We start from the raw sequence: 57671 nt of genomic DNA, 5'->3' as shown, positions 1-57671 counted from the left end.
AACTATAAAATCCTGAGTAAACTGAAGAAAACTAACCTCCTCGTTATGTAATTCACTTAAATGCTCAAAATCAAGTATTTTTTTATTCCCGGAAACTTTTTCGAAATTACCCCAAAAGGCTTCTTCGGCAATATCGACAAACCATATACATTCAAAGATATGCTCCCCAAACCAGGATATAAGATTAGCGTTTTCTGCAATTAAATTTTTAAACTCTGCATGTAGATCCTTAAAATGTAATGCCATAAAAATTTGTCGTGAATTAACCCAATAAGACTTTCAACCTGATAAATATAAATTATATCTGATGTAATTTACAATAATATTCGTTTTTGAACATTAAAATCGATCAGCATTGCAAAATATTAATTTTCAGCTTAAAATATAGTATAACGTTAAATTGAAGTTGCTCAGCTTTTCTTTAAACCGAAAAGTATGACTAGCTTAAGCGCCAGAAAATAGTATTAATACAAAAACAGTCGAATTCATTTTACTTTAGATTTTTATGAATTGCCTCAATAAAAAAGTAAGATTTTATTTACATAGAATAAGAATATAAATTTGAAATTGTAGGAATTAATACTACTCTAAAACAAATATTTGAAGTAAACATCCGCATGGCAAGTCTCGGGGTTATATCCCTGGGTGTTGTTGCCAATGAAATGCTTCGAAAAATTATATTCTTCAAACTTTAATTATAGTTTCTTTATATTAAGGTGTTAAATATATCCTTAAGTCTCACCAGTCACTGCCATTTATAGGAAGAATGGCTTAATTTAGTTTTAAAAGCGGCCAATTCAGTTTGAAAATAACTTAGCGCTAAAATTAAAAAATGAAAAAAGAAGAAGAAGAAAAAGATCTGGAACAGAAAAAGAAGAACCAGGAGAAGCAAGAGAAAAAAGAACAGGAAGAAAAAGAAGAGCAGAAAAAGCAGGAAAGTATCGATAAAGAACTAAAAGATTCAACCTCGGTTTCTGGCGATAGCACCAAATCTCATGGTGAAATTTTAAAACAACAGATCATCGAAGGCCAGGAAACCTACGATCGTAATCCACGTAGTATTTTATTGAGTTCCATCACTGCCGGATTAGAAATTGGTTTTAGCTACCTTCTTTTGTGTACCGTATTTTCTTTTTTTAGCGATAGCTTTCCAGAAGAAAGTCTCTTTAAGATAATGGCTTTTGTTTATCCTGTTGGGTTTATCTTGGTAATTTTAGGACAGTCTATTTTGTTTACAGAACAAACCTCACTCCTAACCCTTCCAGTTTTAAATAACAAAAGAAGTGTGCGTAGCTTACTCAAAATCTGGGGGCTTGTAATTGCAGGAAATCTTTTGGGCGGCTATATCATGGCTTTTATTTTAATATGGATAGGCCCAAAACTCAATATTTTTGAACATACAGCGATCGAAAAAATTGCAGAGCACGTAACCGATTATAACGGAATCGTGATCTTTATTAGTGCAATTTTAGCAGGCTGGCTTATGGGACTTCTTTCTTGGTTAATTACTTCCTCTAGAGATACGATGAGTAGGATCTTTGTGATCTATATCATAACTGCAACTATGGCGTTTACAGGATTACACCACAGTATAATTGGTAGCGTAGAAGTCTTTGCCGGTATGATTGCTTCAACAAAAATCGAATTATACGACTATGTAAAATTCCAAAGTTTTGCTTTGCTTGGTAACTCTATTGGAGGCGGAGTATTTGTAGCACTTTTAAAATACAGGGCTTTTGTTTACAATATTGATATGGAACGTAGAAATTATTAGTTGATCTAAAATGACTTCAGAAAAATTTAAAATAGGCTGGATAGGTTTAGGAAAAATGGGGAATCCCATGTCTAAACAAATTTTAAAAGCAGGATATCCTTTAAGAGTTTATAATCGCTCTCAGGAAAAAATAAAAGCTTTACAATCCGAAGGAGCTACATCTGCAAAGACCGCTAAAGAACTGGTAGAAAAAACAGATATTATCTTCATCATGGTTTCTAATGATGATGCTGTAAGTGAAATCTTCAATCAGGAAAACGGAATTTTTTCTGCGGAAGTAAAAAATAAGATCTTTATAAATGCCAGTACGATCTCGCCAGAATTAAGCGTATCACTTTCCAAAGAATTAATTGAAAAAAGCAGTAATTATCTCGACGCACCAGTATCGGGAAGCGTAAAACAAGCTGAAGATGTAACACTGGTAAGTATTGTTGGTGGCGAGCAATCTATATTCGAAAGGGTGAAACCAGTTCTAGAAGCCTATTCCAAAAAAGCTATTTTGGTTGGTAAGAACGGTGTGGGAAATTCGGCTAAACTAGCTGTAAATACGTATTTAGGGATTTTAACTTTGGGATTGGCAGAGATCATTAAATTTTCACGTAAGAAAAATGTGAAAACTGAAGACCTTATGGAAATTCTTAATAATAGCGCTTTAGGAAGTACTTTTGGTAAAATTAAGGGAGAGGCGGCCATAAACGAAAATTATAATGCAGCCTTCACTTTAGAACATCTTACCAAAGATCTACGCCTGGCGCAAAACAGCGGATTTAATCAACCTGTTGGAAATGCAGCCTACCAGACATTTAGTAATGCTGAAGCTGAACTTGGTGCTGAGGACGTAATTGCTATTATTAAGAAACTATCTTAAATTCTTAAAATAATTACCTAAAGAAGAATGTTGAGGTATTAATTGAAAACTGATATTATTTAGTTCTTATCTCGATTCTGCTAGCTACAGGAGCGAAACAAAAATAATTAATCTCGGTTACCGATTAGATTTGCACTGGGATTGCATAAGTCCCGGTGTACTTTTACACCATGTCACACCACCACCATCACCACCATAATCAATCGGGTAAAAACCTGAAGCTCGCGTTTTTCCTAAACTTAGGATTTACAATTTTAGAATTTTTCGGCGGAATTTACGTAAACAGTATCGCCATCATGTCTGATGCGGTTCACGACCTTGGCGATAGCCTTTCTTTGGGAACAGCCTGGTATCTGGATAAAAAGTCTAAAAAAGGAGCAGACGAAAAATACAGCTTTGGCTATAAGCGATTTTCGTTACTGGGAGCTTTAATCAATAGCATTGTGTTGATTGCTGGATCTGTTTACGTTATTTCTGAAGCTATTGAAAGACTTTTTGATCCACAACCTTCAGATGCACAAGGAATGATCGTGTTTGCCATTGTAGGTGTTTTAGTTAACGGTTTTGCCGCCTGGAAACTAAGTGGCGGCACCAGTCTCAATGAAAAAGCGGTTTCCTGGCATTTACTTGAAGATGTTTTAGGTTGGGTAGCGGTATTAATCGTTGCAATCGTACTAAATTTTACAGATAATCAATATTTAGATCCTGCCCTATCGCTGTTAATTACGCTGTATATTCTTTACAATGTAATACTTAGGCTTAAGGAGACACTTTACATTTTTCTACAGGGAGTTCCTAAAGAAATTAAGCCCGAAAAAATTAAAAAAGACATCCTAAAAATCAACAATATCGACTCGTTACACCATATGCATATCTGGTCTTTGGAAGGAGAGCATCACGTTTTCACCTCCCATATAAAACTGAAGAATATTACTGAATTTAACGAATTACTCGAGGTAAAAAAACAGATAAAAGAGGTTTTAAAAGCATATCATTTTGATCATTACACCATCGAAACCGAATTAGATAATGAAAGCTGTGAACTGCTTACCAGCGAAGAGTATGAGCATGATGAAGACCATAGTCATGATCATCATAAACATTCTCATTAAAATTTACCAAATTCGATATTCTACGCCTAAATTTAAAACGATACCTCTAATCTCATTCTCTCTTTTTATTGCTCCAAAATAAGTGCGAAAATTCACTAATATCGTCTTGTTTATATGATGTGCCACACCCAGATTTAATCCGGCATCAAAAGAATCTCCGTCGCGCATAATAAAATTATCACTCTCGCCTTCGATCACCTGGTAATCAGATTGTAAATTGCGATCTACAATAAAAGCAAACTGTGGTCCTGCTTCAAAAAACAGTCCGTTTGTTACATAAAACCGAGACATTAAGGGCACTAAAATGCTTAACTCGTGAATGCTATATTTATACTCGTAAGTTGAAGATGAAATGGGATTGCCATAATAGTCGAAAGCAGGAACACTTAAATCATCTTTTACCACTTTACTTCCCTGTAATCCAAATAAAACCTCTGGCTGAAATTGGTAATTTCCAGACCTAAATGCATAGAACGCTCCCGCATAAAATCCTGGCTTAAATTTAAAATCTCCTCGATTTCTAAAACGATAATCGTTACCAGATGCGTCGGTAAATTTCGCTAAATTCCCACCTGCTTTTACTCCAAACTGGTGATCTTGGGCAGTAATTTTAAATACTGAAAAAAATAAAACGATAAAAAATAAATTCCTGATATTCATTTTGATTGATTTATGTGATTAACTTTTTTATTAATAATAATTTGCTGAAATCGGCGATAAATATAGAATTATTTTACATTCAGAATCGATAAATTTTTCAAGCTTTTTTATCAGTTCATTCTTCAGAATTTACAGTCTTTGTATATTCAGGCCTTAAAACCTCAACACTCTCAAAACGCATGAAAAGAAAGTTTACAAAACATTTGGGAATGGCAGCGATCGTATTGTTTGCGGCCTGTAAAAACGACTCCCAAAATAAAGATGATGTTATGGAAAACAATGTTATTATTGCTGAATGGACTGGCCCTTACCAGGGAGTACCGGCTTTTGATAAAATGAAAGTTGAAATGCTGAAACCCGCAATTTTAGAAGGGATGCAGCAACACCTTGAAGAAATAGACAGTATCGCTAACAATCCTGAAGCTGCCACTTTCGAAAATACGATTATCCCTTTCGAAAAATCTGGTGAAGCACTAGATCGTGCGTTTACGTACTACGGAATTTTTAGCAGCAACCTTTCTTCTCCAGAATTTAGAGAAATTCAGAGAGAACTATCCCCAAAAATATCTGAATACAGTTCTAAGATTTCACAGAACGAGAAGCTTTTTCAAAGAATCAAATCGGTTTACGAGCAATCTCAGGAAACTCCGCTAGACTCGGCTGAACAAAGAACCATCGATCTTATCTACAAGGATTTTGAAATGGGTGGCGCTAATCTTTCCGAAGAAGACAAAAAACGTTATGCTGAAATTAATAAAGAATTATCTGAATTATATACGCAATTCTCTAATAACGTTTTGGCCGATGAAGAAGGCTATGTGACTTATATTGATAGTACTCAATTAAGCGGACTACCGGAAAGTTTTATAAAATCTGCCGCCAGCGCTGCTGAAGAAAGAGATCACAAAGGAGAATTTGCGATTACGAATACCAGGTCTTCGATGGATCCTTTTTTGACTTATTCAGATGAACGTGAGCTTCGAGAAAAAGTATGGAGAACCTATTATTCTCGTGGAAATAACGGAGATGAGTTTGATAATAATCAGGTAATCAAGGAAATTTTAAAGCTTCGTGACGAGCGTGTAGCGCTTTTGGGTTATGACAACTATGCACAATGGCGTTTGCAAGATCGTATGGCAAAAGAGCCTAAACAGGCGATGGAATTGATGGAAGCGGTGTGGCCTGCTGCCTTAGGTCGTGTAGAAGAAGAAATTAAAGACATGCAGCAACTTGCCGATAAAGAAGGCAAAGACATTGAAATCCAAGCCTGGGATTATCGCTACTACATGGAAAAAGTTCGAAAAGAAAAATACGATCTGGATAGCGAAGAAGTAAAACAATATCTACAATTAAGCAATCTTAAAAAGGCGATATTCTACGTTGCAGGCGAACTTTTTAATTTCGATTTTACGCCTGTAGATACTAGTTATGTTCCGGTATTTCATCCAGATGTGACTGTTTACGAAGTTAACGATAAAACAAGCGGAGAAGTAATTGGCCTTTGGTATTTAGATCCTTATGCTCGTCCTGGGAAACGTTCTGGTGCCTGGGCAACGACTTATAGAAGCAAAGATGAATTAACGGGAAGCAAACCGGTATTGGCTTCTAATAATTCAAATTTCGTAAAACCTGCAAAAGGAGAACCAACACTAGTAAGCTGGGATGATGCTGAAACTTTTTTCCATGAATTTGGGCATGCGCTGCATTTCCTTTCTGCAGATATAGAATATCCAAAACTCAATAGCGGTGTTAGAGATTATACTGAATTCCAATCCCAATTATTAGAGCGCTGGTTATCTACAGATGCCGTGATCGATCAATTCTTACGTCATTACGAAACAGGTGAACCAATGCCAGAAGAATTAGTGGAAAAGATCAAAAAAGCGGCTACTTTTAATCAGGGATTTGGAACAACCGAATTTTTAGCTTCGGCTTTAATGGACATGAAATATCATACTACAGATCCTTCAGAAATTAATGATGTTCAGGAATTTGAAAAACAACAACTGGATGAGCTTGGTTTACCAGAGCAAATCCCTATGCGTCACAGGTCTACTCAATTTGGCCACGTTTTCTCTAGTGAAGGTTATGCTGCAGGTTATTACGGTTATTTATGGGCAGATGTATTAACCGCTGATGCTGCGGAAGCTTTTGCTGAAGCGCCAGGTGGTTTTTACGATAAAGAAACTGCGCACAAACTAGTTAAATTCTTGTTTGCACCAAGAAATGCAATGGATCCTGCTGAAGCTTACAAAAAATTTAGAGGCAGAAATGCGAATATCGATGCGTTAATGCGCGATCGCGGATTCCCTGTTCCGAAAAAATAATCGGTCTTAATTTTGTTGAATCTTAGCAATAATTTTCGGTGATTTTAAAAGTATAATGAAAGCCATTCTTTAAACAGAATGGCTTTTTTGTTTAGTTAAAAACCTAGAGGCAAGCCCACAAGGCATTTGTTGGAAATAATCTTTAATTTCGAGGCCAGTCTTGGGGTATCATTCCCTTTGGCGGTGCCAATGAAAAGCTTTTATTCCATTATTCTTATTTTTCTATTTTTGCTGAACAATTTTTTCTATGCATCGCTACTTTAAAATCTACAAACCTTACGGTTATCTGAGTCAGTTTATCACAAATGAGATTCCACGAAAAAAGAAAAAATTATTGGGAGAACTGGGTGATTTCCCTGAAGAAACTATGGCCGTAGGACGATTAGATCAGGATTCTGAAGGACTTTTATTTTTAACCACAGATGGAAAAGAAAGCGCCAGAATTACCGGAACTGGCGTAGAAAAAGAATACTATGCTCAGGTTGACGGTGATATTACTGAAGAAGCTGTAGCGCTATTAAAAAATGGCGTAGAGATAAGTATTAACGGCTCAAAATATCAAACGCTGCCCTGTAAAGCTTTTAAATTAGAAAACCGACCTGTTTTCCCTGAACGGGCAAAAAAGATTAGGGACGAGCGCCACGGCCCAACAAGTTGGGTATCGATCACACTTACTGAAGGGAAATTCCGTCAGGTAAAAAAAATGACGGCGGCTGTTGGTTTCCCAACACTTCGTTTGGTTCGCGTACGCATTGGAAATGAAAAATTAAACGATATGGATAGCGGTGAAGTAATCGAACTTCAAAAATTTGATAGCTAAAATTACTAATATTGAGTTTTATTTATACTGAATTATTTCTATATCTAAGCTTCAGAACATTCATTTATTGCTTGCCTTTTTGAAACGAATATTTATACATCTAAAAGTTTCCTACTAATTGCGATTAAATGCTGTTGTGCATATTTTTCAATTTTAGAGAATTCGAATATGAAGGATTTGGTCTGACAATATCAAGATTGAACTAATAACCATTATAATTAAAGTTGTCCATAAATTAAATTTCCAATCTAATTTATACTTGACTGAAATATTATAAACCAGAAAAAACAAGATAATATTTACAAGTATAGATAGTGTAAAAACTCCTAATCCCAGATATTCACTTATTCTACCTTCATCATTAAGATTAATGATATTCATCCATCCGCCATGAATTATGCACACCTTTGGTTTTGATCTTTGCTAGTTGGGAGAAGTAAGAAACGTAAGTTTGTTGGTTTAGTATTGTTTTGATTTACACTATGCTATTTTCAAAATTCGTCGAATTATTTATCGTAAGATAGGATTAGTTATACACATCAATAATATTTCTCGATGTTTGTTGTATCTATCATATATCCACCTAATTCTTTATAGCTTTCAAGGAATTTTTTAAAATAAGCCTTTGCAGCAGGGCTGGCATTTTTATGAATGTGATCTAAAATGAATTCTTCTGATTTCCCATCCTTTTCAACGTAGATGTAGTAATCAAGATCTGCCCAGGATTGAACTAAGTCTTCCTGAGTTAAACCCTCTTCTAAAATTTCGGAAGGTATATCCAATAAGTCCGAAGTATTATTAAACATTTCAGAATTTAATTTTTCATTAAATGTCGTATTTGACCATTCTCCATATTCATCCGCTTCACTATCTGCATCTTTATATAAGCCATTTTCATTTATCATATATAGATCCCTGCAGTCTCCTCCACACATTCCATATATTCCTCCAAAAATAACTTTATCAACTTTTTGAGCATCTGCAGTTAAGGTGCGATCATCTGTTGAACATGACAAAATGGATAACACTAGAACAAAAGAAAATAAAAATTTTTTCATTGAGTTTGTTTCTTAGTAGATGCATCAATTTAAAAATGGTTGCGTTAATTACTCACATTATCAAATAAGATTAGCTTTCAATAAACTTAATCTTCCATTTCTGCTACTGCTCCACCGCTATAACTTCTGGAATCTGCCGCGCCATAACGCATTCCGGTTTCAGGATCGATAAAAATTCCCATCGCTCTACCCTGGCTGCTTCTTGTGCCGGTTTTATGTCCCATTTCTTCGTAAATTCTTTTAGTATCTGGAGAAAATCCCCATTCTTCAAAATAAGTAATATCAGGCAACCATTGATGATGAATTCTTGGCGACTCTATCGCTTTGGCAATATCCAGATCGTAATCTATGGTATTCAAAATAACCTGAAGCACGGTGTTAATGATCGTCCTACCACCCGGGCTGCCAATTGCTAGTACGGTTTTTCCGTCTTTTGCGACAATCACCGGACTCATACTGGAAAGCATTCTTTTTTCAGGAGCGATCAAATTTGGATCTGTACCAATTAAACCTCTTGAATTTGTGTAGCCCGGAATTGGATTAAAATCTCCCATTTCGTTATTCAGTAAAAATCCTGCTCCTTCTACCACATACTTAGAACCGTAACTTTGCTCTAAAGTATAAGTAAGCGAAACCGCATTGCCTTCTTTATCTACAACAGATAAATGTGTGGTTTCTTTACTCTCATATTTTAAATGCGCTTTATTAAAATTAGCCGAATCACTCTCTGAAGCTCCATCCATCAAAATCGATTTTCGAAGTTTTTCAGCATAATTTTTAGAAGTCAGTTCTTCTAAAGGCATATTAGGATTAAAGTTGGTATCTCCTAAATACATCGCACGATCTGCAAAAGCGCGGCGCATCGCTTCAGTAATTAAATGTAAAGAAGTAGCCGAATTTTGTCCAAATTCAGCCATATCGTAGCCCTCAAGGATATTCAGCATTTCTACTACCGCAACTCCGCCAGAACTTGGTGGTGGCATTCCAATAATATCGTAACCACGATAAGTTCCTTTGATGGGCTTCATTTCTTCAGCTTCATATTTAGCAAGATCTTCTTCAGTAATAATTCCGCCATTCTTTGCCATAAAATCGGCCAACAATTCGGCTGTTTTGCCTTTATAAAACCCATCTGGTCCATGCTTTTGAATTCGTTTTAAGGTCTTATATAAATCCTTCTGAACCAGAATTTCGCCATTCTTATAAAGACTCCCATCCTCTTTCAAAAATATCTCTGCAGTACTTGCGTAATCATCTTTGTGTTCCTTAACCCACTTAAAAAACCACTGCATATCTTCACTTACCGGATATCCCTTTTTTGCTAATTTCAATGCAGGTTTTAAAAGATCTTTCCAATCTAATTTTCCAAATTTTTGATGTACTTTATAAAGTCCAGCAACCGTTCCCGGAACGCCAACCGCTAACAATCCGTCATGATTGGAATTGTCTTTTACTTTGCCATCTTCCCCAAGATACATGGTTTCTGTAGCTGCTAAAGGTGCTTTTTCCCTAAAATTGAAAGTAGTTTCTGTACCGTCTTCACCACGATACACCAAAAATCCACCACCACCAATATTTCCGGCAGAAGGTAAAGTTACCGCAAGTGCAAACGCGGTTGCAATGGAAGCATCAACGGCATTACCGCCATCACTAAGAATCTGCGCTCCCGCCTGGGAAGCGAGTTTATGACTACTGGTAACGATCCCTTTTTCTGAAGAAACAGGAATACGACCGCTTTGCGCGAAAGTTGAAAATAATGGCGCAAAACATACAATAATAAGAAATAGTGGGGTATAGATTTTTTTCATAGGTTTAGGAATATAATCGAAAACCTAAACCTAGTCAAATTGTATATTATTTGAAAGAAATTATTCTATTTAAGCTGAAAATTGTGGCTGATACTCAAAGATCTTTCCAAAAAATCTAAAGGTTTCCTGAGCTTTAAGTGTTGCTTTCTGAATTTCTTCTTCTGAAAACTCCCTGGCATTCACTCTTTTCATAAACTCCTTCCAACCCTGCACATTTTTACGATCTCCGTTAAAGAAATGATGTGTAGAAATTGAAGCTAATTTTGTACAATTTTGAAGTTCTTTCGCGATAAGCATTCCGCCCATTGCAGAACCTTCTAAAACATACGCAGCTCCCAAAGCTTCAATCTTATCCTTACAATGAAATTGATTCTCGAACTGTACTAAAGGCGAAGAAAAATCGATATTTAGTGCATTGAGATCCTCAGCTAGTCTTTCACTTTTATCTGTAGAAAATTCAGGCTCAAATTGCTTAATTTCGTCTTCAACTATTTTATAAGCCAAATAGTTTTGAAGCAATAGCAATTTATATTCTTCAAGAGTAATACTGTGATCCATGATTAAACCCGCAGTATTATCTTTTTCGATTTCTTTATGTAGTGTAGCTGTTTGTTCTCTAAGCGTCTGCAGCATCATTCTTCTCTAATGTTATGCTTTCTATATTCGCACGAATTTTATTAAGACTTATTCGTTGCTCTTCATTTTCAGCATTAATATCGTCTAGATATTGATAGATTTGATTTACCGCAATCTTATTTCGACGTATTTTTTCGCGAAGCTCTTCTTTCTCCAGCATATTGAACACCACTTTTTTAAGTAATGGTTTCAATTTTTCACCAAGAGTATTCATGTGCTTTTTCAGAATAAATCCAGAGGCTCCAGATAAAATTGTATTTGCCGCAAGTTCGTCATCATCTATTGTCCCGGTAACGAATATAAATGGCAAGTTATCATCAAATTGCTTTACAACTTGAAGAATATCCAGACCAGTACAAGTTGGCAGATTATAATCGGATAACACAACATCTGGCACGAAATTGTGTAATTTATCCTTACAATCTTCTACATTATCTACAATCTTTACTTCAGGATTCTCTACGATTTTCTGAATTTGCATAGTGATAAGATCGGCATCGACGTCATAATCCTCTACCAGCAATATCTTAAGTGCAGTCTTTATCATCTAGTTAGTTTGGTTTGGTGGCCGAAAAATACAAAATAAATTTTTAATCTATCCCTTATTCTTCCATGTCTGGCAGGCTAAAATAGAAAGTTGAACCCTCTCCAGGAGTTGTTTCTACCCATATCTCACCCTTATGCTTATCTACCACTTTTTTAGCGATCGAAAGTCCTATTCCAGAGCCTTTAAAATCTTCTGTAGCCACTCGTGAAAATACTTCAAAAATTTTGTCTTTATGTAAGGGATCAAACCCCACGCCATTGTCTTTGATGAAGTAAACTGTTTGGTCGTTTTCGTTTTTAAAACCTATTTCCACTGAAGGTTGCTCTTTTTTGCCGCTATACTTTAAAGCATTACTAATCAGGTTATTTACCAACTGAGAAAGCATCCTACGGTCTCCAACGATTTTTGGTAATTTCTCTGCAACTTTTATAGTTGTTTTTGGATAATTACTTTCTGCATTTTGAGAATCGAGAGCATTTTCTACAATTTGTTTCATCGATAACACCTGCTTAGTCAATTGTGTTTGCCCTACTTTAGAGTATGATAAAATATCGTCTATAAGTGTATCCATTTCTGAAGCTGATCTAACAATGGTCTTTACGGCTTTTTGACTGTAATCGTCTAACCTATCTATATAATGATCTTGTAAAATCCTGGCATAACCATCGATACCGCGAAGCGGAGCTCTTAAATCGTGAGACACACTATAACTAAAGGTTTCTAACTCTTTATTAGCATCTAATAACTGGTCGTTTAGACTATCAATTTTATCCTTTTGTTGCTTTACCAAAATATGGACGATACTTTCTCTTAAACTGCTTACCGCTTCTAGATCATAATCCTGCCAGGGTTTTGCTACACCATTTTTCTTCTCTGTCCAGCGTTCAAAAGATTTTCTTGGCGTTAGATATTCTATACCATCTTTTACAAAGCCATTCTTTTCTGGGTTTCCTCCCCAGTTCACCGTTTCCTTGGCTTCTGGCCTAAACCACATGATATAGTTAGCATCCTGCTCACTTATTTGTACACTTAGAATTCCCGATGCTATATTTTTAAAAGCTGCTGCTTTTGGGTACACTGCAGAGAGCGATTTTGTAGAAAAATACACTTCTTTTTCAGCTAAAAATTCATCGCATAATTGCTTAATTTCAGCTTTTTTAGGAGTTTCTCCTGAAAGACAAATTTCTCCGTCCATCACCAATGCTCCACCACCGCATTTAATTAGATCTGTGAATTTTGGATCGAAACGATAAAGCGCTTCTTCAATACTTCGTATCGAAGTCATTTGTAAGACTAGCTTTTTCCTAACCTCATCAGACTTCGAAGTGTTTTCTAAAAAAGTTTTGGTTGTTTTAAGTGCCAGTTTATTTGAAAAAACTTGCGTTAAAAACAAACAAGATTGCCTTTGGTGGTAGTTTATAAATTTTGGTGAATAATGATGACAGGCAACCAATCCCCAAAGCTCGCCGTTTAGCACGATCGCTGCAGTTAGAGAAGCTCCAACTTTCATATTCTGTAAATATTCGATATGAATTGGAGAAACAGCTCGTAACTCTGAGGTTGAAATATCCAATGGCCGCCCGGTTACAGGCGAAATTTCTGGATTAATAGGCGATGCCCTGTAATTTACATCACTAATAATTCTTACTCCCTGCTTCATAAAAATTTCTCTCGCAGGTTTAGGAATATCGGTAGCTGGATAATGCAAACCTAACCAGCTGTCTAATTCTGGTTCTTTTACTTCAGCAACAACTTCTCCATTCCATTCTTCGTCAAACTTATAGATCATGATTCGATCGTAATCGAATAAGTGTTTAACAAGCAAAGCAGCTTGCTGGCACATATCGTTTACAGATTCAGATTCGTCAAGTTCGGTTAAGATCTTGGTTAATTGTTCCTGAAAATGAACTGGATCTAATGACTTTCCTGAAGGCTCTACGTCTATAATAAGATGCTCACCAGAAATCGAAGGAATACATAAAAACTTTTGTTCCCCGATCTTTAATTTTTCGGGTAATAAAGAGTCTTCGTTCTTAAACTTCTTTTTAAAAGATTTTGCTACTTTTTTAGATAAAACCTGCTTTAAAGGTTTACCTAAAACTTCAATATGGGAAATTCCCAGAATATTTTCAATATTTTCACTGCATTGCGAAACATTGAAAGAATTTAAATCACAAACAACGATTACACCATGTTCCTGAGCTTTACCTATAATATGAATAGGCTCCCTGTCGCAATTTGTGATATTTACTTCTTGTTCGCTATATGCGGTTTTACTCATCTACTTTGCTTTAATTTTGAAATAAAATGTACTACCCACTCCCGGTTGCGAATCTACCCAGATCGAACCACCGTGCAATAGCACAATTTTATGTACGTGTGCCAATCCTACTCCTGTTCCTTCATATTTCTCTTCAGTTGGTACACGATTAAATATCGTAAAGATGTTCTTTTGGTCTTCTTCTGAAATTCCTATACCATTATCCATTATAGAGAATACCCAATATTCATCTTCCTGATAAGCTGAAATTCGAACTTCGGGAGTCTTATCTTTTGCACAATATTTTAGCGCATTGCTCAGTAAATTTTGAAATAAAAGACGCATCTCTACTTCAAAAACCTTTAATTTTGGCAAACTTCCCACATGAACTTTCGCCTTAGTATCTTTTATTCTCTTGGTAAGATCGTATTTTACGACCTCTACCAATTCTCTGGTGTCGACAAGTTTTTTCTTGGTGTTTCTACCAATACGAGAATGCTCCAGTAATGCTTTTATCTGTGCTGATAAACGATCTGAAGCTTCGTCGATATACTGAATATAATCTTTTCCTTTTTGATCTAATTTATCTGAATAAATCTTTCCTAAGATATCACTACCAAATTTAATAGTGCTTAAAGGCTCCTGAAGGTCATGCGAACAGATAGATACGAATTGTTCTAAATCGTGATTAGCTCTTTGCAGGTCTCTTTTTTGTTGCTGCAACTCGTCCTGAACCTGTTTTAATTCTGAAATATCTACACAGGTAAATCTATTGGTAATTCCGTTTCCATTTTCATCAAGCTCTACAGTAGAGTTCATGATCACCGGAACTATCTTTCCGTTCTTGGTCACCATTTCCTGCTCTACGTTCTTAAGCTCTCCTTTTTCCTGGAATAATTTATTAAGACGTAAGGCTCTTAATTTAGATTCGTCTTCGTAAAGCTCGAAAATCGGCTTGCCAATAATATCTTCTTTAGAATCGTATTCCAGTTTTTCTACTGCTTCCTGGTTACACTGTACAATTTCTGAAGTTTTTGGATCTACACTAAAGTGTAAAACAGGATCTTCTTCGTAGAAAGATTTAAATCTTCTTTCACTAGCTAGTAATTTGTTTTTAGCCTTCTGAAGTGATTCAATATCTACAAAGGTAATTACGATACCTTCTGTATTTTCTTCAGTATTTCTAAATGGGGAAATTCGTTGCAGATAATTTCTTCCTTCTTTAGAAAGAATATTACGCTCTAATATTTTCCCGGTTTCCATCACTTTATTACAACGATCTACTAAACCTTTCCCTCTATTTACTCCAAAATTGGTAGTGAAGTTATCGATAGGCCTGCCTATATCACTATTTATTAGACTAAAGTGCTTTTTAATTGCAGGTGTAAATTTTCTTATTCTAAGATCGCTATCTAAGAATATAGTACCAATATTAGTACTTTCAAGCAGGTTATTCATATCGGCATTAAGCTGAGCAAGATCATCCATCTTCTGGATATTCTCAGCATTCACCGTATTAATTTCTTCGTTTACACTTTGAAGTTCCTCATTGGTACTCTGTAATTCTTCGTTAGAAGCCAAAAGCTCTTCGTTAGCTGCCTGTAGTTCTTCATTACTGGTTTCTATTTCTTCTAATGAAGTTTGAAGTTCTTCTTTGGTTTTCTTCAATTCTTCTTCAAGCTCAGAAATATATTCTTGAGTACGACCATTAATAGTTACCTGCTCTACCTCGATTGTATCTTCTTCATTAACCTCTTTTTCGATAAAAGTCAATACAAAATTACTCTCGTTATCAAGGTTTTTCGGTTTAAAAGGCTTCACCACAATATCTAATTTCATCACAGATCCGTCTCCTTCTTTTACCACTGCATCATGGTAAACCACTCTTTTCTTCTCTTTGGCAGATTTTTTAGTGGTAGACTGTACGACATGCTTAAGATCTTTATTAAGCATCTCGATTAGATTAGTGGTAAATCCTGAAACCGGCAGATTAGCGTATTTTCTAAACTCACCAACCGCTTCCATGATATTGAATTCGGAATCTACATATACACTTGCAGCTCCAAATTGCTGCATAATCGCTTCGTTAAGTTCGTTTATAAACTTTTGCTTGCTATTACTATAAGTACGATTATCACTACGGCGTGATGAACTGCGTTTTTCTTCCTGATCGACATGAGTTCTTCCTGTGGTAGATCGTAAATTTTGAGTTCTAATTCTCGATCTTGGATGAACATTTCTAAAGATCTTCCATTTTCGACTAATATCCTCAAACGAATCTCTATGAGACGTAACACTTTCACTGGTACCTAATACAAGAAAACCATATTCTTTAAGTGCATAATGAAGCACATCCATCGTCTTCTTCTGTATAGTAGACTGGAAATAAATAAGCAGGTTACGACAAACCACCATATCCATATTACTAAATGGCGGATTTTTTATAATATTATGTTTAGAGAAAATTACCATTCTTCTAATTTTCTCTACGATTTGATAACCTTCTGGTTTCTTGATAAAAAACTTCTTCAGAAATTTATCTTCAACATTGGCTACAACACTTTCTGAATATATTCCTGCACTACCAATATCTAAATGTTCCTGAGAGATATCTGTAGCGAAGATCTTAACTTCAAGCATTTTGTCCTGTCGTTGCATTTCTTCATGAAGCAACATGGCGAAAGAATAAGCCTCTTCTCCTGTACTACAGCCTACATCCCAAATTTTAAGAACCTCGTTATCTTTTTTTGACTCTACAAGTTCTGGAATTAGATCATCTGCAATAATTTCCCAAACTCGTTTATCTCTAAAGAAATTAGTTACTCCAATTAAAAATTCCCTGTATAGCATAGGAATTTCTTCATCGTTATGAAGTAACATATCGTAATATTCCTCTAAGCTACTGCAACCACAAACATTCACTCTTCTAGCTACTCTTCTCGCTAACGTAGAATACTTATATTCTCTAAAATCAAGACCTGTTTTTTCATCTATTAAATGAAGAATCTTAGAAATCGTTTTTTGATCAAATTCAACGTCATGATTTTCTATATCGAAAACAAGCGGAGCGTTAATAAACTTTCTTAGCTCCTCGCCCATTTCTTCTACTGGCAAAATATAATCTACAAGCCCGGTTTGAATGGCACTTTGCGGCATCCCATCGAATTTTGCCTGCTCAGGATCCTGCACCATCACCATGCCGTCTTTTTCCTTAATTGCTCTAATTCCTCTGGTCCCATCACTACCTGTACCGCTTAGTATAACAGCCACAGATTTTTCCTTTTGATATTGAGAAAGAGACTCCAAAAACATGTCTATAGGCAAGTTTAGATGCGCACGCTCTGGTTTCTCTACAAGCTTAAGACAGCCATCATCAACTAATAAATTACATTTTGGAGGAATAAGATAAATGGTCTTCTCTTCCATCTCCATTCCATCCTTTATTTGCTTGATTGGGAATTTAGTTGATTTTGCAAGTAATTCTCCCATCATACTTTTGTAATCTGGAGAAAGATGCTGTATCACCACATAAGTATTATTATCCTCTTCAGGAATACCATTAAAAAATGCTTTTAAAGCTTCTAAACCTCCAGCACTAGCTCCTACAGCAATAATTCTGGATTTTGCATTTTTGTTTTCTCTAGGTTTAACCTTTGGTGTTAGTTTGTTATTTCTAGTCATTGAATTCTTTGAGCAGTAGTTTACACGTGTAAACTTCAAATATATTGGTTAAAAAACACATTTTATACTACAAATGCTTTTAAAATGCACGTTATTCACAAGATTTAGTACACATTTTAATCAATAACTTCCATAATCCCTGCCAGCTTAACAGTTACATTTGTCAGTTCGGCAGCTATAAGAAAAAACTATCGATCATAAAAATATTCAATGTAGTAAATATTCACGTATGTCATGAGTGTTTTATTAGCGAAATTTAACATTTAAAATATTCCTGATAATCAGAGATTCGCAATTTAAATCAATCTTATTCACCCATTCTACATAGCTCTAAGGCAACTTAACTCATCAATTGTCATTTCTCATTTTTTACAATTCTTTAACCCTTGTTGAGATTTTGTTAAAACAATTTCATCTTATATTAAATGCCAATCAAATTTGTGCCGCCAAATTATTTTTTGGCTCGCACGGTCTTTGAGCAATAAAATACAAGTTTAACTTAATATCGTGGCAGAAGGCCACACAACAAAATTGAAAAACACAGAAATGAAAGTATTAGTTATTGGAGCAGGAAATATGGGACTTACTTACGCCGAAGGCATGGCGAAAAGCAGTCTTCTAAATCGAAGAAATCTTATGATCTTCGATAAGTCTGCCGAAGTTATTACCGACTTAAGTAAAGTAGACCATTTTGATGTTTTCGATAAAGTAGACCACTGCCTTCCTCAGGCAGATATTATCTTTCTGGCTGTAAAACCTTACCACATCGAAGGCTTGTTTGAAGAGATCAAACCTATGGTAAATGGTGAGCAAATATTTGTTTCCCTAATGGCAGGGGTTACTATTAAAACCATTCAAGATGGTTTAGGAGTTAAAAAAGTTGTTCGATCTATGCCTAACTTACCTGCACAGGTTGGTAAAGGTGTAACATCTTATACTGCGGCTAAAGAAGTATCTAGAGTAGAGCTTTTAATGGTAAGAAATCTTTTAGATACTACCGGAGAATCCATAAAAGTTGAAAATGAAAATTACATCGACGCTTCTACCGGTATTAGTGGTAGTGGACCAGCTTATGTTTTCTATTTTATGGGATCGATGCTAGAAGCTGCTCTTAAAATGGGATTCTCTGAAAATGATAGTAGAGTTCTTGTTAGTCAGACTTTTGAAGGCGCTGTCGAACTATTTAATCAACACGACCTGTCGCCAGATACATGGATGGAACGTGTAGCTTCTAAAGGAGGAACTACTCGTGCTGCATTAGATTCTATGGACGATAATAACGTAAAGGAACTAATTAAAGAAGCTGCTTATGCTGCATTTGACCGCGCAGTAGAACTTGGAGAAGGCAAATAATCTACTAACTAACACTATCAAACTTAATAATGGAAAATCAGAAGAAAAGAATTGTTGTAAAGGTTGGGACTAATGTAATGACCAACAAAGACAATAGAATATTAGGACCCGTTCTAAAACATTTAGTTGAACAAATATCAGAACTTTATGAAGAAGACGTCATGACCGTTTTGGTATCTTCAGGTTCGGCGATTGCAGGAAAAGAAATTCTTGGAGAAATTAACGTTCACGATCCTTCTAAAAGAAGACAGGTATATTCTTCAGTAGGGCAACCAAGAATGATGAGACATTACTACGGAATCTTCCACGACTACGGAATGCGTTGTGCTCAGGTTCTTGCTACAAAAAGAGATTTTAGCCCGGGAATACATAGAGAAAATATGATTAATTGCTATGAATCTTTACTTTCAGAAGGAATTATTCCTATTGCAAACGAAGATGATGCAGTTTCTGTAACTATGTCGATGTTCTCTGATAATGATGAATTAGCAAGTTTAGTTGCCGAGTTAATTGGTGCAGACTCATTGATCATTCTTAGTGATACAGACGGACTTTACACTGGGCATCCAGATGATGATGATTCAGAAAAATTAAATAAAGTACAGATTGACCAGAATGTCGAAAAATACGTTCAGGAATCTGATAAAGGCGAAGGTGAAGGCCGTGGCGGAATGGAGTCTAAAATTAAGATCGCTAAAGAAACCGCTGCTAAAAATATCACGACCTACATTGCGAACGGTAAACGTCCTAATGTAATTCTTGATATTATGAGAGGTAAACCAGTGGGAACTAAATTTACTTCATAAACTAATCAGCTTAAACGCTAAGATATAATCTCGATTATCGGGAAATTAACTAATTAAAAACTTAAAGCAGATTAAATGATACTTTTAAATTCAGATAAAAAAAATAATGTTTTGAAATCCATGATGCGTATCCTGAATGAAAAACGAGAGGCTATTATCACAGAAAATAAAAAGGATCTTGAAGCTTTTGGAGAAGGAGATCAGGCGATGTACGATCGTTTGGTTTGTGACGATAAGAAGGTGGATGGTATGATTACTTCGGTAAAACAAGTAATGGAACAGGAAGATCCTGTAGGGCAAACTATCGAGCATAGAAAACTTGATACTGGTCTTGATATTACAAATAAAACGGCTCCTTTTGGAAACATCATGATTATTTACGAATCTCGACCAGATGTTACCATAGAGGCTGCTGTGCTTGCTTTTAAAGCAAATAATAAAATTTACCTTAAAGGTGGTAAAGAGGCAATAAATAGTAATAAAATTCTTGTAGAATGCTGGCATGAGGCTCTTAAGGAAAACGACCTAAGTTCAGATTGGATCGAGTTATTACACCTAAGCCGTCCAGAAACTCAAGAATTTCTTAAAAATCCACCAGTACAATTAGACTTAATTGTACCAAGAGGTGGTGAGCGATTAATTGGATTTGTAAAAGAACACGCCACTGGTGCAGTATTAGTTAGTGGTAGAGGAAATAATTTCCTTTATGTTTCTAAAAATGCCGATTTTGAAACCGCTAAAAAAGTGATGCTAAACGCGAAAATCGATAAAATTTCGGGTTGTAATGCATTAGATAAAGTGCTTGTGGATGTTAATCTTCCAGATTATGAAGCTAAACTGAAAGAACTTCAAGAAATGTTTAAAGAAAATGAAGTAAACATTCTAGTTGATGATGATGTGAAAAAAGTGCTTAGCGAAGAAGATAGCATTCCATCTGAATCTATCTGGTACGAAGAGTTTCTTGCTATGAAGATCGTAATTGGTAGTATCGATGGCTTAGATGCTGCGATCGAAAAGATCAACAAATATTCTGGCGGACACTCGGCTTCTATTATTACTACAGAAAAGGATGAAGCGATCAAATTTATGGAGCAGGTAGATAGTGCTGCAGTTTACCATAATGCTTCAACCAGATTTACTGATGGTGGACAAATGGGCGTAGGTGCAGAGCTTGCAATTAGTACAGATAAGTTACACCATAGAGGGCCACTAGGTCTAAAACAGTTAACTACAAATAAATATTATGTGCTTGGTGACGGGCATATTAGAGCATAATTTTCATTATAAATGGAAAAACAAAAAGGGTGACAAAATTGTCACCCTTTTTAATATCTTAAATTCGACAAAAATAGATACTAAAATGTAACTATTTGAGTTTTTAATAGTCCAATAAGAAAGAAAACATAACCATGAAGAAAATAGTGTATGCTGCTGCCTTACTGGCAAGTTTGTACTCTTGTAAAACAACACAAAATCTAACTTCTAACGATAAGCCAATTATCACAAAAATTGACCTGGTTAATGTCGAAGATGATAAAGTAAAAGTTAGCGTAGATCCTGCTAAAATTACTACTGAAGAAATTAGCTTTTTTATTCCGAAAACGGTTCCCGGAACCTACTCTACCGATAACTACGGAAGATTTATCGAAAACTTTAAAGCCTACGATTACGATGGCAACGAGTTAGAATTTACGCATCAGGACGACAACACCTGGACGATCACCAATGCCGAAGCTTTAGACAAAGTAAGTTATGAGGTAAACGACAGTTACGATATCGAAGGCGAAAATGGTGTCTTCTCCCCTTCTGGAACAAATATCGACGCTTCTAACAATTTTATGCTGAATTTGCATGGTTTTATAGGCTATTTTAGTAAGCTTCAGGAAGAGCCATATCGCATAGAAATTCTTAAACCAAATAATCTCGTTGGCGGAACTTCTCTAATTGTTTCTACGGAAGATAAAAATTCCGAAGACAACTTTAGTACAGATATTTTTAATGTAGATCGCTATTTTGAAGTTACAGATCATCCTATCATGTATGCAAAACCAGACACTACAAGTTTTGATGTAGAAGGAATGAAGGTCCTTTTAGATGTGTATTCGCCAAATGATAAATTTTCTGCTCAGGATATCAAACCTGGAATTGAAAAAATGATCGCTGCTCAAAAAAGATTTTTAGGGGACATAAACGACACTAAAAAATATGCGATCCTGCTTTATCTTTCAGATCTACAAAATAAAGACGCTCGCGGGTTTGGTGCTTTAGAACATCATACCAGTACTGTTGTAGTACTACCTGAAACCATGCAAAAAGCACAGTTGGACGAATCTATGAAGGATGTGGTGTCTCACGAATTTTTCCACATTGTAACACCGCTTAGCGTACATTCTAACGAGATTCATTATTTCGATTATAACGATCCAAAAATGTCTCAGCATCTTTGGATGTACGAAGGAGTGACAGAGTATTTCGCGAATCTTTTCCAGATCAATCAGGGGCTAATTTCTAATCAGGATTTCTACGATCGCATGTCTGATAAAATAGCATCATCGATGAGTTTCGACGATACTGTTCCTTTTACCGTAATGAGCGAAAATATTTTAACAGACGAATATAAAGATAGCTACTATAATGTTTACCAAAAAGGAGCTTTAATAGGTATGGCTCTGGATATTCGATTAAGAGAACTAAGCAATGGCGAAATGGGTATTCTTGATCTTATGAAAAAATTAAGCGAGAAATATGGTAAAGACAAACCATTTAATGATGAAGATCTTATTGGTGATATTGTTGAATTAACCTATCCTGAAATTCAATCATTTTTCGACCAGTATGTCACCGGGGAAACACCAATTCCTTACGACGAATTTTTCGCTAAAGTTGGTTTAGAAGAAAAATCTGTTATGGTAAACACCAGTTATTTCTTAAATGGGCAGGTTCCATATATCGATGGTGATCCTGCTTCAGGTGAACTTTTCTTTAGAGAAGGAATTAGCTTTAATACTTTTATTGAAGAATTAGGTGCTGAAGGTGGTGATGTTATTAAAACGATAAACGGAACAGAATATACCGTTCAAAATGTTTATGGATTAATTACAAGTTCACAATCCTGGGCAGAAGGTGACGATGTAGAGATCGTGGTAAACAGAGATGGCGAAGAGGTAACACTAACTGCCAAAGTTTCGCAACCACAAACTGAAGAAACTTCGATCACAGAAATGGATCTTCCAGCAGATAGCCCAAAAGTAAAATTAAGAGAAGCCTGGCTTAAAAATTAAGTAAAAAAATTAGAGGCTAAATTCTCTAATTTCAGTTTATAGAATCGCTGCTTAACTTGCCTCTTTACTATTAAAATTAGATAGTTTAAAGAAGTATTTTAAGCAGCTTTTTTATTCCGTTTAATTCAACTAAATTACCATCAAACTAACCAAAACTAATCTGCTATGGAAATCCCAATCTTACAGGATATTGTAGTTATTCTGGGATTATCGGTCCTTATCATTCTTGTTATACAGAAGATAAAAATCCCTAGTATTTTAGGTTTTTTACTGGCGGGAATTATCGCCGGGCCTCATGCTTTTAATCTTATAAGTAATGGCCATGAGGTTGAATTATTAAGCGAAATAGGAATCATTTTCCTACTTTTCGTAATTGGGATCGAGCTTTCTTTAAAAGGATTAGCTGCCATTAAAAACACTATTTTTATTGGTGGTGGTTTACAGGTTGGTGGTACCATTTTATTTACAACATTAGCCGCGCAACTGCTAGGACTTTCTTTAAATACTTCTATTTTTCTGGGATTCCTGTTTTCTTTAAGTAGTACTGCGATCGTTCTAAAACTTTTTCAACAACGAGGAGAAATCACTTCTCCACACGGTAGGATAAGTATAGGGATTCTTATTTTTCAGGATATTGTTGTAGTTCCTATGATGTTGCTTACGCCAATATTGGCAGGTAAAGCAGATAATATTTTAATGACCATTGGGATATTGGTTGGTAAAATTGCGTTGGTTTTAGTGGTGATCTTATTGCTGGCTCGCTATGTAGTTCCTAAAGTTTTAGGTTGGGTGGTAAAAACTAAAAATCAGGAGCTCTTTATTCTTACCGTGGTCGTATTTTGCTTTGCGATCGCATGGCTTACCAGTTCTGTAGGACTTTCTTTGGCGCTGGGTGCTTTTTTTGCCGGACTCATTATTTCTGAATCAGATTATAGCCACCAGGCTACCGCAAACGTACTTCCTTTTCGTGAAATATTTATCAGTTTCTTTTTTATCTCGGTAGGAACACTTTTAGATTTGGGCTTCTTTTTCGACAATATCGCCTATATTCTTTTGCTGGTTCTTGGAGTAGTTCTATTAAAAATGTTAGTGATAGGAATTACGGTTTTGATTTTAAAATATAAACCCAGAACGGTATTTATCACAGCATTTAGTTTATTTCAGGTTGGGGAATTCTCGCTTTTACTTTCTGGCGTTGGTTTGGATAATGGTTTATTGCCCGAAAATATTTACCAGTATTTTCTTGCAATATCGATCTTAAGTATGGCGCTTACTCCTTTTTTGATCATGAATTCTTCAAAACTTACCTATGCAATTCTTAAGGCACCAATTCCTTCAGCAGTAAGACATCGTTTATCGAACATTAAGAAAAACGCAAAATCTGACGAGGAGTTTTCCGAAGAAAATCTTAGTGATCACATTGTTATTGTTGGCTACGGCACCAATGGAGAAAATATTGCCAAAGCTGCTCGTAGCGCTGATATTCCTTACGTTGTCGTAGATATCGATCCAGAATCTTTCGAAAATGCCAAGAAAAACCAGGAACCGGTGGTTTTTGGCGATGCTACAAATTCATTGATCTTAAAGCATATTCATATCCAGGAAGCTCGTGTGGTGGTAATCGCAATTTCTGATGCTTCGGCTACGAAAAAGATCATTAGCACTATTCGATTGTTCACGCAAACAGCCTTTATCATTGTTAGAACAAGGCAAGTCAAAGAAATCGAAGAACATCTTCGTGTTGGCGCAGATGAAGTGATTCCGGCAGATTTTGAAACTTCCATCGAGATCTTTACCAGAGTGCTCAAAAAATACCTGGTTCCTTATGACGAGATTGTTGATTTTACGAGTAGTATTCGTTCTGCAGATTACGAAATGCTAACGCGATTAAAAGACAAACCGCATAATCCTGCCTTACATCACCTAAACATTCCAAACAAGGAAATTGCAACGCTTAGCGTTCAGCAAAAAGATAAAAATATCGTAGGCAAAAGTTTGGAGGAATCGGGCATTGCTAAAAATTACGGGGTTACTGTGCTGGCGATAAAACGAGATACAAAATACCTAACAGAGATCACGCCTAAGACTAAAATTAAACGCGGTGACCTTATTTATGTTTTTGGTAACCCGGCAAATATTAATCACCTAAATAGTTTATTGGCAGTTTAAGCTTTTAAAAATAGTATCTCATTTTATCGAATTTTAGCTCTTATTTTTCTGGAAGTTGAGATGCTACTTTCGTAAGGGAAAAGCATTAGCAGCATATTGCGAATTTAAAGTGCTAAAACTAAGCTAAGATGCACTGTTAAAAGACTAAAGAATTGTAATTTGCCTGTAAAATCAAGCAAGCAATTAATGTCTATACTTCCCGAAAACTTTACACGCTATCGTAAATTTTTCAGTTTTATGCTGAAATATGGTAATAGTGATCTCTTTAGAAAAACCACGGCTAATGCCTTTGAAGATCCATCGAGTGAAAATAAAGATCAGGATAGTTACGACCGCTCTCCTGAAGAGTTAGTAGAAGACTTAAAAAATATGGGGCCTACTTATATAAAATTAGGTCAGTTGCTTTCTACCCGCCCAGATCTTTTACCAGAGGCCTATTTAAAAGAACTGGCAACTTTACAGGACGATGTCCCACCAATACCTTACGAGGAAGTACACCAAATCGTAGAAGAAGACCTTGGGACACGAATTTCTAAAGCTTTTGATACGTTCGAGAAAAAACCAATTGCCAGTGCCTCGATCGGCCAGGTGCATTATGCCACATTGCGAAGTGGCAAGCCGGTTGCCGTTAAAATTCAGCGTCCCGGTATTAAGCGTAAGTTTCTGGACGATATGGATACGCTTCAGGAAATGGCAGATCTGGCAATTAAACATTCAAAAATTGCTAAAAAATATGCGATCGATACAGTTTTAGCCGAATTACGTCGCATTTTATTGAACGAGCTCGATTATTCAAAAGAACAGCAAAATCTTATTACACTAGGAGAAAATCTGTTGCCGTATAATTACTTGATCGTTCCTGAACCTGTGCCAGATTACTGCGGAAGTAGGGTTTTAACGATGGATTTTATCGACGGAAAAAAAATAACTTCCCTCTCCCCGCTTAAGCAATTAGAAGTTGATTATGCGCCAATGGTAGATCAATTGGTTGAAGCATATTTACAACAAATTATCAACGACGGATTTGTACATGCAGATCCTCATCCCGGAAATATTCAGTTTACAAAAGATGGCAAAATCGCACTAATCGATCTTGGAATGGTGGCTAAATTTACTAGCCACATGCAAGAATGTTTACTTCAGCTACTTATCGCGATTAGTAACAATAATGGGCCAGAAACAGCTCATATCATTATCAATATGAGTGAGATTGATGACGATAGCGATCTCCCCACTTTCAATAAAATAATTAGTGATATAATTATGGAAAGTGAGAATAGCCCGGCGAAAGAATTGCAAACAGGTAGATTACTGATTCAGTTAAATCGTCTTGCGGCAGAAACCGGAATTCACATGCCGGTTGAAGTAAATATTCTTGGGAAAGTTTTACTAAATATGGATCAGATAATCGCTGTTTTAGATCCCGAATTTGATCTTAGAGTGGCGATAAAGAAACATGCGCAGAAGATCATGCAAAAAAAGATGTATGATGAACTGAAGCCAGAGAACTTCTTCTCGATGCTACTAGAATCCAAAAAACTGGTAGAACATATCCCCGAGCGCTTAAATAAGATCACCGATAATCTAGCTGAAAATAAATTTAAAGTAAACATCGAAGCTTTAGATGAAGAACGGCTTACCGATGGTTTTCAGAAAATAGCCAATAGAATTACGCTAGGAATCATTATTGCTGCAATGATCATTGGTGCATCCATGCTGATGCAAATTCCCACAGATTTTGTAATTTTTGGCTATCCGGGATTCGCTATTTTATTCTTTATTCTTGCAGCATTTATGGGAATCTGGTTAACTTATGTGATCATTTTTAGAGATAATAATCTTAACAATAAAAAATAAAGGCTTACTTTTTCAATTCAGTTGGAAATAGTATTTTTCAAAAATCTAAAATCCAGGTAGCAATTCTTTTCGAAAACTAGATTGCTAAGAAATGTTCAATCAATGCAGATTTTCAGGAATACTAAAATACTACGTTATTTCAGCTTGATCATAGGCCTGGTAATATTAAACATTAGTGTCGATTCGCCCGACTTCAATAAAAATTTCCCTGAAGATCTTAGTTTGAATGACCAGGAAAGCATCGTTGAGATCGTGATCGAGAAAATTCTTGGTTTTGAAGATGCCATCCCAGAATATGAGGATAGCGACAACGAAAATCACCTGGTAAAAAAAGATTTTTCACTCGACAATTATGTGCTTCAGAGAAGACCTGAGTTTATTTTCGACCTTTCTCTTCAGGAATTATTGAATTCAGAATACCAGCATAAATACTACAATTTCTATCCAGAAGTTACTTCTCCTCCTCCCAAGGTTTAGATTCTAATTTTCTACATCTGGCAAATTAAATTTTGCTTTCTAAACAATTTACTAACTCTAATCCTACATTCTGAAAGGATTTAGAGACTATTATTATTTGAAAAAATCTAAACTTATAATGAATAAAATCATAAGTAAACTTATACTTCCAATTTTATTGGCAAGTACAGCGATTACTGCTCAAAATACTGAAGATACAGAAACAAAAAAAGACAGTCTTCCCCCAAAAGTTTTACATGCTGAACCTTTGTATATCGATTTAATTAGGGATCTGGGTGCTAGGAAAGGCGAAAGAGAATGGAATCTTGGTGTTGGGCTTACCGATAACGAAAATTACGATGAATACACCGCTTTGATAGAATATGAATGGGCGCCCATGGACCGATTAGGATTAGAGATCGAATTACCATTTTCGCTTTATTATCCAACCGAAGATGGATCTGCTCCCGGAAATAACCTAAACAGCATAAAAATGGCCGGGCAATACAGTTTTTTAGTTTCAGAAAAACACCAGGCTTCTATGGCTATTGGGTATATCCAGGAATTCACGCTAACCGAATTCAATAATTATGGCAGGGAAACTTTATTTACAGGATTGGTTTACAATCCTTTTTTGATCGCTGCAAAACGACTGGGAAGTAATTTTCATTCGCTTATTTATACCGGGCCGGTATTCGATCATCATTTTAATGACGGAAATATTACTACTACCTGGCAGATTAACTCAAACATCCATTATATGATTCCGGGTACTCGAAATTTTATTGGAGTTGAATTTAATAAAGAGATTTACAACGGTAAATTTGATATGACCATTAGACCGCAAATGCGCGTAGATGTGAGTGATCACTTACTGGTGGGTATTGTTACTGGAATTCCTATCGATAAGGATAATGAACGATTTAGTTCTTTTTTAAGACTTATCTACGAGCCATAATATTCAAGCTGAAATTCGATAAAAAGGAGCCTTATTTTTTTTAAGGCTCCTTTTATTTTAAGCCGATTTTATACAAATTAAGCCCTGTTTTTGTAGAACATAAGAAATAGCAGTATTTTTCAGCTTTAACCCTAAACAATTTAATCACCAATGAAGAAAATTTATTTCCTCTTTTTCTCGCTTATGGCTACAGTTTCTTTTGCTCAAAAAGTAAAAGTACCGGTAGACACTACTGTGGTTACCAATCATTCGGTTACCATAAAAGGAAAAAACATCAATTATTCAGCTCAAACCGGGATGCAACCAGTTTGGGACGATCAGGGCAATCCTATTGCCAGCCTTTACTATACGTATTACAAAAAAAGTGATGTTAAAAACACCGAAAATCGACCTTTAGTGATCTCTTTTAATGGAGGGCCTGGTTCTGCTTCGGTTTGGATGCATATTGCCTATACTGGTCCAAGAATCCTAAAAATCGACGATGAAGGTTATCCTGTACAACCATATGGAATTAAAGAAAACCCATATTCGATCTTAGATGTTGCCGATATTATTTACGTAAATCCTGTAAATACCGGTTATTCAAGACCTATCCCAGATGAAAATGGGAAAGTTGATAAATCTAAATTCTTTGGTGTAAACCAGGATATTAGTTATTTGGCCGAATGGTTAAATACTTTTGTGACTCGCGAAAATCGTTGGTTATCACCTAAATATTTAATTGGTGAAAGCTACGGAACGACCAGAGTTAGTGGTTTAGCACTAGAGCTTCAGGATAGCCAGTGGATGTATTTAAATGGTGTGATCCTGGTTTCCCCAACCGAACTGGGAATTGATCGTGAAGGTCCTGTTGAAGTTGCTAATCGATTACCATATTTTGCGGCTACGGCGTGGTATCACAAATTGCTTCCGCAGGAATTACAGAGTAAATCGTTAACCGATCTTTTAGAAGAAGTTGAAGAATATAGCATAAACGAATTACTTCCAGTACTGGTTAAGGGTGGTTTTGCTTCAGAAGCAACTAAAAATGCTACTGCTGAAAAAATGGCTTATTATTCTAGCGTAGATAAAGAGGTTTATCTTCAGAATAATTTAGAATTACCTATTGGTGCTTTTTGGAAAGAACTTCGTCGTGAGGATGGTTTTACCGTAGGGCGTTTGGATTCTCGTTACTTAGGAATCGATCGTAAAGAGTCGGGTAATTATCCAGATTATAATGCCGAATTAACCTCTTGGTTGCATTCTTTTACTCCGGCGATCAATTATTACTTAAGAGAAGATCTTAATTTTAAGACCGATCTTAAATATTTTATGTTTGGCCCGGTTCATCCATGGGATAGAAGTCGCGATAACACAGGAGAGAATTTAAGACAGGCGATGGCACAAAATCCTAAATTGGATGTAATGATCCAGTCTGGTTATTTTGATGGTGCCTGTACTTATTTTAATGCAAAATACTCGATGTGGCAATTAGATCCTAGCGGAAAAATGCAAGACAGACTTTCTTTTAAAGGTTACGAAAGTGGACATATGATGTATCTTAGAAAAGCTGATCTAGAAACTGCAAACGAAGATATTCGTGAATTCATAAAGAACAGCTTACCTGCTGAAGGTGCTCCAGTAAAATACTAAACTGAAATTGTTCAATATAAAAAAGCCTTTCCAGATCTGGAAAGGCTTTTTTTATCTAAAATTAGAAGTAAACTACTTCGGGGCAAGCCCACGAGGCATTCACTAAAAATAATTATTGAATTTCGAGGCAAGCCTCGGAGTATTATACCCTTTGGCGGCGCCAATAAAATTATGGGTTACCGTACATGTTAGATTCCCCACCATCTATCGCAATTGTTTGGCCGCTTACGTAACCATTATCTGCACTAAGCAAGTATGCTACCAGTTTTCCTACATCCTGAGGATCTCCCAAAGATCTTGTAGGGTTTCTACTGGCATATTCTTTTTCTGCTGCTTTTGGATCTTCTGGGTTTACCTGTTTGAAGGCTTCGGCTACCATAGGAGTTAAAATCGCTCCAGGCGCGATCGCATTCGTAAGGATTCCGTATTGTCCATATTCTAAAGCTGCATTTTTAGTCATTCCACTAACCGCATGCTTACTGGCTACATAAGGAGATTGATTAAGCACTCCACGAATACCACCTACAGATGCTACGTTTACTATACGCCCGTATCCCTGCTCTTTCATTATAGGAAGGATATAACGTAAACCATAATAAACACCCATTAAGTTGATATCGATAACTTTTTTAAAGACATCCATATCATAATCGATCATTGAAGCCTGTCTTCCTTCAATTCCGGCATTGTTGTAAAAACCATCAATTCTACCAAACTTATCTACCGTTTGATCTACATAAGCTTTTACCTGATCTTCCTTAGAAACATCGGCTGTAACGCTTAATACTTCTAGACCTTCGTATGTCTTTTTTAGTTTTTCCTCTGCTTCTGCTAATGCATCTGCATTGTAATCTACTAAGACAAGTTTCGCTTTTTGTGAAGCTAAAACATCCGCGGCTGCATAACCCAGCCCCATTGCTCCACCAGTGATAATTACTACTTTATTTTTCATGATTTTTTAATGTTTCATCTATAAGCAATAAAATTACTGCTTTCTTGTACGAACAACAATTAGTGAACATTAAAATTTGATTAAAAATAGCTTCTTTTAAGATTAACTCAGTAAAAAAGCTTTCAATTCGGCATAATCTTTAATCGAAATAGCTTTTTTCTCCTTATCTAAAACTTCTTTTATAGAATCTGGAATATCGATCTGCTTACCAATGGCGTCTTCTACAGTTTCACGGAATTTACAAGGGTGTGCGGTCTCTAAAAATGCTCCCACTTCATTTGGATGATCTTTAAAATACTCCTGAAGGCCCAAATACCCCACCGCTCCATGAGGATCCATCACATAACCGGTTTCTTTGTAAACCTCTTGCATGGCTTCTTTTGTAACCTCATCGTCATAACTAAAGCTGGTTAGATTTTCTTTTATGTTTCCGTATTCGTTTTGAAAAAGCTGTAAGATTCGCACAAAATTACTTGGATTCCCAATATCCATCGCATTCGAAATCGTCGAAACACTTGGTCTCGGCTCATAATTCCCGGTTTCCAGATAATCGGTGATCGTCCTATTCGCATTATTCGAAGCGATAAAATGTTTGATAGGAAGTCCTAATTCTTTTGCAACCATCCCGGCACAAACATTCCCAAAATTTCCGCTTGGTACAGAGAATACAATATCTTTTCCTTCGGAAGCTAACTGGCGATACGCTAAAAAGTAATAAAACATCTGCGGAAGCCATCTGGCTACATTTATAGAATTGGCTGAAGTTAACTGTCTTACCGACTGAATTTCGTCATCCAAAAATGCCTGTTTCACCATATCCTGACATTGGTCGAAAGCGCCATCAATTTCTAAAGCAGTTACATTTTTACCAAGCGTGGTTAATTGTTTTTCCTGTATCTTACTCACTTTGCCTTTAGGATATAAGATCACCACATCGATCCCTTCTACTCCTAAAAATCCATTTGCTACTGCCCCGCCGGTGTCTCCAGAGGTTGCTACAAGTACGGTTACTTTACCTACTTCGTTCTTCGTTATAAAATACCCCAAACTACCCGCCATAAATCGCGCTCCAACATCTTTAAATGCTAAAGTTGGTCCATGAAAAAGCTCTAAAGTGTATACATTATCTTTTACATGCACTACCGGAAACTCAAAATCTAAAGTTTCAGCAATAATTTTTTTTAGTTCGGCTTCAGGAATTTCATCGCCAACAAATTGCTTTATCGCCTGGTAAGCGACTTCGGTTTGTGGCATATTGGGCAGATCTTTAAAAAAAGATTCAGGCAATTTTTCGATATTTTCAGGAAAATATAATCCTTTATCTGGAGCCAGACCTTTTATTACCGCATTCTCGAAGCTAGAAGAATGGCTTTTATTATTCAGACTAAAATAATTCATGTTTTCTATAATATTTTAACTCCTTCAGGATTAATTTTTGATAAATGAAGATCGTAAGTTATACTTTGTTTTTCCATAAATTCGGCAATACTTGCTTTTACATTTTCGGCATTTTGCTGACCTCTACACATCGCATAAACCGATGGCCCTGAACCTGAAATACCAAAACCAAGCGCTCCACTTTCTAAAGAAATGGCTTTAATTTCATCGAAATACGGTATTAAAATCGACCGGATTGGTTCTACGATGTCATCTTTAAGACTTCTGCCTAGTAAATCATAATCATTGGTATATAAAGCGCTAACCAAAGCACCAAGATTACCCCATTGGCTCACCGCTTTATCCAGACTAATATTTCGCTTAATGATCGCACGAGAATCCTTGGTTTTCACCTCGATTTGCGGGTGAAGAATAACTACATTCAATTCTTCTGGAGATGGCAAAGATAAAACTTCTAAAGGCTCATAACTTTTTACCAAAGTAAAACCACCCAGTAAGGCCGGTGCCACATTATCTGCATGGGCATTTCCGCTGGCTAAACGTTCTCCTTCCATGGCAAAAGGTAAAAGTTCTGCACTCGAAAATGGCGAATCTAATAGCTTATTTACTGCATAAACAGCTCCAGCAGAACTGGCAGCACTACTACCAATTCCGCTTCCTGCTTTTATTTTTTTATAAATTTCGATATCAAAACCTTCGTTAGATTGCAGTTTTCCCAGCATAGCTTTTACCGCTACACCAGCTACGTTTTGATCAACTTCCATAGGAAGATCCTGGCCTTCCATTTTTGTGATTCGAAGCTGGTTAAGATCATTTTTTTTAATGATCATCTCGTCCCCAACATTATCAAGGCAACAGCCCAAAACGTCGAAACCACAGGAAAGGTTAGCTACCGTTGCCGGAGCAAAAACTTTTATTTCTTCCATTTTTATTTCTTACCTATTCGTATAACATCGGCAAATATTCCCGAAGCTGTAACATCTGCTCCCGCTCCTGCTCCTTTAACGATCAATGGCTGTACGCTATAACGATCTGTAAAGAAAAGTACGATATTATCGCTACCGCTAAGATTATAAAAAGGATGATCTGCATCTACTTTTTGTAATCCTACCGAAGCTTTTCCATCTTCTAATTGTGCTACATATTTAAGCTGAGCTCCATCTTTAGCAGCATCTTCGTAAATCTCTTTAAATTTACTTTCGTCTTCCTGAAGCAGTTTAAAGAAATCTTCATTATTCTCGGTATTTAGACTTTCTTCAGAAAGGAAACTTTTGTTTTCTATATCGCTAAGCTCCATTTTTAGTCCGCTCTCACGAGACAAGATCAATATTTTTCGCGCCACATCTACTCCACTTAGATCGATCTTAGGATCTGGTTCAGTATAACCTTCTTCCATTGCCTGCTCTACCGTTTTGTAAAATGGCTCGGTTCCATTATAAGTATTGAAAACAAAGTTTAAACTACCCGAAAGTACCGCCTGTATTTTATGAATTCTGTCTCCTGAAGCAATTAAATTTTTAAGCGTATCGATAATTGGTAATCCTGCACCAACATTGGTTTCATAAAGGAAAGATGCTCCGTATTCTCTTGAAAGTTCCTGCAAATGTTGATAGTTTACCAAATCATCTGCTGCAGCGATCTTATTACAGGTTACTACTGCTATCGAGTTTGCAAGATATTCTTTATACCATTTTGAAATTTCAGCACTTGCGGTATTATCTACAAAAATGCTGTTACGTAAATTGAACTCTTTTACTTTATTGAAAAAGTTGTGCTTACTGGCTTTTTCACCCGCATCCAGCAACTCTTGCCATTTGCTTAAATCAAGTCCGTTTTCATCAAAAGCCATGGTTCTGGAATTTGATAACCCAAGAACACGAACTTTTAATCGCAATTTTTCAAGAAGGTATTTTTCCTGTTTTTCTAATTGCGATAAAAGCTTGCTACCAACATTTCCTACTCCGGTTATAAACAGGTTCAATTCTTTAGAAGGAACTTCAAAAAACTGTTCGTGCAGCGTATTTAATGCTTTATTGATATCTTTTTTCGCAATTACAGCAGATATATTTCGCTCTGAAGATCCTTGTGCAATTGCTCTAATATTAATATTATTATTACCTAAAGCGCTAAACATCTTACCACTTAAACCGTGGTGACTCTTCATACGATCTCCCACCAAGGCAATGATAGCCACATTACCTTCTATTTCTACCGGTTTTATTTTTTGATAATCTATTTCTACTGAAAAAGCTTCATCTAAAGCTTCTTTTGCAGCCTGCGCTTCATCATCTTTTACCGCCACACAAATACTATGCTCTGAAGATGCCTGAGTGATAAGCACAACATTGATATTCTCCTGGTAAAGTGTTTCAAAAAATCGCTTTGAAAAACCAGGAATTCCAACCATTCCGCTACCCTCGATGTTTAATAGTTTAATATCATCGATATGCGTAATACCGGTAACCCATCTAAAGTTTTCTTTACTGGATTTTGAAATTAAAGTTCCTGCATCATCTGGTGCAAAAGTATTTTTTATATGAATCTGGATTCCCTTATCCAATAACGGTTGTAGTGTTGGTGGATATAAGACTTTGGCACCAAAATGCGATAATTCCATCGCTTCCTGATACGATATATTTTGAAGCGGATACGCCTGATGCACCACATTTGGGTTTGCGGTGTACATTCCGTTTACATCGGTATAAATGATCACTTTAGCAACATCTAAAGCTCCACCGAAGATTGCCGCTGTAAAATCACTTCCACCACGTCCTAAAGTACTTGGAACGCCCTGTTCGTTTTTAGCCACAAAACCAGGAACCACAAAAAGACTCGCGTCGTTTTCTTTAAAATACTGAACAATATTATTGTTAGTCAGGTCATAATTGAGTTGAATCTTTTCATTATTATTCTTACAAACGATCAATTCTCTCGAATCAATTAGAAGCGCATCTGTAGCCAGACTTTTAAAATATTCAGCAATAATTAATGAAGACAAGATCTCACCAAAACTGGAAACTACATGCTTGGTTTTATTCGATAATTCATTCAAAAGATAAACACCTTCGTAAAGCGTTTCTAATCTATTGAATTCGGTTTTCACCTTACTTAAAACTCCGCTTTGATTTTGAACAGGAATTAATTCTTTTACCGCATCAAGATGTCTTTTCTCGTTTAGAGCCAGAATTTCTTTATAAGCAAGATCTTCTTTTGCAGCCAGTTCGGCCATTTTTAAAAGATCGTTGGTTACCCCTCCAAACGCTGAAAAAACAGCGATGGTTTTATCTTGTTGCACATGCTTTTTTACAGTTTCGGCTACAAGTTTGATTCGCTCCGGAGAGGCTAAAGAAGATCCTCCGAATTTTAGAATATTCATAAGAATAATTTAATAGTTTGAAATAAATAGTTTTGAGTTCGTTCTAAAACGTGTGTGAGTGCGGACGGAAAATTATATACATACTACCCCAAAGGGGTAATAATTGTGCGAGTAATAATAATAGAAATAGCAGCTCCTGTGATAGGAGTTATTGTAGAAATGCTATTTAATTTAATACTCTTCATTGTTTTCCTTAAAAGATGTGATAAAAGTATATAATTACGTAGAATTAAAAAACTAAAATTACACATTTGCTGAAAAAATATGAGATTTTCATAATTTCAAAAAAACAAAAGCCCGATTTTTAGTAAAACCGGGCTTTTGTTCTTTTTATTTCAACTTAATTCAATCTAAATTTATAATCCGCTTATATAACTTCCGTATAGATCATTAAATTGAATGCCTTTGGTGTATCGCTGCTTGCTTAATTTCTTAAACTCTACCAATCCCCAAAGTAAAAATTCCTTTAAAAAATAAGTGTCGATTTTGTCCATTTCTGGCTGATATTTTTTTATTAGCTCGTTTAATGGCGCTACCTCATCTAATTTCTTCTTGTACTCTTCGTCGGTAAGATCGTCTGGCAATTCAAACCCGGTTTGCTCGAAAAACCATTCTACCAAATCGTCATAAGGTGTTTTTTCATCGGGACGTTGTAGCTTTTCGATCTTAGGAAAATAATTAGGGAATAATGTTTTTACCGCATCTCCCAGTAACTGAGTAGCTACAGCTGCAGCTCCTTCCTGCTCGCCTTCATAAACCAGCTCTACTTTACCGGTAACCGAAGGAATTACTCCCATAAAATCACCAAATCTTAGCAAAGTTTTATCTTCTCCATTCTTTAAAGTTCTACGTTCAGCAGCACTTAAAAGATTCTCATAAGCTGTAATGCTCATCCTGGCACTAATCCCACTTTTCTCGTCGATAAATTCACTTTCTCGAGCTTCAAAACCAATTTGTTCAAGCAGGTCTTTGGCTAGTTCTGGCACATAAACCATATCGGTTTGTCTGGAATCTAACTTTGCTTCCTGTTGCGTAATTGTTTTTGCGATCTCGATAGTTTCTGGATAATGCGTTAAGATCTGTGAACCAATTCTATCCTTAAGCGGCGTTACAATACTACCACGATTGGTATAATCTTCTGGATTAGCTGTAAATACAAATTGCATATCTAAAGGCAGTCTTAATTTAAAACCGCGAATCTGGATATCACCTTCCTGAAGAATATTAAAAAGTGCCACCTGAATTCTTGCCTGTAAATCTGGTAACTCATTAATTACAAAAATACTTCGGTTAGCACGAGGAATCATTCCAAAATGAATCACACGATCATCGGCATAACTTAGCTTTAAATTCGCTGCTTTTATAGGATCTACATCTCCAATTAAATCGGCTACCGTCACATCTGGTGTGGCGAGTTTTTCAAAGAATCGCTCACTTCTATGAATCCAAGTAATTGGTGTATCGTCTCCTTTTTCAGCAATAAGCTCTTTTGCGTAACGTGAAATTGGATTTAAAGGATCGTCACTAATTTCTGAACCTTCAACTGCCGGAATGTATTGATCTAAAAGATTCAACATTAAACGCGCTAGCCTTGTTTTGGCCTGCCCACGTAATCCCAGTAAGTTGATGTTATGTTTCGATAAGATCGCTCGTTCTAATTCCGGAATTACGGTATCATCATAACCATGAATTCCGGTGAACGCAGGTTCGTTATTTTTAATCTTTTCAATTAAATTATCACGAAGCTCGTCTTTTATTCCTTTACTTATATATCCTGAAGATTTTAAATCTCCAAGGGTTTTCATTTTCTCAATATTCATATCTTCTTTTTCTTTTAGCCTCTAATTCTCTTTTTTCTGTTTGTTTCGTAATCTTCAAAAATCATTTCACCAAGACCTTTAAGTCCGGTATAAAATGCCTTCCCTTGATTCGCCTGTGTAAACTCCCTAATAAATTGCATTAAATAAGGATCTTGCGCGATCATAAATGTTGTTATAGGAATTTGAAGTTTACGAGCTTGTTGCGCCATATTGTAGCATTTATCAACGATATAAGGATCTAAGCCCATACTATTTTTGTAATAGCTACCATCGCGTTCTCGTATGCAACTCGGCTTACCATCGGTAATCATAAAGATCTGTTTATTGGTATTTCGCTTTCTTCGCAAAATGTCCATCGCCAGCTTCAATCCATCTACAGTATTGGTGTGATACGGGCCAACTTTTAGATACGGAAGATCTGCTATTGAAACCGGCCAGGCATCATTACCAAAAACTATAATATCTAAGGTATCTTTAGGATAACGTGTCGTGATCAACTCGGCTAAAGCCATGGCTACTTTTTTAGCAGGGGTAATTCTATCTTCGCCATATAAGATCATACTATGGCTAAGATCGATCATTAAAACCGTACTCATTTGTGATTTGTAATGAGTTTCTTCTACCACCAGATCGTCGTGCGTCATATTAAAACTACCAATCCCATGATTGATCTGGGCATTCCGCAGACTTTCGGTCATCGAAATTCGGTCTAAAGAATCTCCAAATTGATAATTCCTAAAATCGCCGGTGTGCTCGTCGCCACGGCCAACATGACTTGTACGGTGATTACCCGACTTTCCTTTCCGCATCTTACCAAATATCTGGTCTAGTGCCTGCTGGCGTATTGCCCTTTCGGTCTTTGCAGTAATCTTTAAACTCCCAGAACCATCACCTTCACCATCGCCATCTGGATCTAATTCTTCTTTTATGTAGCCTTTTTGCTTAAGGTCTTCTATAAAATCTTCGATCGTATAATCTGGCGTGGTAAGTTGATATTCTTCATCTAACTGGCGTAACCAGTCTAGCGCTTCATCTAGATCACCCGAAGTGTGCGTGATCAATTCTTTAAAAATCTCAAAGAGTTTTTCAAAAGGACTTGTATTAGGTTCTTCATATTTCTTGAAGATAAATCCCCTTTCCTTCATTTTATCTTTCTTCTTCATACTTTAAAATTAAACTTTTTTCAAGAGAATTAAAATTGAACATTTCACAACTTTCAGAAAAAGACACTATTTCTCCCCTGAGCTATTGAAATTGCCGACTTTACGTTATACTTTTCTTAAATGCTTTTAAGTTTTGTTGAATAATAAGAGATTTGAATAGATTTCGACCTAAACATTATTGCCAACATAAAAACGATCAGCATGGATACCGCTGAAATAATTGTACTTTGCTTAAATTTTATCTTTTTAATTCCAACTTTAGCTTCAATAACCCGTTTTGATCAATGGTGGGTTAGAGGTTTTGATTTTCCCAGGATACAAATTTCAGTTTGTATAGTTATCACCCTAATTCTTTGCGCGTTCTTCTACGACTTTTCTGAAACATGGCATTATGTAGCTACAGTATTACTTTTTCTTAGTCTTATTTACCAAGCGATCAAAATATTTCCTTATACAGTATTATCTAAAAAACAGGTTATAAAGTTTAAGGGTAAAGCTGAAGATGCCACGATCTCCATTTTAGTAAGTAATGTCCTTACGCCAAACAAACATCCAGAGAAACTTGTTGCTTTGGTTAAAAAGCGCCAACCAGATATACTACTTACACTAGAAAGTGATAAGCGCTGGGAAAAGGAATTAGAAGTGATTGAAGATGATTATAAATATACCGTAAAAGTTCCTTTAGACAATCTCTACGGAATGCATTTATATTCTAAATTAGAATTGATCGATGCAGATGTGCATTATCTGGTACAGGAAGACATTCCTTCTATTCATGGTTATGTAAAACTTAGAAATGGCACTAAATTGAAGATGCATTGTTTACATCCAATGCCACCAAGTCCTACCGAAAGTTATACCTCGACCAATCGTGATGCAGAAATTTTAATGCTAGGTAGAGATCTTTCTCCAGAAGATCGTAAAGTATTAGTGTTTGGAGATCTTAACGATGTAGCCTGGTCTAGAACTACCAAACTTTTTCAACAAATGAGTGGATTAATGGATCCAAGAATAGGACGTGGCTTCTTTAATACTTTTCATGCCGGTTATCGCTTATTTCGCTGGCCATTAGACCACGTTTTTCATTCTAAAGATTTCACCTTGATAGAAATCGCCAGGGAAAAAAGTATTGGCAGTGACCACTTCCCTATGTACATAAAACTAAATTACGATCCTAGAGCTACAGCTGTACAGGAAGAACTGGAGCTGGAACGCGAAGACGAATTATGGGCAAAAGAGAAAATTGAAGAAGCACAACCTCTTGAAAAAAGCATCAATATTCCTAAAAAAATTCGCTGATTGGTTGCAATTGCTTTAAGTTCTGGCAATGCTTTAAGGTGACTGGTTTTTCGATATAATCGATAACACGCTGATAAGTTTCTGCTTTTCTTCGATCTTTTTGATCTATAGAAGACGTTACCATAATTACATGAATTTGATCATACAAAGGATGTTCTTTGATAAGATCAAGAAATTGCCAGCCAGACATCATGGGCATATTAATATCAAGAAGTATTAGGTATTTCTTATCGATATTATTTAAATTTTCAGGCTTATTTAAATATTCTAAAGTTGCTACCGCACTTTTAAAAATGATGGGCGTCGATGATATTTCACACCTAGAAACCATTTTTCGTTGCATCATCAAAACAATATCATCATCATCTACTAGTATGACTTCCAACATAATGTAGGTTAAGATTAGGTTCTAAATAGATTTAAGGGGCTTCAAATCTATTAATTATATGTTTTTTCAGCTATGTTGCGTATCACAGCATCTAAATCCTCGGCTGAATTTAATATTTTTTCTAATAAATCCTTAGTTTCTTCAGCATTATTTTCACTAAACCTTACTAAATCGATCAAACCCATAATTTTTGCCAAAGGAGCCCTAACCATATGTGATTGTTCCCAGGCTATTTCTTCCAATTTTATATTGCGTGATTTTATTTCTTCTAATTGTTCTTTTTGCTTAGTGATATCCTGTTTAGAACCAATGATCCTCTCTGGATTACCTTCAATATCTCTTACAATATAGCTTCTGTCTAAAATATTTTTAAAACTTCCATCTGCACATTGAAATCGATATTCTAATTGAAATGATTTTATGCCTGACTCAATTACTTCAATAACTTTTTCCCTAACTGCCGTGCGATCATCTTTATGCACTTTCGATAACCACCAATCTCTAAAATTCTCTTTTTCTATTTCTTTTGGATCATATCCAAAAACTTTATAAAGCGATTTTGAAATTTTTACTTCTTCTGTTTTAAAACTGAAATCTGTAACAATATCACTAGTAGCCTCAGAAACAATTTCGTATCTGGAAAGACTATCAGATAAACGATTCCTCTGCTCTACAAGATCTGTTACATCCCTACTATTAATTACTATACCTTCAATTGGGGAAAAATCTAGTAGGTTGGTTAGCTTAGTTTCTAAAAATCGCCAATAACCCAAGCCGTCCTTCACCCTGTAAAAAGGCAAACTAATTTTTTTATTACTGGATTGTTTTATAGACGCTAATAAGGTTTTTATAAAAGACTGGTCTTCTGGATGAATTCTGTCATGAAATCGATCTTTTATAATATGTTTCGGCTTAATACTTAAAATACTTTCTATACTGGGACTTATATATTTGTATCTAAAATCTTTGTCTAGAATGGCTATTAGATCACTACCCTCCTGAACAAGAGATTTAAAGCGCATTTCGCTATCTTTTAGGGCTTTTCTTATCTTTAGATTTTCAGTTACATCTCTGGCAAGGGTTAATCTAGCTTCTCTACCATCATAAAAAATTGGCGTGCTATGAAAATTAATTGTCATCACACTTCCATCTTTCTTTACGTGACATACTGTTTCATGTAAAAAATCATTGGTAAACTCTTTTACCATTAATTTTATTTTTTCTTCTTCTTCTTTTATCCAAAGATCACTAGCTTTCATCTTTAGAAATTCTTCTTCAGAATATCCATAATGTTCTATAGCGGCCTGGTTTACGCTTAAAAATTTTAGTGTATAACGATCTAAAACCCACATAGGTAGAGGTGAAGAGAAAAACAAGGTTTTGTAATTAAATTCTGAATTACTTATCTCTTTCTTGTAGTCTTTACGTTTTATAGCAAAATAGATACTCCGCTTCAAGGAAGGAGGATTAATTTCTGATACATGAATATAATCCTCGATCCCTAAAGCAAAAGCTTCATAAGCATGCTTTCTAATTCTGGTATTGGTAATAATTAATACAGGAAGATCTTTATGCCCAGCGACAAAATTTAGAATCTTCTGATAGTCATCTTCGCGATAATTTAGCTGAAGTATCAAAATATCCACATCGCATTTCTCTACTAAAATACGCTGTAAGGACTCCAGCCCACTACATTGAGATATGTAATAATTAGGATCCTGTTTTAGAGCACCTAAAATGGTTTCGGTTTCATCAATAAAACCAAATAATAGAAGATGTAGGCTAAGCGATTGCTGCATAATTTTAATTTCATACTTAAAATCATCATTTCAGCAAATAATTAAGGTAAAGGGCATTTTAAATTTAAGATTTTAAAAGTAATTCTAAGAATTTAAACATTTATTTTTCAAATAATGTAAAATTAAAACGATTTATTTCACAATAATGTAAGATTATTTTTTTGTCTTTTAATTTAAAACACGCTACTTTTCAAGAAAAGTAAATTAGATGTTTTCATTCTTCGCTAAGAAGTATTTTTTCGTAGATCTACTAGAAGGATTCACAGATTTCCATAATCATATTTTACCGGGGATCGACGATGGTTCGCCAGATGTTGAAACCAGCCTGCAGCTTATTAACAAGTTTGGTGAATTTGGCGTGACAAATTTTGTGCACACCCCACACGTAATGAATGATTATTATCCTAATACTCCTGAAATCATCAATAACGCGCTCGCAAAGTTACAAGCCGCACAACCAGCAAATATCAAGAATTCGGCTGCGGCAGAATATATGATGGATCAGTCTTTAATGGATAAATTGGATGACGAAAAATTATTGAAAATTTCAGGGAATTTTAGTCTTGTAGAAATGTCTTTTTTACAGCCACCAATTAATTTAAAAGAGATCATCTTTAAACTGCAAAACAAAGGTCATGTTTTAATTTTAGCACATCCAGAGCGCTATGGCTTTTTTCATGATAGCAAAATGAGAAAATATTACGATCTTAAAAGTCGTGGATGTTATTTTCAGCTGAATATGCTTTCGCTTACTTCGCATTATGGAGAAGGCATCCAAAAAATGGCTTTTAAACTACTCGAAAATCAAATGATCGATTATATAAGTAGTGATACTCACCGGATGGAACATTTAGAAAAACTCCAAAACATCAAACTGAAATCGAAAGAGATCGAGTTACTTAAACCAATCGTGGAAAAGAGTAAAGAACTTTTTACTTAAAGCTTATAATCTTTTATAATACTAGCTTTTTCCTCTGTCGGAATTTTATCACTAAGTAATACGCTAAGCTGCTCCATAAAATCATCATTGATTTCGGCACCTTCAACAATTGAAATATTATTTGATTGCTGAATCAGGTTTTCATTTTCAGCGATTAGCTGTTCATGCTCTTTTTCGCCTGGCTTTAATTCGGTTTTTAGAATTTCAGCAGATCGATTATAAAGATAAAGATTAGCCAGCCTAGCTAACAGCAAAGGATGCTCATTTTTCAAAGTAAAAATTTGCCCAGAACTATCATTTTCTAAAACATCATCTGTAAGCTCGAAAATTTCCTGAATCGTAAAAAAATACCGTGAAGCATTCACATTGGTCAAACTTATAGAATCTCGCCATTCCAATTGCCTATCCCAAATCGGCAAGACCGAACCAGTACTGCCTAAAACATTCCCAAACCGAATCGTTTTGAAACTGATTTCATCACAATTTTGCGAAAACCATAAACATAATTTTTCTGCCCAGGCTTTGCTTTTCCCCATCACAGATTTTGGCGCTACCGCCTTATCGGTCGATACTAAAATACATTGCTCAGCATTATAGGTTTCAGCCAAATAGAAAACAATATAAGCCCCTGCAATATTATTTTTTACAACTTCTTCAAGCTCGTTCTCCAGTAAACCCACGTGTTTATAAGCTGCAGCATGAATTACAATTTCGGGTTGAAATTCTTCAAAAATCGATGTCATTCGTTGCCTATTGGTCACATCTGCCAAGCAACAATTTATATTCGCGTTTGGATATAAAATCTCAACTTCTTCTTTCAGAAAAAATAAAGCTGATTCACTTTGATCTATAATTATAATTTCTGAAAACGAAGCCGAATAATACTTTACTAAAGCAGCGCCAATATAGCCAGCACCACCCGTTATCAATAACTTTTTATTTTTCTGCGGAAGTTTACTCGGACTTATTTTATCAATTTTAAATAAATCCTGAAGCTGAAATTCGTTGAAATGGAATACGTTTTTTTTCCAATCCTGAAGCGGAAGCGTAAAAATAGCTGCCTTTGCACTTATCGCTTTATCCAAAAACGCGGCTTTAATTCCGAAATCAGCTTTATGTTCTTCTTCAATATAAATTACAGTAGACTCGCTTTCTAAAAATTCCAGCTTGTCTAGTTCTTCAGAATTTAGTCGGTTTTTATCGAAAATCAAGATGTTCAAATTTATATAATTTTGCCGAAGAAAATCTGAAACTTCCTGAAGCTTTGAAGCTTCACCAAAAATGATAATTTGCGCTGTTAAATCTGGTTTAAGCATTTTTTACTGCCGCTAATAGTTCGGATTTAATAAAATTGAGATCTGCATCGCTCATTGCAGTTCCCGATGGCAAACATAAGCCATTTTCGAATATTTTTTCAGCAATATCAATTCCGTAAAAATCAAATTCGGCAAAAACCGGCTGCGTGTGCAAAGGTTTCCAGATACGCCGACTTTCAATGTTTTTATCAGCTAATTTTTTCATTAGATCTGTAACCGATATTGGTGATTTTTCAGCATCAATTTCTAAAATACTCAACCAGTGATTACTTTTAAATGCTGAAGAAGATTCTGCAAAAACATTAAAACCATCGATCTCATTTAAAAACGATGCATAAAATTGCTGAATTTCACGTTTCTTTTTTACCCGCTCTTCTAAAACATCAATCTGCGAAATTCCGATAGCTGCCAAAACATTACTCATCCTGTAATTATAGCCAATTTCTTTATGTAGATAAAAATCCTCGTTTTCTTTAGACTGAGTGGCCCAAAAAACTGCTTTATTTTGCTGAATTTTGTTCTTACAAACCAACGCACCACCGGCTGAAGTGGTTATAATTTTATTTCCGTTAAAAGAAAACACCGCCAAATCGCCAAAACTACCGCAAGGTTTATTTTTGTATAAACTCCCCATTGCTTCCGCCGCATCTTCAATAATTGGGATTTCATATTGAGCCGAAATTCGATGAATTTCAGCTACTTTATAAGGCATTCCGTAGATATGAACCGCAATAATTGCTTTAGGTTTCTTTCCTTTTTTGATTTGATCTTTTATGGCCTCTTCCAGAAATTCTGGAGATAAATTATACGTATCTTTTTCGCTATCCACGAAAACAGGCGTGGCACCTTGGTACAAAATAGGATTCACCGAAGCAGCAAAACTTAAACTCTGGCAAATCACAACGTCTCCTTTGCCAATATTCAGTAATTTTAAGGCTAAATGTAAAGCTGAAGTTCCCGAATTCAGCGCAACTACCGGAGGATTTTCAGTTCCTAAAAATGCTGAAATTTTAGCTTCAAATTCACCAATTTGAGGTCCTACGGGAGCAATCCAGTTTTCCTGAAAAACCTGCTGTATTTTTTGCAGTTCGTTTCCACTTAAATGCGGTGGGGAAAGCCAGATTTTCTTCATCGATTACCGAATTTTAGGAAATATAGGTTATTCTGATTTCTTTTCAGGAATTACATGTTCAAAATTTACCGCGTCATAACCGTTAGAACTCACTATGGTTTTCAGCAAAATTTTAAGATCCAGCCAAAAACTCTGGTTTTCGATATAGTAATTGTCTAAACGATATTTTTCTGGCCATTTTAGGGAATTTCGACCGGTAATTTGTGCAAGCCCTGTGATTCCTGGTAAAACGCGATGACGATCTCGTTGCAATCTATCATCAAGATCAATATAATAAACCGGCAACGGTCGCGGACCAATAAAACTCATTTCAAACTTAAGAATATTAAAAAGTTGCGGAATTTCATCTAAACCAGATTGTCTTAAAATTCGGCCTAAAGGAGTAACGCGGAGTTCTTCTTTTAAAAGTTTTCCTTCGGAATCCTTTTTATCGCTCATTGTTTTAAACTTGTATATCCTAAAACTGTGAGCATCCTTTCCTACCCGATCCTGAATAAAAAATGGGCTAAAACCATCGAATATTAAGATGAGCAATATGATTATTATAAAAATAGGAAGAAATAATACGATCGTAAACAACGCAAAAATAAAGTCGGCAGTACTTTTTACGTATTTTCGATACATATTTAAATCACTTTAAAATTGCAGCAAACCAAAGCTGAAATTCAATGAAAATTTATAGTTTTTTATCAGCTTTATCGCCTAAAACACCTTTTACATCGTAAATAACGCTTTCTTCAGTTTTTAATTCCGCCAAATCCATTTCTAAAAATTCCTGATGGGAAACTGCTAAAATCAAAGCGTCGAATTTAGTTTCTGGCTTTTGATTCAAAGTTTTCACATTATATTCATGCAAAACTTCTTCAGGATTCGCTAAAGGATCATAAACAGAAACATTTACGCCGTAATCCTTCAAATTTCGATACACATCGATAACTCGGGTATTGCGAACATCGGGACAGTTTTCCTTGAAGGTAAAACCTAAAATAAGAATATTAGATTCTTTAACTTTCAGGTCTCTTTTCAGCATTAATTTTACAACTTCCGCAGCAACATATTGCCCCATGCTATCGTTCATGCGTCTTCCGGCAAGAATAATTTCTGGATGATAACCAACCGCTTGTGCTTTTTGAGCCAGATAATAAGGATCTACACCAATACAGTGCCCACCAACTAAACCGGGCGTAAACGGAATAAAATTCCATTTTGTCCCCGCCGCTTCTAAAACCGCTTTGGTATCGATATCCAACATATTGAAGATCTTCGCCAGTTCATTTACAAAAGCAATATTAATATCACGCTGCGAATTTTCGATCACTTTTGCAGCTTCAGCCACTTTTATAGATGGTGCCAAATGCGTCCCGGCAGTAATTACCGAAGCGTAAATAGCATTAATTTCTTTAGCAATCGCAGGAGTTGATCCTGAGGTTACTTTTAAAATTTTATCTACGGTATGCTTTTTATCACCGGGATTTATACGTTCTGGAGAGTAACCTACAAAGAAATCTTTATTAAAACTTAATCCACTAATTTTCTCTAAAACCGGCACACATTCTTCTTCTGTTGCTCCCGGAAAGACAGTGCTTTCGTAAACAACCACATCGCCATTATTTAAAACGCTGGCAACAGTTTCACTACTTTTATAAAGCGGTGTAAGATCTGGTTTGTTATTCTTATCTACCGGCGTTGGCACCGTGATCACGTAAAAATTACAGTCGGTTAAATCTTCAATATTAGCCGTACAAAACAAACCAGTTTCTTCAGAATTACTTTCTTTTAAAACCGCTTTTAGATCTTTATTTTCAACCTCTAAAGTTTTATCATTTCCCTGCTTTAATTCGCTAATTCTGGAGTTATTGATATCGAAACCAACTACAGGATATTTTGTAGCGAAAAGACGCGCCAAAGGTAATCCAACATACCCAAGACCTATAACTGCTATTTTCTTTTGTGTCATTTACTTTAAATTATTCCAATACCAGGAAACTGCTTCAGCTAATCCTTCTTTAACTGAAAATTCTGGCTGATAACCGAGTAATTTCTTTGCTTTTTCGATCGATGCCTGAGAATGTGGAACATCGCCCTGGCGCTCGACACCATATTTTGCAGAAATTCCTGAAATTTCAGGATCAAATTTAGATAATTCTGACTTTAAAATATTAACAAGTTCGTTGAGATTTGTTCTTCCGCCGTAAGCCACATTATAAACTTGATTTACCGCTTCTGGATTTTCAGTAAGCATTGCGAGTAAATTCATCTGAATCACATTATCGATATAGGTGAAATCTCTAGAAAAACTACCATCACCATTAATCACGGGCGACTGATGACTCATCAGTTTCTTTACAAACTTGGGAATCACTGCGGCATACGCGCCGTTTGGATCCTGATGTCGACCAAAGACATTAAAATAACGCAAACCAATATTTTCGAGACCATAAGTTTTCTGAAAAACATCGGCATATAATTCGTTTACATATTTTGTGATCGCATAAGGTGATAAAGGTTTGCCGATGTGATCTTCGATCTTTGGTAATTCTGAAGCATCTCCATAAGTTGAAGAACTTGCTGCATAAATAAATCTTTTTACCTGGTTTTCTTTAGCCGCAACCAACATATTTAAAAATCCGCTTACATTAACATCGTTAGTGGTTTGCGGATCTTTAATAGAACGTGGCACCGAGCCTAAAGCTGCCTGATGTAAGATATAATCTACATTTTTGCAGGCATTTAAACAAGCTTCAAAATCGCGAATATCGGCTTCTAATAAAGTGAAATTTGGATGATCATTTAATGCGTTAAGATTTGACCTTTTTCCGGTAGAAAAATTGTCTAAGCAAATCACCTTTGCCCCAAGATCGAGAAGCTTTTGGCAAAGATTAGAACCAATAAAACCAGCACCACCAGTTACGAGTACCGTACTGGTGGTTAGTTTTGCCATTTTATTTGGTTCTATCAAGATATTGATAATTAATGTTCAGAATCAAACGTAGTAGATTCTAAATTTACCAATTTAGTTTTGATAATTTTTTCTGTAGTTTTATTTAATTCGGCTTCACCTTTTAATCGTTTTCCAAGAAGTTTCATGGCTCCTTTCCCTATTTTGCGAGGATTTTGCTCGATATAACTAATAGATGGCGTTAGGAAAGACGTGATTTCTTCATTTAAGAAACCAACAACTTTAAGATCTTCAGGAATACGAATATTATGTTCGTAAGCATAACGATAAACTCTCATCGTACTTTCTGTATCACAACAAAGAACAGCTTCTACTTTATCGTCGATTAGGATTTCATGAATTTTTTCATCTAAGAATTCACGTCTTGTTGATGCCGCAATATGCTCTTTCATACTTGGCAATAAAGCTTCCTGATAACCTCTAATTCTCTCTTTACCGTTAACCAGGTGAAGAATCGTTGAAACCACACCAATTTTTTTGACTCCTTTTTTGATCAATTTGGTGGTCACCTTTTTAAAACTTTCAGCATCGTCTACCCCAACTTTATCTACAGGCATATCATAATTGATACGATCGTAAAGTACTACTGGTATATCATAATCGATTAGATGATAAATATGGTCGAAAGCTCTTTTACGCTGCGTTTCTTCAGCAATAGAAAGTAGAACTCCATCTACAAAACCAGATGTTAAATGGTCTATGATCTGCACTTCACGATCATAAGATTCGTTAGAAATATAAGTGATCACTTGTAATCCTTCCTCCTGCGCTTTAGCTTCTATCCCAGATAAAACTTTGGCAAAAAAGACATTTGCAATGTTTGGGATAATCACACCAATCGTTCCACTCCTGCTACTTTTTAAATTAACTGCCACAGGATTAGGACGATAATTATGTAAAGCTGCAAGTTCTTTAACGCGTTCTACCGTTTTCTGACTAATTTCTGGGCTGTCATTTAGTGCTTTAGAAACAGTAGAAACTGAGACATTAAGCAATTTAGAAAGCTCTTTTAAGGTGATTTTATTTTTCATACCTTCAACCTAAAGTTTAAATCTGGTTTTTACGCCAAAGAAAAGCAATTTTGCCTTTGCTAGAAAATAAATTCGACGATAAGTGACTAGCCGAGCTAATTTTCATAATTACAAAGATAGTTTTTAGAAGTCATAAACCCTAGACCCTTGATTTTTTTGGGGTTCAACACCAAGACTTGCACAAATTTTTAGATTCAGTATATAAAATAAGAACCACACTTAATTAAAAAACACAATTTCAAAGGACAACCCCTGTATTTTCGTTATTTTTCTGAAAAACATTTCAAAAATGCTAGTTATCTGATTACCAAAGTTCTTCTTTTTAAAACATACTTAGCTTCTTCCTATATGAGTATTAAACTGGTGAAACAGATTACATCATTAAAAATCATCAAAAGTTACTTATCAGCTCTTCCCGAAATTTGCATGATTTTTTTCTAATTTTTTGTACACTAGCAAAAACGATAATTATAACCCATACCTATGAAATTCTTTAATTCTTATTGGTTTTATATTCTTGCAGCTATAATTACCATAATTGGTCTCCTTACAGGTTGGTATTTTTTATTCTTACTGGTTTTACCTATAGGCCTTTTCAGCAGAAAAAAAGATCGCTAAGTCTTCAAATATTAAGGAATAGCCAAATCGAGTTAAACTTATACTAAACCATTTAAATGTCTTGGAAATAAGGCAGTCTAGACGTAATTTAACATTTGAAATCAATTGAAAAATTAACGAAAATGAAAGATTACGGAACCCTATCTCAAGCAATAAATAAATTGAAATTAGAGGAAGGTTATGAGCATGATTTTAATCTTCTGGATGAACATCTTGAATTGAAATCTGAAGACGAAAAATTTGGTGTGAACGAATTCGACGTAGATAAAGTATTACGCTTTGAAGGAATGAGTAATCCAGACGATAATTCGATTCTTTATGCTATAACTACAGAAAATGGTAGAAAAGGAACTCTGGTTGATGGATATGGAGTTTCAAGCGGACAAATGTCTGATGAGATGAGTAAGAAATTAGATTTGAAGCAAAATAGACCTATAGACTAAGCTGATGTAAGTATAGCGTTAAACTTCTATTAAACGCTATGCAGAACCTTTTAAGTATTGTATTTTTGTATTGAAATTAAAAAAACTATAAATAAATACTATGAACTATTTAGGATTAGACAAAGAAAAAATTGCTTTAACTGTAGATGAGTTAAACATTTTGTTGGCTGATTACCATTTATACTATCAAAAATTAAGAAATTTTCATTGGAACGTAATTGGTAAGAACTTCTTCGATCTACACGAGAAATTCGAAGAAATGTACGATGACGCCAAATTGAAAATTGATGAAATTGCAGAGCGTGTATTAACCTTAAGATTTCAGCCTACAAGTAATTTGAGCGATTATTTAAAAATGTCGAATCTGGAAGAATCTATTTCTGAACTTACAGATTACGATATGATCGAGCAATTGATCAATGATCATGGTGTGCTTCTTTCTCAAATGAGAAAAGTAGTTAAAGCAGCAGATGCTGCAGGCGACGAAGGTACCATCGATCTAATTGGTGCATACATTAGAGAGCTTGAAAAAACGAGCTGGATGCTAGATGCATGGAAAATGAAAACGACTGAAACTCATAAAGCTATTCCTGCTGAATAATTTATTATAACATACATGGCAAATAGCTTTGATATCGAAAAATCATTAGAATCCTTAGTTGATAAACTAACTGGATGGCTAAATAGCCTTATCGTGAACCTGCCAAATATTATTTTGGCAGTTCTCGTTTTTATACTTTTCTTTTTTATAGCCAAATGGGTTGGTAAGATCGTTAACCGACTTTTAATTAGAAAAGTAAAACAGGATTCTATAAGAGAGATTACGATTAAAGTCTTAAAGGCAATAATTATCCTTACCGGATTTTTTGTGGCTTTAGGACTTTTGAATTTAAATCAGCTTTTAACCTCTATTCTTGCCGGTGCAGGAGTAATTGGTCTGGCTGTTGGTTTAGCTTTACAGGGACCGCTTAACAATAGTTTTTCTGGAGTAATCCTAAGCTTTTTACCTGAACTACAAATTGGTGATTGGGTAGAGACAAACGGTTATGCCGGTACGGTAATAGAAATTAACCTTAGAAGTATCAAAATTAAACAATCTGATAATAATTTTGTGGTTATCCCTAACTCCAAAATTGTTGACGATGCGTTTAAAAATTACAGCCGAACAGAGCGTTCAAGAATTTTTGTAGACTGCGGAGTTCATTACGATAGTGATCTAGAATTTGTTCAAAAATTAACTGTTGATACTATCGCTGAATTATTCCCGCAGAATGGCCAAGAAGAAGTTGAGTTTATGTATAACGCTTTTGCAGACAGCTCAATCAACTTTACGGTTAGATTTTGGACAGATGCTAGGAAGAATTATGATATTTTAGTAGCACAAAGTAGAGCGATCGTTGGCATTAAAAAAGCTTTTGATAAGAATGATATTAATATTCCATTCCCTATTAGAACTATTGATTTTACTAATAATTTGAATTTAAGTCAGTCTTCTGAAGGTAAACAGGAATAAATTTATAATTGTCTATTTTATAAAAAACAAAAGGCTTTTGGTAATACCAAAAGCCTTTCTTTATTAGAATTAGCACTCTAACACATTATTAAAAAAAGAAGTTGCTTTCTCTAACCTCTCCCTTTTTACCTAATGTATTAAACTTATAACTGAAACCTAGCATAAAATATTGTTGTAAGACCGTACTTTGTACATCCTGAACATAATTTTCTGAGGTTTGACGTTGTGTGTTAGTGTTTTGATCCAGAATATCGAAGGCTTTTAAACTAATGTTTCCTTTGTTATCCAATATTGAATAGGTAAGCGTACTATTCCAGAGGACCGTAGATTGCTGAAAAGCTGCACCAACATTTGGATTATTAAAATAACTAAGATCATTGCTCCATTCTAGATTTTCTGGCCAGTTAGTTTTAGTTCTTAAACGAAGCTCATGCCTGGTAAACTCATAATCTTCTAAAGCATTAATATCAAATTCAACCGTGTTGAATCTAATACCATAACTAGGTCGTAACTCTAAAAAGTCTCCTAATTCGTACGTAAAATTTAAAGTTGGCCCAACCATCTTAGAATCTCGATCATAAATTTGATCGTTATTATAGTTTACCGTTCTCTCTACATTTCCGTAAGCACTAACACCTACTTTAATGGTAGATAAAGTATCAAGTTCAATATCCTTACTATAGCTCATACTTCCATAAAACCTGTAGGCTCCATCAACATTATCATAGGTAGTAGATCTTACAAAATTTTCATCTACCTGAGATCTTGAAACCACCTGGTCATCGGTTTCTGAATAACTTAAGTATGCATAAAGACCGCTACGTGTTTGAAAATCATAATTATTAAAATTCACATAGAATCTTGTGCTATTAGAAGGTTTAAGGTCTGGATTACCCTGAATGATATTTAGTGGATCTGAAACATCTACGTAAGGTGATAACTGGCGAACTTGCGGAGCCTCATTATTTCTGGAAATACTAGAATAGATCCGCATTTTCTGACTGATCGTATACCTTACATTTAAATTATACTCCAGCGCATTAAAATCCTGTGAAAAATTAAAATCTCTTAGGTTATCACTGCTCGCCATTTCTCTATAAACATAAGCGACATCCAATCCAAAATTGGCTTTCTTCGTATTCCAGTCTAATCCAAACTCTGGGCGGTAAAATTCGTTTATATTTTCAAAATCTGTACTTTGCTCGATATTGAAATTATCGAATGTTCCAGAAGCATCATTAAGATCGTAAACATATTGCCTATCATCTCTGGAATCGTTACCATATCCTATTTCAGAATTCAAATAAAACTTATCTTTTACAATCGGTAGTCTATAACGAAGGGTAGAATTAATATTGTTATTCTCCTGTTCTCCATCTGTAAATTGATTTCTATCGATAGATTGCCCATCATTTCCAAAGGTTTCTGCTGAAGTCAAAATATACGACTCTGAATCATTATTTTCTAGGTCCCCGTTTACTCGTAAAGACAATGAAGCGCCATTTGCCCATCTTTTATTCACGTTAAAATTCCCTCCAAAAGTCTTTCCATCTCTAAATGTTTGGTTATCACTCTCAGATTCGTTAATTAAGTCACCATTTTCATTAAAAGACCGTGAATTACTTTCGTAACTATTTTCAGCTTTAGTATAACTGAACGAAGGCATGGCATCTATAAACCAAGTGGTATCTGGTTTTGTTGTAAATTTTAGATTTGCCTGATGGCGATCTGTATTTCCTTCTGTTCTAGAATAACTTTCTGTAAAATATCGATTATCAGGCAAGATATTTTCTCGCTCACGTTGGGTTTCTTCATAACTATTGGAGCCGGAGTAAAAATAATCAGCTGAAATTTCTGAAGTTTCACCCCAGGAATCCGCAAAATTAAGTCCGCCGGTTCGTGAATTAATGATTCCGCTACCAAAACCAAAACTACGACCATTAATACTGAAAGCTCCGGTGCTGGAAACCATCATGGATCCACCACCTCCAAACATTTTTTCGATCTCCCCAAAACTAAAACCAGGAGAATTAATATTGTTACCGCCACCAAGCGCGCTTAGTTGAAGGTCGTTATCAAAATAATTGACAAGACCGGCATATTCAAAACGATCATCGGTACCACCGCCACCAGAAACACGACCAAAAACTCCTTTGTTCTTATCCTCATCGATGGTAATATTGATGGTTTTATTTTCGCCATCGCTATTTTCTCCTGTAAAAGCATCTGAGTCTGATTTGGTATCAGAAACCTGAATTTTACTAATCATTTCTTTAGTTAGATTTCGTGTGGCTATCGTAGGATCGTCACCTCCAAAGAATGATTTACCGTTAACCAGGATCTTATTTACAGGTTTGCCGTTTACGGTTATATTTCCTTCAGCATCTACTTCTACTCCTGGTAATTCTTTTAAAAGATCTTCAACCGTAGCGTCCTTTTGAGTTTTAAAAGATTCAGCATTAAATTCTAGTGTATCTTTCTTGATCGTTACCGGCGCTCTTCTAGCTTTTACCAAAACATCGCCTAAAGACTCCACCTGAAATTCGAGTGCAATAGGATCTAATGTTATCATACGGTCGCCTGCAAGTTTAACTCTTTGTTCATGCGGAACGTAACCTACAAAAGAAACATAAACATTAACTTCTTTAAGACCGGTTCTTCCAATTAATTTATATTCTCCGTCCTTATCTGTGATCGTATACGTAACCAGAGTACTATCGGTCACCGATTCTGCAAAAACGGTTGCAGCCTCTAATGGAGCCTTGTTTTCTTTATCTATTAATTTTCCTGAAATTTCAAATTTTTGTGCAGATAATGAAATGCTAAAAAGTCCTATAGCGAGGACCAGTAATTTTTTAAACATAAAATGATGAATTATTGATTGACGTATGCTAATAACTAAAAAACTCGTTGAATATTTAATGAGTTCTAATTTTTTAAGTTTTATTTAACGTTTTATAGGGTGTTTATCCTGTAATGCCTTACTCTTCCTGGCTGACTCTTTCTGTTTTTATGGAATGTATCAAATCGATAACTAAAGCTTAGCATAAAATACTGAGTGAGCGCCGTAGACTCGTAAGAAGTGATAGAATCTGCACCAGAAAATTGATAGACATTCGTGTTTTCGTTTAAAATATCATATGCCTTAAGCGTCAATAGCCCGAAATCATTTTTTAGGAATTTATACGATATAGAAGAGTTCCAAAAGAAAATATGTGCATCAAATCGATCCTCATCGACCTGCGGATTAGTTGAATATCTAAAATCATTATTCCATTCAAAATTCTTAAGGAATTTTATAAAACCACTAAAATTTAACGAATTTCGATATATTCTTTGATCTGCTATGGTCTCCAAATCATATTCTGCAACTTGCAAATTCATAGAATAACTTAGCTGAAGTCTTAAGCTCTGGTTAGACAAATTTACAGATGGTCCAATTCTATAATTCTGAGTACTGGCTGAATATAAAGTTTCATCGGTAAATCGATAATTCTTATTATGCCTTGCACTAATATTCAGATTAACGCCCAAACGATTAATAGAATCTAATTTGAAATTCTTATTCATCCAAACAGAAGCAGACAGTCCATACTCATCATTTATATTGCTGAAGGTTGTAAATCTTGAAAGATCATCGGCTATAGTGGTTTGAGATTGTACAGGATCTACAGTATAATCGCCATTGATACTTGCATTGAAATAAAGCTGCTTATCCATATTATTACCATTATAACTCAATCTAACATTATGGCGATTGGTGAGGTCTAAATCTGGATTTCCCTCAACTATGTTTAGTGGATTTGAAATATTTCTATACGGTGTTAAGCTATAGATCGAAGGAATTTGGTTAGATAAATTGTAATTTAACCGAAGACTCGAAGTTTTTGAAATACTATAATTGAATCTGGCACTTCCTTCAAAAGCATTAAAATCATTCTCAAAGCTAAAATCTCTAATTCTATCTGTACTTTCTAAATCTGCAAAAGAATATCTGGCATCTATGGAAAAATTAAAAGTTTCACCCTGATAACTAATATTTAAAGCAGGTTTGTGAGTTATGGTATGATTATCAAAACTTGTACTTTGATCTTCATTAAGATTGGTATAGCTATTAGATTCTTCATCCAGATCGAAAACTAAGTTTTCTGAATCCTGCAGATTAGCACTATAATTATAAGAAATACCGTAGAAAAGTAACTTTTCGATAATTGGAGATCTAAAATTTACTGAAGCGCGAGAATTGTTGTTTTTAGAGCCTCCTCTTGTTATCTGATCTCGATAAATATTTTCCTGGTCTGAATTATAAAAAATGAATTCTGATTGATTATTGCTTTCAAAATCTGAATTAGAGATATTGTTATTTATTCCAAATGTTAGAAACGATTGATTAAATCTCCTGTTAATATTTAAGCTGTTTACGAAATTGGTTGTTTCTGTAAGTCCGTAATTATTAGAATTTGATGTATTTCTTAATTCTCCATTCTCTTCCCTGCTCTCTGAAGTCCTACTCCCTCTCGTAAAGTTTTTATCATAACTAAATCTTGGTCGTGCATCGATCATCCAACTCGAATCTATAGTTGCTTTAATTCTTGAATTAATCTCATGTTTGTCCTGGTTTCCGGTATTGTTATAACTATTTTCTGAGAAGTAATTTCCATCTGGACGAATATTTTCTGAAGACGAAACGTTTCTGTAATAATTATTAGAGGCAGAATAGAAGTAATCTGAACTTACTTCCAGATTTTCCCCAAGATCATCGGCATAATTGGCACCGGTAATTTTAGAATTCACTATACCATTACCACCACCTATTCTTCTACCACCAATACTTATTCCTCCATTATATGTTGTATAAGAATTAGTATTAAATATTTCTCTAAGTTCACCAAATGTAAAACCAGAAGTATTGATATTATTCCCTCCACTAAGCACACTTAATCGCAAATCATCATTAAAGTAATTAGCAAGACCAGCAAACTCGAAACGTTCGTCACTTCCTCCCCCGGCTGCAACTCGGCCAAAAACACCTTTATTCTTATCTTTATCTAGTTTTATATTGACCGTTTTACTATCTCCACTTGCTTTCTCCCCGCGAAAAACCTGGCTATCAGATCGTGTATCTACCACCTGAATTTTATCTACCATATCTTTTAGTAGATTCTTTGTTGCAATACTTCCATCACCAGAGAAAAACTCTTTTCCCCCTACTAATATTCTATTTACCTCTATACCATTAACCTTAATAGTCCCATCTTCATCTATCTCTACTCCCGGTAATTCTCGTAGAAGATCTTCTATCGTTGCTCCTTCTTTTGTTTTAAAAGATGCTGCATTATATTCAAGAGTATCCTGCTTAATTCTAATGGGAGGTACTCTCCCTTCAATTAAAACATCACTTAAAGATTCAACTCGTTGTGACATTTCGATTGGCTTAAGTTCCAAAGGATATTCACTTTGC

Annotated in this window: 43 protein-coding genes (2 of these 43 running past the window's edge); 19 read left to right on the top strand and 24 right to left on the bottom strand. The window is 35.4% G+C overall.

The features are described 5' to 3' along the window. On the bottom strand, nucleotides 1-246 hold the beginning of the coding sequence (locus BM201_RS10320) for a PAS domain S-box protein (RefSeq protein ID WP_092542279.1). Its footprint begins 4458 nt before the window's first position; 246 of the gene's 4704 nt are visible here — the first part of the coding sequence; the start codon lies at nucleotides 244-246; its stop codon lies off the left edge, out of view. A 586-nt stretch (nucleotides 247-832) separates the two neighbouring features. On the opposite strand from BM201_RS10320, the gene BM201_RS10315 reads away from it, so the two are divergent. From BM201_RS10315 to BM201_RS10305, 3 genes are all read left to right on the top strand, one after another. Beyond that, nucleotides 833-1774: a formate/nitrite transporter family protein gene (locus BM201_RS10315; RefSeq protein ID WP_092542277.1), complete on the top strand. Its 942-nt coding sequence runs from the start codon at nucleotides 833-835 to the stop codon at nucleotides 1772-1774. Nucleotides 1775-1784: 10 nt separating this feature from the next. After that, nucleotides 1785-2642, top strand: a complete 858-nt coding sequence (locus BM201_RS10310; RefSeq protein WP_092542275.1) for an NAD(P)-dependent oxidoreductase — start codon at nucleotides 1785-1787, stop codon at nucleotides 2640-2642. A 170-nt stretch (nucleotides 2643-2812) separates the two neighbouring features. Further along, nucleotides 2813-3754: a cation diffusion facilitator family transporter gene (locus BM201_RS10305; RefSeq protein WP_092542273.1), complete on the top strand. Its 942-nt coding sequence runs from the start codon at nucleotides 2813-2815 to the stop codon at nucleotides 3752-3754. Between the two features lie 3 nt (nucleotides 3755-3757). Here the strand turns inward: BM201_RS10305 and BM201_RS10300 are convergent, their stop codons facing one another. Continuing rightward, nucleotides 3758-4414 (bottom strand): porin family protein, encoded by a 657-nt coding sequence (locus BM201_RS10300; protein WP_092542271.1) that lies wholly within the window; start codon nucleotides 4412-4414, stop codon nucleotides 3758-3760. A gap of 179 nt (nucleotides 4415-4593) precedes the next feature. On the opposite strand from BM201_RS10300, the gene BM201_RS10295 reads away from it, so the two are divergent. Next, complete coding sequence (locus BM201_RS10295) at nucleotides 4594-6741, top strand: M3 family metallopeptidase (RefSeq protein WP_092542269.1); 2148 nt, start codon at nucleotides 4594-4596, stop codon at nucleotides 6739-6741. 247 nt (nucleotides 6742-6988) lie between these two features. Next, nucleotides 6989-7561, top strand: coding sequence for a pseudouridine synthase (locus BM201_RS10290; RefSeq protein ID WP_092542267.1), 573 nt, complete (start codon nucleotides 6989-6991; stop codon nucleotides 7559-7561). Between the two features lie 539 nt (nucleotides 7562-8100). On the opposite strand, the gene BM201_RS10285 is transcribed toward BM201_RS10290, so the two are convergent. The 6 genes from BM201_RS10285 to BM201_RS10260 all read right to left on the bottom strand — a co-directional run bounded on the left by BM201_RS10285 (nucleotide 8101) and on the right by BM201_RS10260 (nucleotide 17551). Then, a complete protein-coding gene (locus tag BM201_RS10285; protein ID WP_092542265.1) occupies nucleotides 8101-8619 on the bottom strand; it encodes a hypothetical protein in 519 nt (172 codons plus the stop codon). 86 nt (nucleotides 8620-8705) lie between these two features. Further along, nucleotides 8706-10427, bottom strand: coding sequence for a gamma-glutamyltransferase (ggt, locus tag BM201_RS10280; RefSeq protein ID WP_092542264.1), 1722 nt, complete (start codon nucleotides 10425-10427; stop codon nucleotides 8706-8708). 69 nt (nucleotides 10428-10496) lie between these two features. Then, nucleotides 10497-11063, bottom strand: a complete 567-nt coding sequence (locus BM201_RS10275) for a biliverdin-producing heme oxygenase (RefSeq protein WP_245758618.1) — start codon at nucleotides 11061-11063, stop codon at nucleotides 10497-10499. Next, the gene (locus tag BM201_RS10270) at nucleotides 11044-11610 is read right to left on the bottom strand and encodes a response regulator (RefSeq protein WP_092542262.1); all 567 of its coding nucleotides are present in this window, start codon (nucleotides 11608-11610) and stop codon (nucleotides 11044-11046) included. The genes BM201_RS10275 and BM201_RS10270 overlap by 20 nt, the downstream gene beginning before the upstream one ends. Nucleotides 11611-11665: 55 nt before the next feature. Further along, nucleotides 11666-13891: an ATP-binding protein gene (locus BM201_RS10265; RefSeq protein WP_092542260.1), complete on the bottom strand. Its 2226-nt coding sequence runs from the start codon at nucleotides 13889-13891 to the stop codon at nucleotides 11666-11668. Continuing rightward, complete coding sequence (locus BM201_RS10260) at nucleotides 13892-17551, bottom strand: CheR family methyltransferase (RefSeq protein ID WP_092542256.1); 3660 nt, start codon at nucleotides 17549-17551, stop codon at nucleotides 13892-13894. A 546-nt stretch (nucleotides 17552-18097) separates the two neighbouring features. Between BM201_RS10260 and proC the strand changes: the two genes are divergently transcribed. The 9 genes from proC to BM201_RS10215 all read left to right on the top strand — a co-directional run bounded on the left by proC (nucleotide 18098) and on the right by BM201_RS10215 (nucleotide 30063). Beyond that, nucleotides 18098-18904 (top strand): pyrroline-5-carboxylate reductase, encoded by an 807-nt coding sequence (proC, locus tag BM201_RS10255; RefSeq protein WP_092542355.1) that lies wholly within the window; start codon nucleotides 18098-18100, stop codon nucleotides 18902-18904. A 29-nt stretch (nucleotides 18905-18933) separates the two neighbouring features. Further along, entirely contained in the window at nucleotides 18934-19710 is a 777-nt protein-coding gene (gene proB / locus BM201_RS10250) for a glutamate 5-kinase (protein WP_092542254.1), read from the top strand. A gap of 75 nt (nucleotides 19711-19785) precedes the next feature. Next, nucleotides 19786-20985, top strand: coding sequence for a glutamate-5-semialdehyde dehydrogenase (locus BM201_RS10245; protein WP_092542252.1), 1200 nt, complete (start codon nucleotides 19786-19788; stop codon nucleotides 20983-20985). Nucleotides 20986-21119: 134 nt separating this feature from the next. Continuing rightward, a complete protein-coding gene (locus tag BM201_RS10240; protein ID WP_092542250.1) occupies nucleotides 21120-22991 on the top strand; it encodes a M61 family metallopeptidase in 1872 nt (623 codons plus the stop codon). A 165-nt stretch (nucleotides 22992-23156) separates the two neighbouring features. Continuing rightward, on the top strand, nucleotides 23157-25160 hold the full coding sequence (locus BM201_RS10235) for a monovalent cation:proton antiporter family protein (RefSeq protein ID WP_092542248.1): 2004 nt from the start codon (nucleotides 23157-23159) through the stop codon (nucleotides 25158-25160). A 186-nt stretch (nucleotides 25161-25346) separates the two neighbouring features. Further along, on the top strand, nucleotides 25347-27017 hold the full coding sequence (locus BM201_RS10230; protein WP_092542246.1) for an ABC1 kinase family protein: 1671 nt from the start codon (nucleotides 25347-25349) through the stop codon (nucleotides 27015-27017). A 102-nt stretch (nucleotides 27018-27119) separates the two neighbouring features. Further along, nucleotides 27120-27494: a hypothetical protein gene (locus BM201_RS10225; protein WP_092542244.1), complete on the top strand. Its 375-nt coding sequence runs from the start codon at nucleotides 27120-27122 to the stop codon at nucleotides 27492-27494. 118 nt (nucleotides 27495-27612) lie between these two features. Beyond that, nucleotides 27613-28431: an HAEPLYID family protein gene (locus BM201_RS10220; RefSeq protein ID WP_092542242.1), complete on the top strand. Its 819-nt coding sequence runs from the start codon at nucleotides 27613-27615 to the stop codon at nucleotides 28429-28431. Between the two features lie 150 nt (nucleotides 28432-28581). Continuing rightward, nucleotides 28582-30063, top strand: a complete 1482-nt coding sequence (locus BM201_RS10215) for a S10 family peptidase (RefSeq protein WP_092542240.1) — start codon at nucleotides 28582-28584, stop codon at nucleotides 30061-30063. A gap of 169 nt (nucleotides 30064-30232) precedes the next feature. Here BM201_RS10215 and BM201_RS10210 read toward each other — a convergent pair whose 3' ends face one another. From BM201_RS10210 to BM201_RS10185, 6 genes are all read right to left on the bottom strand, one after another. Next, entirely contained in the window at nucleotides 30233-31015 is a 783-nt protein-coding gene (locus BM201_RS10210) for an SDR family oxidoreductase (protein ID WP_092542238.1), read from the bottom strand. A gap of 102 nt (nucleotides 31016-31117) precedes the next feature. Beyond that, nucleotides 31118-32413, bottom strand: coding sequence for a threonine synthase (thrC, locus tag BM201_RS10205; RefSeq protein WP_092542236.1), 1296 nt, complete (start codon nucleotides 32411-32413; stop codon nucleotides 31118-31120). Nucleotides 32414-32418: 5 nt separating this feature from the next. After that, nucleotides 32419-33339 carry a homoserine kinase gene (locus BM201_RS10200; RefSeq protein WP_092542234.1) on the bottom strand — a complete coding sequence of 307 codons (921 nt, stop codon included), beginning with the start codon at nucleotides 33337-33339 and terminating at the stop codon, nucleotides 32419-32421. Between the two features lie 2 nt (nucleotides 33340-33341). Beyond that, nucleotides 33342-35789: a bifunctional aspartate kinase/homoserine dehydrogenase I gene (gene thrA, locus BM201_RS10195; RefSeq protein WP_092542232.1), complete on the bottom strand. Its 2448-nt coding sequence runs from the start codon at nucleotides 35787-35789 to the stop codon at nucleotides 33342-33344. A 356-nt stretch (nucleotides 35790-36145) separates the two neighbouring features. Further along, entirely contained in the window at nucleotides 36146-37609 is a 1464-nt protein-coding gene (locus tag BM201_RS10190) for a magnesium chelatase (protein WP_092542230.1), read from the bottom strand. Nucleotides 37610-37623: 14 nt separating this feature from the next. Then, nucleotides 37624-38772 (bottom strand): vWA domain-containing protein, encoded by a 1149-nt coding sequence (locus BM201_RS10185; protein ID WP_092542228.1) that lies wholly within the window; start codon nucleotides 38770-38772, stop codon nucleotides 37624-37626. 201 nt (nucleotides 38773-38973) lie between these two features. Between BM201_RS10185 and BM201_RS10180 the strand changes: the two genes are divergently transcribed. Beyond that, nucleotides 38974-40071, top strand: a complete 1098-nt coding sequence (locus BM201_RS10180; protein ID WP_092542226.1) for an endonuclease/exonuclease/phosphatase family protein — start codon at nucleotides 38974-38976, stop codon at nucleotides 40069-40071. Here the strand turns inward: BM201_RS10180 and BM201_RS10175 are convergent. Both BM201_RS10175 and BM201_RS10170 read right to left on the bottom strand, forming a co-directional pair. Continuing rightward, nucleotides 40055-40459, bottom strand: a complete 405-nt coding sequence (locus BM201_RS10175) for a response regulator (RefSeq protein ID WP_092542224.1) — start codon at nucleotides 40457-40459, stop codon at nucleotides 40055-40057. The two genes, BM201_RS10180 and BM201_RS10175, sit on opposite strands and share 17 nt — an antisense overlap. Nucleotides 40460-40509: 50 nt before the next feature. After that, nucleotides 40510-42258 carry a PAS domain-containing protein gene (locus tag BM201_RS10170; RefSeq protein ID WP_092542222.1) on the bottom strand — a complete coding sequence of 583 codons (1749 nt, stop codon included), beginning with the start codon at nucleotides 42256-42258 and terminating at the stop codon, nucleotides 40510-40512. 208 nt (nucleotides 42259-42466) lie between these two features. On the opposite strand from BM201_RS10170, the gene BM201_RS10165 reads away from it, so the two are divergent. Then, nucleotides 42467-43198 carry a tyrosine-protein phosphatase gene (locus BM201_RS10165; protein WP_092542220.1) on the top strand — a complete coding sequence of 244 codons (732 nt, stop codon included), beginning with the start codon at nucleotides 42467-42469 and terminating at the stop codon, nucleotides 43196-43198. Here the strand turns inward: BM201_RS10165 and BM201_RS10160 are convergent. Genes BM201_RS10160 through BM201_RS10135 form a run of 6 tightly spaced genes read right to left on the bottom strand, consistent with a single transcriptional unit; the run spans nucleotide 43195 to nucleotide 49636 of the window. After that, nucleotides 43195-44514, bottom strand: coding sequence for a polysaccharide biosynthesis protein (locus tag BM201_RS10160; RefSeq protein WP_092542218.1), 1320 nt, complete (start codon nucleotides 44512-44514; stop codon nucleotides 43195-43197). The genes BM201_RS10165 and BM201_RS10160 overlap by 4 nt on opposite strands. Beyond that, entirely contained in the window at nucleotides 44507-45646 is a 1140-nt protein-coding gene (locus BM201_RS10155) for a DegT/DnrJ/EryC1/StrS family aminotransferase (RefSeq protein ID WP_092542216.1), read from the bottom strand. The genes BM201_RS10160 and BM201_RS10155 overlap by 8 nt, the downstream gene beginning before the upstream one ends. A 27-nt stretch (nucleotides 45647-45673) precedes the next feature. Beyond that, nucleotides 45674-46270, bottom strand: a complete 597-nt coding sequence (locus BM201_RS10150; RefSeq protein WP_092542214.1) for a sugar transferase — start codon at nucleotides 46268-46270, stop codon at nucleotides 45674-45676. Between the two features lie 52 nt (nucleotides 46271-46322). Further along, a complete protein-coding gene (locus BM201_RS10145) occupies nucleotides 46323-47603 on the bottom strand; it encodes a nucleotide sugar dehydrogenase (protein ID WP_092542212.1) in 1281 nt (426 codons plus the stop codon). Continuing rightward, the gene (locus BM201_RS10140) at nucleotides 47604-48587 is read right to left on the bottom strand and encodes an SDR family oxidoreductase (protein WP_092542353.1); all 984 of its coding nucleotides are present in this window, start codon (nucleotides 48585-48587) and stop codon (nucleotides 47604-47606) included. Nucleotides 48588-48616: 29 nt separating this feature from the next. After that, the gene (locus tag BM201_RS10135) at nucleotides 48617-49636 is read right to left on the bottom strand and encodes a LacI family DNA-binding transcriptional regulator (RefSeq protein ID WP_092542210.1); all 1020 of its coding nucleotides are present in this window, start codon (nucleotides 49634-49636) and stop codon (nucleotides 48617-48619) included. A gap of 740 nt (nucleotides 49637-50376) precedes the next feature. Between BM201_RS10135 and BM201_RS10130 the strand changes: the two genes are divergently transcribed. The 3 genes from BM201_RS10130 to BM201_RS10120 all read left to right on the top strand — a co-directional run bounded on the left by BM201_RS10130 (nucleotide 50377) and on the right by BM201_RS10120 (nucleotide 52210). Then, nucleotides 50377-50697 (top strand): phosphoribosylpyrophosphate synthetase, encoded by a 321-nt coding sequence (locus tag BM201_RS10130; RefSeq protein ID WP_092542208.1) that lies wholly within the window; start codon nucleotides 50377-50379, stop codon nucleotides 50695-50697. A gap of 100 nt (nucleotides 50698-50797) precedes the next feature. Next, a complete protein-coding gene (locus tag BM201_RS10125; protein ID WP_092542206.1) occupies nucleotides 50798-51298 on the top strand; it encodes a Dps family protein in 501 nt (166 codons plus the stop codon). A 15-nt stretch (nucleotides 51299-51313) separates the two neighbouring features. Then, entirely contained in the window at nucleotides 51314-52210 is an 897-nt protein-coding gene (locus BM201_RS10120) for a mechanosensitive ion channel family protein (protein WP_092542204.1), read from the top strand. An 88-nt stretch (nucleotides 52211-52298) separates the two neighbouring features. On the opposite strand, the gene BM201_RS10115 is transcribed toward BM201_RS10120, so the two are convergent. Beyond that, a complete protein-coding gene (locus BM201_RS10115) occupies nucleotides 52299-55073 on the bottom strand; it encodes an outer membrane beta-barrel protein (protein ID WP_092542202.1) in 2775 nt (924 codons plus the stop codon). 92 nt (nucleotides 55074-55165) lie between these two features. Then, on the bottom strand, nucleotides 55166-57671 hold the 3' portion of the coding sequence (locus BM201_RS10110) for an outer membrane beta-barrel protein (RefSeq protein ID WP_092542200.1). Its footprint extends 281 nt past the window's final position; only the last 2506 of its 2787 coding nucleotides appear in the window; the start codon falls outside the window, past its right edge; its stop codon occupies nucleotides 55166-55168.

This window comes from Zunongwangia mangrovi (assembly GCF_900112105.1).
Classification (GTDB): domain Bacteria; phylum Bacteroidota; class Bacteroidia; order Flavobacteriales; family Flavobacteriaceae; genus Zunongwangia; species Zunongwangia mangrovi.
This window is presented reverse-complemented; position numbering and strand designations above follow the sequence as displayed.

Bases quoted from the DNA above. Each gene is read 5' to 3' on its own strand.
- BM201_RS10165 (WP_092542220.1), top strand. From the start codon at position 42,467: ATGTTTTCATTCTTCGCTAAGAAGTATTTTTTCGTAGATCTACTAGAA.
- BM201_RS10175 (WP_092542224.1), bottom strand. From the start codon at position 40,459: ATGTTGGAAGTCATACTAGTAGATGATGATGATATTGTTTTGATGATG.
- BM201_RS10180 (WP_092542226.1), top strand. From the start codon at position 38,974: ATGGATACCGCTGAAATAATTGTACTTTGCTTAAATTTTATCTTTTTA.
- BM201_RS10230 (WP_092542246.1), top strand. From the start codon at position 25,347: ATGTCTATACTTCCCGAAAACTTTACACGCTATCGTAAATTTTTCAGT.
- BM201_RS10245 (WP_092542252.1), top strand. From the start codon at position 19,786: ATGATACTTTTAAATTCAGATAAAAAAAATAATGTTTTGAAATCCATG.
- BM201_RS10220 (WP_092542242.1), top strand. From the start codon at position 27,613: ATGAATAAAATCATAAGTAAACTTATACTTCCAATTTTATTGGCAAGT.
- BM201_RS10225 (WP_092542244.1), top strand. From the start codon at position 27,120: ATGCAGATTTTCAGGAATACTAAAATACTACGTTATTTCAGCTTGATC.
- BM201_RS10185 (WP_092542228.1), bottom strand. From the start codon at position 38,772: ATGAAGAAGAAAGATAAAATGAAGGAAAGGGGATTTATCTTCAAGAAA.
- BM201_RS10270 (WP_092542262.1), bottom strand. From the start codon at position 11,610: ATGATAAAGACTGCACTTAAGATATTGCTGGTAGAGGATTATGACGTC.
- BM201_RS10290 (WP_092542267.1), top strand. From the start codon at position 6,989: ATGCATCGCTACTTTAAAATCTACAAACCTTACGGTTATCTGAGTCAG.
- BM201_RS10260 (WP_092542256.1), bottom strand. From the start codon at position 17,551: ATGACTAGAAATAACAAACTAACACCAAAGGTTAAACCTAGAGAAAAC.
- BM201_RS10200 (WP_092542234.1), bottom strand. From the start codon at position 33,339: ATGGAAGAAATAAAAGTTTTTGCTCCGGCAACGGTAGCTAACCTTTCC.
- thrC (WP_092542236.1), bottom strand. From the start codon at position 32,413: ATGAATTATTTTAGTCTGAATAATAAAAGCCATTCTTCTAGCTTCGAG.
- BM201_RS10160 (WP_092542218.1), bottom strand. From the start codon at position 44,514: ATGCTTAAACCAGATTTAACAGCGCAAATTATCATTTTTGGTGAAGCT.
- BM201_RS10275 (WP_245758618.1), bottom strand. From the start codon at position 11,063: ATGATGCTGCAGACGCTTAGAGAACAAACAGCTACACTACATAAAGAA.
- BM201_RS10130 (WP_092542208.1), top strand. From the start codon at position 50,377: ATGAAAGATTACGGAACCCTATCTCAAGCAATAAATAAATTGAAATTA.
- BM201_RS10300 (WP_092542271.1), bottom strand. From the start codon at position 4,414: ATGAATATCAGGAATTTATTTTTTATCGTTTTATTTTTTTCAGTATTT.
- BM201_RS10155 (WP_092542216.1), bottom strand. From the start codon at position 45,646: ATGAAGAAAATCTGGCTTTCCCCACCGCATTTAAGTGGAAACGAACTG.
- BM201_RS10305 (WP_092542273.1), top strand. From the start codon at position 2,813: ATGTCACACCACCACCATCACCACCATAATCAATCGGGTAAAAACCTG.
- BM201_RS10125 (WP_092542206.1), top strand. From the start codon at position 50,798: ATGAACTATTTAGGATTAGACAAAGAAAAAATTGCTTTAACTGTAGAT.
- BM201_RS10190 (WP_092542230.1), bottom strand. From the start codon at position 37,609: ATGAATATTGAGAAAATGAAAACCCTTGGAGATTTAAAATCTTCAGGA.
- BM201_RS10135 (WP_092542210.1), bottom strand. From the start codon at position 49,636: ATGAAAAATAAAATCACCTTAAAAGAGCTTTCTAAATTGCTTAATGTC.
- BM201_RS10170 (WP_092542222.1), bottom strand. From the start codon at position 42,258: ATGCAGCAATCGCTTAGCCTACATCTTCTATTATTTGGTTTTATTGAT.
- BM201_RS10120 (WP_092542204.1), top strand. From the start codon at position 51,314: ATGGCAAATAGCTTTGATATCGAAAAATCATTAGAATCCTTAGTTGAT.
- thrA (WP_092542232.1), bottom strand. From the start codon at position 35,789: ATGAATATTCTAAAATTCGGAGGATCTTCTTTAGCCTCTCCGGAGCGA.
- BM201_RS10310 (WP_092542275.1), top strand. From the start codon at position 1,785: ATGACTTCAGAAAAATTTAAAATAGGCTGGATAGGTTTAGGAAAAATG.
- proC (WP_092542355.1), top strand. From the start codon at position 18,098: ATGAAAGTATTAGTTATTGGAGCAGGAAATATGGGACTTACTTACGCC.
- BM201_RS10210 (WP_092542238.1), bottom strand. From the start codon at position 31,015: ATGAAAAATAAAGTAGTAATTATCACTGGTGGAGCAATGGGGCTGGGT.
- BM201_RS10215 (WP_092542240.1), top strand. From the start codon at position 28,582: ATGAAGAAAATTTATTTCCTCTTTTTCTCGCTTATGGCTACAGTTTCT.
- BM201_RS10115 (WP_092542202.1), bottom strand. From the start codon at position 55,073: ATGTTTAAAAAATTACTGGTCCTCGCTATAGGACTTTTTAGCATTTCA.
- BM201_RS10150 (WP_092542214.1), bottom strand. From the start codon at position 46,270: ATGTATCGAAAATACGTAAAAAGTACTGCCGACTTTATTTTTGCGTTG.
- BM201_RS10285 (WP_092542265.1), bottom strand. From the start codon at position 8,619: ATGAAAAAATTTTTATTTTCTTTTGTTCTAGTGTTATCCATTTTGTCA.
- BM201_RS10265 (WP_092542260.1), bottom strand. From the start codon at position 13,891: ATGAGTAAAACCGCATATAGCGAACAAGAAGTAAATATCACAAATTGC.
- BM201_RS10235 (WP_092542248.1), top strand. From the start codon at position 23,157: ATGGAAATCCCAATCTTACAGGATATTGTAGTTATTCTGGGATTATCG.
- BM201_RS10240 (WP_092542250.1), top strand. From the start codon at position 21,120: ATGAAGAAAATAGTGTATGCTGCTGCCTTACTGGCAAGTTTGTACTCT.
- BM201_RS10315 (WP_092542277.1), top strand. From the start codon at position 833: ATGAAAAAAGAAGAAGAAGAAAAAGATCTGGAACAGAAAAAGAAGAAC.
- proB (WP_092542254.1), top strand. From the start codon at position 18,934: ATGGAAAATCAGAAGAAAAGAATTGTTGTAAAGGTTGGGACTAATGTA.
- BM201_RS10140 (WP_092542353.1), bottom strand. From the start codon at position 48,587: ATGGCAAAACTAACCACCAGTACGGTACTCGTAACTGGTGGTGCTGGT.
- BM201_RS10145 (WP_092542212.1), bottom strand. From the start codon at position 47,603: ATGACACAAAAGAAAATAGCAGTTATAGGTCTTGGGTATGTTGGATTA.
- ggt (WP_092542264.1), bottom strand. From the start codon at position 10,427: ATGAAAAAAATCTATACCCCACTATTTCTTATTATTGTATGTTTTGCG.
- BM201_RS10295 (WP_092542269.1), top strand. From the start codon at position 4,594: ATGAAAAGAAAGTTTACAAAACATTTGGGAATGGCAGCGATCGTATTG.